This is a genomic window from Legionella stuttgartensis (genome assembly GCF_977063405.2).
In genome coordinates, this window is the sequence record NZ_CDRUHA020000104.1 from 57672 (window position 1) to 115342 (window position 57671).

Here is a 57671-nt window from a genome sequence, read left to right on the forward strand (position 1 = left end):
AAACCCTCACACCCAAAAAAAGCAATTCCTCCAAGAGCAACTAGCGCATATTTGGCTTTTGCCGTCAATGGAGCATCTGTTGTGTCTTCTTCCTTTTGCCCGGTATTTAGCTTCTTATTTAACTCTTTTAATAAGCTAGCTCTTAAGCTGGTGACCAAAAAAAAGGATTCATCACTACTATTTATCGATTGAGTGAGGTTAAACCATTCAATTAGAGTCTTTATGTCAATCGCTGTTTCGTTTTCAAATAACTTAACAAGAAGTGGATTTATTTTTCCTAACTGGTCAATTAAAACTTTAATGGATTTATTCAGTGTCAGTGGTGTTATCATATCGCCTCCCCCTAAATTTTTGGGCTTATTTGCCTTTCCTAAGCGATAGGGAATAGTTTTCTATAATACTGACCAATTATTAACCAAATATTAACTAAGACAAATAAATTACTAAAAAAGTGTTATTTTTGTTAAATAAGAGAAAATTTATACCATGTGTAGTATTCTCAAAGAGTGAAGTTGTAACTTGTTCTATTTAGTGAGTTAGGGGTTTGGGAGAATATTAAGAAATACTTATGCGCTCTTAACTATAATTCGGATATAGGGATCTGAACACAGCAACGATAAAGGGAAAGATCATGCCAAAAAACGTAATCGAAGTTCCCGAATTACTTTCTTATGAAAAGTATGGGTTTACACAATGCGTCCAATACAATGAGTTGATTTTTGTCACAGGACAAGCAGGACAAGATAAGGAAGGAAAAATAGTTGGTTTGGATATTGAATCTCAAACTCGACAACTGTTCCAAAATATTGAATATGCCCTTCATGCTGCAAATTCAAGTTTAGAACATATTCTTGCTATGACATCGTACATTGTTAATATTGAGAAAAATGGTCTTGCTTATTTTACAACCAGAAAAAATTGTATTCCCGTTTCTTCCTATACAAGTACTTCTATAGGAGTAACCGCATTAGCATTACCCGATTTACTAGTCGAAGTCACTTGTATTGCAGCACCTAAAAAATAAATAGCGAGAGGATGCTCTACAATTTTTTATAAACTGGACTTGCGCAAATTTCAGGAGAATTTTAATGATAATTTTGTATTCTTATCCAGAGCTTTTTGGCCTGCCTGATAACAATCCTTTTGGACTAAAAGTAGATACGTTTCTTAGATTAACCCAAATTGATTATCAACATGAGCATATTATTAATACCCAAAATGCACCTCGCGGGCAGTTACCTTACCTGATTGATGATGAGCACATCATTACGGATAGTAATAATATTCTGCATCATCTTTCACACAACTATGTAAATTTAGATCATAATCTCACCGAAGAACAAAAAAACATCCATTTTTTCATAAATCGTATGTTAGATAATCATTTGTATTGGGTAATGTCCTATTCACGCTGGCAAGATGAACAATTTTGGCCTTCATTCAAGGCAGAATTCTTAAAACAACATTCCGAATTATCAGAAGCCTCTCTGGAACAAGTACGAAAGTATAATATTGAAAAATATCATTATCAGGGTATTGGTAGATACTCCACTACGGAGATATATCAATCGGGGATCGATGATCTGCAGGCGATTCTTTATCTTTTAGGAGATAAAAATTACCTATTTGGAAATAAAGTACATACAGTAGATGCCTGTTGTTATGGTTTTCTAGCCAATATTCTCTATTTTGAGATTGAAACGCCCCTGAAAGATTTTATAGTACAAACTCCATTAAAAAATTACACCAATCGCATTAGAGCATTACTTGAATATTAGGGGGAAATGATAATTACTCCCCAGAGCCTACGTACCGTGCTTCATGCGGTATCCAGAGAATGCTTATTGAAGTAAAAAAGGTCTCTAATTAGGATAAACCATTGTTCTAGATACCGCATGAAGCGCGGTACGTAGGCGGAGAACAAACTGCCCTCGCAAAGAATAATAAAATTAATTTTTATTCCAAATCACATCAAGAGCACGTAACTCGCTTTCCGTTAAAAGTTCATATTGATCAATTGCACGCGTAACATGATTCGGATAATGTTCAAGGCATTTTTTAATCAACTTCAACAAATCTTGCTCATTTATAGGTTTGGTAATGAAGTCTATTGCTCCTGCTTTTATTGCTCTTACGGCCATGGGGATATCGCCATAAGCTGTAATAATAATTACTTTCAGTAAGCTATTTTGTCTTTTTAATTTATCGAGGAGCTCTAGACCATCCATATCAGGCATACGCACATCGGTAATCAGACATCCCATGTGTTTAGGATTATATTGTTCAAGAAAACTTGTCGCATCCAAGTAGGTTTTTACGTCAAAACTCATTGAGTCAAAAAGCCATTTCAAAGCGCGCAATACACCCTCATCATCGTCAACAATATAAATTGTCTTATTCATCTTATGATTCCAAAATATGATTAGGTAATCTAAAAGAACTTATAGTTCCCTCACCAGCAGTGTTTTGTTCTATTTTAATGCACCCACCATGAGCTTCTATAATTTTTTTACAAATACTTAACCCAAGACCCAAGCCATACTCTTTGGTGCTATAGCACGAAGTAAATAGACTATCGATGACACTTTGTGACACGCCGGGTCCATTATCAGCAATAGTCACCAGTACCTCCGTATCAAGATTTTTTATCTTAATCATTAATGAAGGATTTTTTGTTTGGGCATCGAACATTGCTTCAAAAGCATTATTAATAAGGTTTAGGAATACCTGTCGCATTTGATTGCGATCTAAATAAACTTCAACCAAATGCTCATCAAACTCATATTGGACTGTTCCGGAAAAATTCGAATAAAATTTTGACAAGATAACAGACTGTTTGGCCAATGCCGCTAAATTAACTCGCTCAAAATGCAATTCTCCATGGGTCACAAAACGTTTCATTCGCTTAATAATCGTACTTATTAATTCAACTTGTTCTAATGCTTTTTGGAGTACGCCAATGAATTCATTTGAGCCTTTATCCTCTTGTTGTAAACGTAAAATACTACCAAGTAGATAGGAGTTTAGTGCTAATAAGGGTTGAGAAATTTCATGAGATAATGAAGAGGCAGCTTCTCCTGAAAAATAACATCTCGATATGCGGTCAAGCGTGGTTTGTTGTAGTTTAATCAATTCCTGATTTTGTTTTTGTTCTGTAATAAAATGCCAGGTACCAATCATTTTAATTGGATTATTTTCTGCATCACGAATATAACGCCCACGAGCCGATACCCATTCATAATGTCCTTTAGTTGATTGTATACGAAAATCCGCGTAATGGTCCTCATAATTGGTCAGAGAATTAACTAATGTATTGGCAATTTCTTCACGATCTTCTGGATGAAGTCGTATTATAAAATGATCGATATGCCCTACTTTGCTGTCTGCATTTAAAACCGATAACGATTCAGAGTAACCAAAATCAATTACTTCATTGGTACCCAAATCCCACTGCCACACATTTAATTTGCCAACATCCAATAATTCCATTAGGTAATCATGAGAAATTTCATGGGTAAGGGTATTTGAAAATAGATCTTCGGAATCTTCCTTTTTTAAATCCAAAGACAACTTGGAGTTCCTCATGATGTATCCCCTATGAAATTGAGTCTGACCTAGCTCTATTTTTGTTTCAAACAAGGAAACTATTCTTCATTTTTGAAAATCATACCACAGTATTTTTATCATATACTTGCATTAATATGAATTAATATTTAACATAATGATTTTTATATAAATTTTAATTTAATGCATACAAAAGTGATTCAATGATGGTTTAGATCAACCAAACCATCATTGCGAGACTACTTAATCGGCAAGGTGATAAGGTTTATAAACTGGCTCCCATACATTGTCAGCAAGCTCCTCTTCAAATCCTGCTTCATGGACCCCCGCAAGCCCTTCTAGTATCGCCTGTTTCCCTACTGCTTTTGCAACAGCAAGACTAATTGAGCGAAGATTTGCTAATGGAGGTAATAGGTTAGCCGATTTATCTGTCCGAGCTGGAGAACATTCAGCAAGCGCTAGGGCGGCCGCCTTGATCATTCCATCGGAAACTCGTTTTGCCTTAGAGGAGATAATGCCTAACGCTAAACCTGGAAAAATGTATGAATTATTTGTTTGGTCAATATGAAATTCTTTCCCATTGTACTGTACTGGTTCAAAAGGACTTCCTGTTCCAATTAAAGCACGACCTTCTGTCCATTTGAACAGATCTTGAGGTATTGCTTCACTATGGGATGTTGGATTAGAAAGCGGGAAAATAACAGGGCGATCTGTAAACTTCGCCATAGTACGAACCACTTCCTCGGTAAATGCACCCTGTTGTGCTGAAACACCAATAAGTGCCGTGGGTTTTACATTGCGAACCACATCGAGTAATCCGATTTCTTCAGGATTGCTAACCTGCCATCCAGATACTTCAGAGCGTTTACGCGCAAAAGTGGCCTGATCTGCAGTCAATCCCTTACCCCCTTCAACAAGAAGTCCGTATCTATCTACCGCATAGATACGATCACCAGCCTCTTGATCGCTTAATCCAGCATCCTTAAGAGCACCACGCATCAATTGAGCAATGCCATGCCCGGTGCCACCAAAACCAACAAAAACGATTTTTTGTTCTTTCAGGGGAATTCCAGTGACATTAATAGCTGAAAGTAATGTCCCTGTTGCCATCGCAGCAGTTCCCTGGATGTCATCATTAAATGTGCACAATTGATCGCGATAACGTGCCAATAACCGTGCTGCATTCACGCCTGCAAAATCCTCCCATTGTAGAAGAACATGTGGCCAACGACGTTTCACCGCAGATATAAAAGTATCCACGAACGCATCATACTCTTCACCACGAATACGATGGTGACGCCAACCAACATAAAGAGGATCAGCCAATCGTTCTTCATTATCCGTTCCCACATCCAATAAAATAGGCAAGCAATATTGTGGCGGGATACCGGCCAACGCAGTATAAAGTGCCATTTTACCAATTGGGATTCCCATACCTCCTGCGCCTTGATCACCAAGACCGAGAATACGCTCACCATCACTCACAACAATACACTTAATTAAATCATAACGTGGATGCGAAAAAATTTGGTCAATTAAATTCTTATTAGGATAACTAAGAAATAGACCACGCGGCTTGCGAAATATTTCACTGAATTTCTGGCATCCCTCACCAACTACGGGGGTATAAACGATGGGGAGCATTTCCTCGATGTTATTAATAATCAGCGAATAGAAAAGTGTTTCATTATTATCTTGGAGGCCACGGAGGAAACTGTACTTTTCTAATGAAGTAGGCAACTCATTCAATCCATCGTAGCGACGTTTTTGCTGCTCTTGCAAAGTACTCACTTGGGGTGGCAATAAACCGTGAAGAGAAAAGTCATTTCGTTCGTGATCAGTAAAGGCCGTCCCCTTATTTAATCTGGAATTATTCAACAGGTTATAACCTGTCAATTTGGTTTTAATGCTTCCTTCTTTGAGATATTGAGTTTCCTGATCTGATTTTTTCATTTTTCAAGGTCCTTTTTAATGAAGTATCTATAACTGGAACTGCAACAACTGTTTATTCTGGCAAAGGTATCAATTCTTTATCATCGCCGGGTATGGCGCCAAATCTTCCTTCTTTCCAATCCAATTTTGCTTGCTCAATTCGTTCTTTCGAACTGGCTACAAAATTCCACCAAATATATCGCCGTTGTTCAAGTGGTGGGCCACCCAAGATAATCATATGGACCTCAGAGGTCGCTGTGATTTTGATTTCAACTCCTGTTTTGAGAATGAGCATTCTTGTAGCGTTATATTCAGTATCATCAATAGTTATCTTACCACTTAAAAGATGAATTGCTCGCTCTTCTACTGTGGATGGAATGCTAAATTGAGTATCAGGCTTTAGTTTGCATTCAACAAAAAGCGCATCATGTGGAGTGATAACCGCTGATTTCAATCCCATCCATTCCCCAGTCACAATCCGCAAACTCATATTTTTATCATTATATATAGGAATGGCACTTTTATCATAATGTGTAAATGAAGGATTGGTTTCTTCTTTGTTAAGAGTTAATGCCAACCAGCATTGGATGCCAAAAAAATGATGTGGGAAGAAACGAGTCTCACGTGGTGTACGTTCTGAATGAGCTATCCCTCGTCCAGCAGTCATTAGATTCACTTCACCAGGAATAATAATTTGATGACTGCCAAGCGTATCTCGATGTTCCAGTTTCCCAGAAAATAGATACGTCATGGTTGATAAACCAATATGTGGATGAGGGAGTATGTCAATTCCCTTGCCAGTAAGCAGTTCGCTTGGTCCTGCTTGATCCCAAAAAACAAAAGGACCTACAGTCTTTTTCTCCTTAGAGGGTATTATGCGATCGACTTGAAATCCACCCAGATCAACTGCTCGCGGGAGCAACGCTACCCTAACTTGCTGCGGACATCCTTGAGTCTCACATATTGGGTCCTTTGCATTAAAATAACTCATTCTTGGTATTCTCCTAGATGACTCTAGCCCCCAATATTGCGCGTAGACCTATTTGAAATAAGCATAGCTCAAATTAAGAATTAAGGAGAGTACTAAACTGTCACACGTTATAAGAATAAATGTGTTTGGATTAAATAAAAGCCAACATGCTCCAAACATACTCCAACAAAGTTTTACGACTATACTTGATAGTACTCTAAATCAAGGAAAGGATAGCATATGAACACTTATCGTTTGGTCTTTCCAGAATTAATCAAACATTTTTTCGAGGTAATGGTATTGTTTTGTTTTAGGGTTTTTGAGCGCAGCGTCGTACGCAGAGCAGTCTAAATTAATTAAAAATTCTGACGGTTCTTCAGTAGAAATAAAAGCCGACGGCACTAAGATAATTACTAATGCAGACCATTCATCTGTGGTTGAGAAAAAAGATGGTACCAAAATTATAACCAATGCCGATGGGTCTAGCGTACAAAAAAAAACCGGATGGCACAAAAATTATTACCAATACGGATCATTCTTCCGTTGTCTATAAGCCCGATGGAACCAAGATTATCACTAATACAGATGGTTCCTCAGTACAAGTTAATCTAATGGCAAGGAAACTGTTAAGGATCCCAAGGGTAAAGTGCTCCACTAAGCAATCCCTAGGCTTTAACTGAGCCTTTATCCCCCTGAGAGGTGGATAAAAGCTCGATTATAAAAATTTTATACCTAGCGTTAACTCGATTTTTTACATGTTTGATAAAATTTTGCTACTAACTCATCTAATGTATTTTGTTTTAACTTGATATTTCCTGTTGCAACATAAGTAAAGAGTAATTGATTAAAGCATGATTGAAGAGCCCCCTGATCAGGCATTTCTTTGCTATCTGCAATAGTTCCTAAATCAACATAATCCAATTTCAGCTGCGCATCGGAGTTCACTTTATAATATGCTTTAGCAACACAGCAAATAGCACATGCTGCCAAATCATCATAGGCTTTAATCTTAGGAGGAGACGCTTTGGATAATGCAACAAGATCATAGGCGGTAAGATTTTGACTAAAGCTTAAGTGGTTATGGACTTCTGACACGTCTTGTAAGCCGCCATTGCACCGATCACCACCTGCCAAAGTTTCAAGATCCAAAATATCTGCCTCTTTTCTCTTTACGAGATGAATGGCAGTAAAATCTCCTGTACCACCACCACTATTAATGGTGTAAAGCCAATATAATTTCTCTCCAGCATTAAAGAACTTATAATAGCTGTAACCTTGCGCAGAGTCTGAAAACTGCGGATCTTGCCAATTATAGCCTATATAACCTTTCTCAATGAGCTTAGAATTTTGTCCTTTCATGACATATTTTTCTTTAGCCAATCCGCATTGGTTCAGATCAATTTCGTTTCCTTCCATATTAAAAAAACACAACGCATCGACGGGTTTATTATGAAACATAAAATCAGCAGGAATAGCGGCCCCAATTTCTCCAGCAAAAAGATAGGAAAACAAACAAAACCAAAATTTTCTAGCCAACATATTAAAATATCCTTCAATTGCTAGGTCACGGGAGCCATAAAGCCAATTATGTGTGCACCCTCAAATTTACACTACTGAATAGACCATCCCGGTTTGTGCACCTTCGACACTTTTGCTAAAAGCCAGAGCAACGCGACTTGCTGGCACCGATTCAAAACCACGAAAAAAAGGTGCATATCGATTCATTGATTCCGATATAACTGTAGGACTGACTGAATTGATACGAATATGATGAGGCATTTCAATCGCTGCACTTTTGACAAAAGAATCGATAGCACCATTAACCATCGACGCAGATGTTCCCATTGGAATTGGATCATGACTTAAAACACCGCTTGTCAAAGTAAATGAACCGCACTTATTGATGTATTTAAGACCAACTAATACCAGTCTTATTTGTCCCATTAACTTACTATTCAAGCCAACAGTATATTGTTCTTCAGTGAAGTTCGTTAATGTTTCAAAGTACACTTCCCCAGTGACAGAAACAACGGCATCAAACGAGCCTACTGATTGGTAGAGCTTCTCAATTGAATGGTTATCTCTAATGTCTGCTTGAAAATCACCGTTTGTATGTCCGACGGTAACCACTGTGTGACGTTGTGAGAGTTCTTTACACACTGCTTCACCTATTATTCCAGTTCCACCGACTACAATAATTTTCATTTGCTTTTCCTTTTGCTAAAGATTGAGCCGTCAAAAAACATTATAAATAATAGACGCCCTTTCCAATTTTGGCTTATTCTAACCCGTATAATTGTTCTAAAATGTCATCAATCCCTTTTTGGGCAATAGAAATTTCTGTGGCTGATTTACAATTCATTTTATTCGTATCCGCTAATAATCTATAGGAACGATGCAAATCAGTCCTTGCGTTAAACCAATATTCTTTTAATATGAACTGCCCGCTACGGTCTACTAATTTCGCAGACTCTAGAATTATGGATGAGCACGAGTTTGTTTGATCGACACTTAATGCTTCGATTTTTTGCGACACTTCATGACATTGGTTAGCAAGATAGGCTTTTTCATCTTCGGGCATACTGTAAGCTGAGAATGATAACAAGAAAGAAGAAGCAATGATAAGAAATTTTTTTAGCATGTGATTATCCCTATAAATTTAAGTCCAAAATTTCCACCCGAAATTTTTACATGAGACGTTCAACTTTTCAATTCTTCTTAATTTATTAATTCATGCATTTATGAAAATAATACAGATCGACTAATAAGATCAACTGATGTACAATTATGCCCATTATTGATCATTTAAATTCCACTTATGTTCAACAAAATTTATAACGCAGCACTCGATGCAAAATCCAAAGAAGACTTATGCTCGAAATTAGAAAAATTAAAGCTTGAGTCAAAATTAAAAGAATTACATCTTGATGAAAAAAGAGGAGTCAACCCATTAATTACTCCTGCAGGTGCATTAGCATTTAAGGGACACATTCAACAAGTAGAGTGGTTGCGTGAACTAGGAGCAAGCGTTGATCACATTGCTTATGCTTATGCGTTAGCTGGAAAGCATACTAAAGTCGCTCAATATCGTGACACTCATAAAGCAAGCGTTGATTTAATTGCCCAAGGCTATGCATCTGCTGGAGATATTTATTATCTAAACGTTGAAGATTATCGAAAAAAAGGTGCAAGTGTCCATGCAATTGCTAAAGGATATGCTTTTGCAAGAAAATATAAAAAAGTTGAAGATTATCACAGGGACTATAATGCAAGCGTTCATGAGATTGCGGAAGCGTATGCTGTTGTAGGAGACCATAAAAGGGTTGAAGATTATCTAGAACTGCATGCAAACATTGATAGCATTGCTAAAGGTTATGCGTTATCTGGAAATACACCAAAAGTTGAACAGTATCGAGAATTAAGCCAGAAAAAATCATGTATCGATGCAATCGCAGAAGGTTACGCCAGAGCAGGAAATCATCTTAATGTTGAACGATATCGAACAATGTATAACGCAAGTGTAGATGCAATTGCCAAAGGCTATGCGATAACGGGCAACCATCTAAAGGTAGAAGAATACCGAAGGGAACATAATGCAAGTGCCAATGCCATTGCTGAAGGCTATGCTTTTGCCAATAATCATGAAAAAGTTGAAGAGTACCGAATACAACATAGCGCCGCTCCTAGTGTCATTGCTAAAGGTTATGCGCTCGCCGGTAATCATGAAAAAGTTGAAGAATATCGTAAACATCATCAGGTAAGTGTGCACGCAATTGCCAAATATTATGTTTTGGCAGGAAATGATAAAAAAGTTGAATATTACCGTTATCTGGGCGCAAGCCCTAACGTCATTGCTCAAAATTATGCAATAGTAGGGAATCATAAAAAAGTTGAAGATTATATTTTTTTACCTGGGGTCGGCACTAATATAGTTGATGCAATTGCTCAAGGCTATGCGATAACGGGGAATCATGAAAAAGTTAAAGAATTTCGTACGCGATTACATGCAGGCTTTCCGGCAATTGCTCAAGGTTATGCTTTGGGTGGATATCATGAGCAAGTGGAAGAATACCATACCCAAGAAAATACTGATGCCATCGTGCAAAGTTATATTTTAGCGGGTAATCATGAAAAGGTTGAAGAATACCGCGTGAAGCACGGGGCAAGCATTAAAGAGATTATCCAAGGGTATGCTTCCCTGAAAAATCAGAAAAAAGTCAGAGAATATGACATTAACGCCCTTCTTTCTGGTTATCTTGAAGATAGAAATAAGATAGTTGATTCTAAAGGGAAACCTAAAGACTATTTTCATAGCTTTTTTACATGTTTCCAGAAAAGCTTAAAACAAAAAAATGATGCTGTTAATGACTTAAGCGAAGCCTTAAAAGGGAAGAGAATTGATTTAACCCAGCATGTAGCTACTTTGAGAAACGGTAATTTAGGTAAAGAATTAAGAGCGTTTATTAAGGCGGGTAAAGCCGATGAGCTGGTTGGTGAAAAAGTCCATACCGTTAGAGAGTTTTTGGATGCGCTGCAACGGAAAAATAATCAACAATTCCTACTGACCACCTAAAAGCCGAGTCAGGCTCGATAGCAGAATGATTCAAAAGTATCGGGGCTGAGATGTTCAGCTTTTCGAAATACAATCGTAAAAGGATCATTTTAAGTTTTTAATTTTGTCTTATTTGAAATTGCGATATATTCTAGATTTTCATTTGAGCAATTGCCTAAACTGTAATTTTTATTTTAGTGCACAGCAAAGAGATTTTAACGCAGCATTAAAAGAGGAAATGCAAGTTATAAAAGCTTTGATATTGATTCAGGAATAAGGACGATTATGCACCGGTTTATGAATAAAGTTTTATATAGCATCCTGTTTTTAGTAAATACTTCTGTTTTTGCTTCACTCATTGAAATAAATCTTGAACCTTATAAATCTTCTGTTTTAACGAATACCACGAAACAAAAAATATCCATGCTCTGTGAAATACATGCCGTTTCAAGCACGAAAAACCAGATTTCTATTCAGATAATTCGTGGAAAAGGCACATTCAATGGAACTACGTTTAAACAAGGTGATTTTTTAGTCTCAACAGTAACCAACATGCAACAAATTCCTGTCTTGGCAGATCTCGGTACTCAGGCACAAGTTAACAATTTAGGGCCTTACCCAATAAGAGCCACATGTAACTGATATAACTCTATTTAAAAGAAGAAAAAACTAAATTTTTGAAAATTCTATAGATTACCTGTACGACATTGGCTATCCTCAATGAGGAAATAATAAAATTTACAATCACAAGGAGTGACTGACTATGAATCGTTTCTTTTTAAAAGGAATCGGTATATCTATTCTTGCAATGCTGTGTTCCTTATCTACTTATGCTGACACTGCCGAGGATTTCCAATCTCGTTGTACTAATGCCTGGATGAAAAAAGCAGATGAAGTTAAAGACAAAGTAGATTTTAAAAATTTTGGGGAAAAATATTGTGCTTGTGCCTCAAAACAACCATTAGATAGTGAAGCAGCGGTTCAAAAAGCAGCTCAGGCGTGTATCTCAAGAACATTACTCCACGATGCGATGGATTCTATAGAAGATGACATTGGCTTAGATAAAGCAAAAGATACTGATGTTGCTGATTATTGTCAGAATCGATGGGCCCTAGTTATCCCCAAACAATCTGATGAAGATAAAAAATTAATCACTACTTATTGCGATTGTGCTAAACCCAAATTAACGGATTTGCTCAAAAGATCCAATGATATGACAGACAAACAATATTATGCAGAAATTGATACTATTGCTGATGCGTGCGCCGAAAGTACAGCTTCTGCTTCCAAATCTGAACCAGCACCAGCGTCTACACAAGCACCTGCATCTGAACCTGCACATTAAAAATGCTTGAACTGTTGAAACCGTAGCCCGGGTGAAGCGTAGCGAAACCCGGGATTCTTTGCCGGTTAAGATAGAAGATCTCTCAACTTGGATCAGACATATTGATAGAAACATTCTCTAAGAACAACAAAGGTTTTTTTAATGAGTTAACCCATTTTCTCCCCCAACATGTTTGGCAGGGGATAAATCGCTTAATGCAGGCAATTTTTTCTTTGGTGATGTAAATCATGCAAGTACGAAACGCAATATGATATTCCAAACCAGCACCAATTCTCATTGCTATCGCATCACAATTCGGTTCTACTACCTGTGTTGCTAATGCTTCTGTTGCAGCAAGGGATACATTAGGCGTTAAATTACTATAGAGTTGGCTAAATTGATTGTCATAAAAAACCATCTCTTTTTCTAAACAATAAGCATATCTATCGCGAGTTAGTGCAAACTGACATTTACCACTGTATCTAAGATAATTCGCATGTACATGAGCCGAAATTAAAAAAAGACATAAAAAAACGATGTGAGATGTTTTTTTCACAATACACTCCCTGTACTTCTGTTGCATTATAGAACTCCTAAATTCACTATAAATGCTAAGGTGACATTAATTCAACTAATCCATATGTTATGATAACACCTTGATAAAAAGAGGTAATCTAACGCATGAAATACACTAAATTTGGTTATAGGATAAAACAACTGACTGAAGGTTCTGGCTATTCCTGGCTCTTTTTACCTGCGGGTCCAGGCTTGGGTTCGGAATACCTCACTAATTTATGTGACACATTAGATTTACCCGGATCCATTTTTCTTTTAGACTTCCCTAAAGATGGCACAAATACCCAAGGCGAACTCAGCATCCCATCTTGGCAAGACGGTTTAATTGATTTATTAAAATCGTTTTCCAAGCCGGTATTGGTAACCCACAGTTTTTCAGGAATGTTCGCGTTAAACATACCCGAGCTAGAGTCCCATCTGACCGGATTGGTATTAATGAATACCACGACCGAAAACAGTTTTTTCCAACATGTAAGTGCAATGCAAGAACTGCATCAGTTACCCGATCTGGTTCCTGCAGCCAGTCAATATCATTTGCACCCATCTAACGAAACCTATAAAGAATTTTGGAACACTTATAAATATTATTGCTTTACATCTGATGAATTGGCGGGTGGAGAGAAAATCATTGCTCTTTTTGCATTTAATAATGCAGCTTATTATCATGCAATTGAACATTTTTATCCTAATTACTCCAGCAAATGGATTCCAAAATCAATCCCAACACTGACGATTGCAAGCGAACATGACTTTATTTGTCCGCCCAAAATCTTTGTCGAAAACCAAAGCTTTCAAGGAAAAAACACTATCAATAAAATAATTACTAAAGTAGGCCATTTACCATGGTTACTCGCTTTTGAACAAGTTCAGCAGTGCTTTGATGATTTTATAAATTCATTTTTATTGGAGGAATAAAATGTATCCGCTAACAACCCTAAGCAGTTCTTTATTCGCTCTAGCGTATGTTTATCTCTCAATGTATGTTGTGTCCTTGCGTCGAAAATATAAAGTTTCTCTTGGCTGTAAAGAATGTGTTGAGCTGGAAAAAGCAATAAGAGCTCATGGTAATTTTAGCGAATATGTTCCGCTTACGTTAATATTGCTTTTTTGTGCAGAAGCAAACAATACAAACTGGATAGTCTTGTCCATCTTGGTTTTTTTCTTCTTCTTGGGGCGATTTTTTCATGCATATGCTTTTCTTCAGGAAAAACATCATCTAAAGTTTCGTTTCCGAGGAATGATTTTGACCTTTGGCGTGATTATCTGCCTTTCATTTTTAAATTTGATGATGCTCATTCTAAAATAATAAGGGATACCTTTATTTGATATTTTTAAGCGGATCAATTATTTTCTTTTAATAAAGATCGCTGAACCTAGGTTAATGGATGACTAACCATCTTATAAATAAAAATGTTGATATTTATAAGTATCCAAATGAATTGGAACCCAATTTAGGCTCCATCACCCTCGGCGATTTACATGGCAATCCAATCAAGCTCATCCATTTCCTTTTTCGCCATCAAATCGTTAAATTTAAAGATACTGTTGAAAATACTGAACAAGCATATCATCAATTCGTAACACTTTATGAACAATATGGTGAGATCCTTGAAGAATATTTGGAAAACCGTACCCTTTTACAATTAACACAAGCCAAAATAGATAATGCCAAAGAACGCCTTGCAAATCTTAATAAACAAGTACTCCTTGAAACAAATAATGAAATTCAACAAAATCAAGCCTTAGCCCAATTACGGCAACAGACCCTAGAAAAGTTACAAAACGCTGAAGAAGAGCACTTAAAATTAAAACAAAAACTAGCTGAGCCTAAAGATAAGCTGTCTCTCTGTGTTGCCCAATTTAATCACTTCATGGACCAAATAGAAGTCCGTGATAATCAAACCATGATTCGTCTCATTGGTGATGAAGTTACGGATCGTGGAAATTGTGATTACTTCACATTCAGAATTCTTAATTTGCTCCAACGAAATCATTGCCCATTAAATATTCTTGTTTCTAATCATGGAAGCGAGTTTATTTACGCGTTCGAGCAATTCATGGCTGGAAATCCCTTTTTGCCTGCAGGTTATATAGGTGATTTTCAAATTCCCTCGTTCTGGGGGCTTAAGCTTTTGCTCGAAAACAATATTATTTCCCATGAAGAGCTAACCCATTTAGTGAATGAAAGCTATAAACCCACCTTAAAAATTCTGGACTATACAATCAATGAACAAGGGATTACATTATTTAGTCACGCTCCCATCCGTTTTGATGCCATTCAATTGATGGCCCAAAAGATAGGTGCACACTATGATGACTCCACCGCTGAGGCTTTAGCGGCAACTATTGAGCGAATTAATCATCAATTTCAGTCCTATCTTGAGAATAATAGCGTTCACACACTGTTTCATACGGATGCAATTCACGACAGAACCAATATGTCAGAACAAGAAAGAGCCGCATGGCCTTTAGTGTATCTTTTCTGGAATCGCTGGGATCTAACAAAAGAAACCGAAACAGCAAGACCTGAAACACACAATAACTACCGCATTAGCTATGTTCATGGACATGATGGTTTTCAGAGCCTCTTAGCACATATTTTCAATCTAGATACACTCTGTGGTAAGGAAGCACGTAAAACTGAAGAGAAACAAATCGACCAGGTATTTCGCTATCTCATTGAAAATCGCAATAAAACTGTGGATAAAACAGCTGCAGAATTTTATCTGCGCAATGTTTTAAGATATAAAGTACTCAATTCAGATGAGGGCCGCTTAGAACATAAAGAACGAAATAAACCTGAGTCCACAAAAACTCCTCCAGATAACGAATTAAACAGCAGTATAAGAAAACTAAGTCTTCTTGGCAGACCTGTACTACCACCCCCAATCTCATCCATTGAGTTGAACACGCACAACAAACTCAGTCCAAAAGAATTAATCATTGCCTCGAAAGAAGAAGAAATAATATTCGCTCCAGCTGTGGGTTTAACGAATTAAAACTAAATGAATAATAAAATCGAAGTTTAGGTGCAGCGCAGCGTATATCCTTTAGCCTGTTATCCCGAGCGTAGTGAGGGATCCCCAATCCGTGGCACTAGATCATATAACGCTAAAACTAGGAGATCCTTCGTAGTAAACGCCTCAGGATGAAGGGATGAAATGAACTAGCTCCCGGGCTACGGCTACGCCTTCACCCAGGCTACGAATGATCGTCTTATTTATCGTTGATGTTGGAAAAATAATTTTTTATCACCATAATTTGAAGCCAATAAAGGACTTTCCAATACTAATGTTCCTATGTGGTACTCTGTACCTTGATATTCTCCATATATATCATAGATAGGCCCCATAGGTACTTGTAAGAAAGAAATTCTGAAGTCTTCTCGAGAAGTTTCTGGAATCAAATCGTTGACTAAGCTCGTTGGTCTGAAATAAAGTCGCTCAGGGAATACTGGAATGCCATTATATTTACCTTCACTTGTCCACGCAGCTAAATGCCATAGAGGCAGATTATTCGCTGGATCGCGAGTGAATTCGAATATTTTCTCGATGGCAGTTAATGTCCAACTGGTAGGATGAGGTATTTGATTAGAAAAATCTTTTGCAAAATAATTCCAATTCTCTTTTTGTCCCTCAAGCAAATTCATGACATGTAAATTCAACGAAGAATGTTTAGAAATTAAAATTTTAATTGCCATTCCAGGGATGTAACTATCATCTGCAGGTGGAGTTGCCAGAGAAAGGCGCGCAACCCCAACTCCACCGGATTTATAAATACCGGTGAACGGATGGCCCGCGGCTGGAATCCAAGTAATTTTTCCTACTGAACCATTTGCATGAATAATTTTTATTCGCCCCTCAGGCAATTCATCACTGGTATAATCAAATGTAGGTTTTAAGTTAAATAGACCTTTTAATTTCTCGAGTACTTCATTAAAGCTGCTACCCGTTAATGGAGGCAGTTGATCCTCTTCATTACTTAAAGTGATTTCATTCCATAATAAATTTTGCTTTTCTGCAGCAGATAATTCCTGATAATCCATGGGTAACTGAGCATATAGACCGAAACTCATGAACAAATAAATGAGTGCATTAATAATCAAAGTCCAACTACGACGCATTGCAACCTCCTTGTTATCAAAGTTTATTTTTATGACAGGGTATACGAAAAAAAAGAGCTTTTCTAACATTTTTTTGAGGAGTTCATACGTGGAGCGACTTAACGGATTCGGATTGAGGTGATATATAGCTCCCAGGTTACGGTATCACCTTCACCCAGACTACAACTCAGAAAATCGTAGCCTGGGTGCAACACTCAATATTATGATTTCATAAAATGATCATAAATAGCGCGACTTGCAAGGGCAATAGCGCGGCTTCGAGGATAATCACTCGCTGATTTTGATTTGACATATACTGCAATTGCAATGTGCCCTTTATTTTTGGGCAAAGTAATAATCCCAACATCACTGACAAAACGATACAGTTTCTTAGAGCCGGGATATCTTAAATAATCCCGTTCATAAATTGACCAAGTTCCTGTTTTATGAGCTACTTTTACATTGGCCGGTAGTAATCCTCTTATTCTACTGCGGCCCGTGCGACATTGCTCCATAATCTTCATCAGAAGATCCGTACTCGATTCTGAAAGCGCTTCCTTTTTATATAATTTCACGAGTAACTTTGCCATGTCATCAGGCGTTGTGGTGTCGCGTATATCTTTTTCAAAACGTTGCCATGCTTGCTGTTTTTCTTTAAGAGGCACACGATTGGATATTTTTTGCCAGGAAGAGATGGGTTGGCGTTTTCTTAAAAATGAATGATCGACGTGATTTGTATCCAAAAACATTTCCATGATGGATCGATTAATAAAAGTATTTTTGAATCCTAGTGCACTCATCCGTTTTGCTACATATTTAGGTCCATTAGCTGCCTGCAATAAGGCATCACTTGCACTGTTATCACTATTTTTGAGTGTATGCATCAATATTTGTTTCAAGGAAATGCTGAGTTTCTTCTTTTCAAATAAATAATGCAATGCTCCAGAACCAGGAACTGAATTACGTGAGTCCATTTTAATGACACGATCTAATGAATCTTTTTTTTCATCAACCCGGTGTAAAAAAGCCATCGCAATGGGTAACTTAATGGTGCTCGCCATGAAAAAACGCTGGGAGCTATTATGTTCAATGATCTTATTCTTCTCTATATAAATGGCAGTAATTCCCATTACTGTATTCGAATTTTTTTCAATAGATTGTAGTTTTTTAATCAGTTCTGCATCACTTGGAGTCGCAAAACCATTCACTGAAAACACAAAACTAAAAAGCCAACATAGTAAGGAACTTTTTTTCCTTAAAATATTGACGCGTTGCGCCAGTAATTTTATTTTCATAAAGTATTAATCCATTTCTCATTATTTTTATTCAATTTTTTAGCGTACATATTAATAAATGTGTCCCTTTTATACGTATTTCAACTCATATGATCAATGTACGTTAGATATTTCCCTATCAGCATGTAACAGTCCATAGTTTTATGAAGGTTTGCGGCCTGGATAAGGGGTGTAAATTTTTTGTACCAATAAATTGTACAAAGCATTATGCAAATTTTTATTCTATTTTTAGGTTGATTACAACCTATTTTACATTTTAAATCACAATCTGTTTATTATTTTTTCTTGAAAATTAATCGTACTCACGTTTGAGATAATATAATTTTTAAGCATGTAACAAAAGATACAAAAGATGGCGCATTAAAATGTCTTCAATGGCGATCAAACTGCGCGTTCTAAACGGGTATATCCTGAGTCAAATTCGAGTATCTCTCTGCAAATAGGTCCGTTCAATATATCCCAGTAATGCATCCTTATTGATTGGCATTTGGGTTAAGCCAATGTATTTATCAGGACGAATCAGGACAGCAGTGGCTTGATTGATTTTAAAGTACTGATGCATTTTTTGATTCTCATCGATTAATAAAGACATTTCTTCAACTGGTAATGTCATTTCAGAACTGGAACATAGGATATGAGTTTTGATTAAACCTTTAAATCGCTGCTCCATTTCAGCTGCCAACTCAAATAAGGGCAGGGATTGATTAGGTACAAGACCAGTAAACAATAATAAATGATGCCGTGTTCCTTGGGTTATTTGGTGTAGCTCCTTTTTCTCCTTACTTTTAGCATCAATCAAAGGGAAATCAATAAGAAACGCACCTATTTTGAACTGTGTCTTTTGACCCAGAACCTTTACAATAGGGCTTTTAGCATAATTTACGCTCAACTCAGCAAGATCGTTAAGGACCAAATTTTTCATTGCATCAAACGACATGGCTGTATGTAAAATAAAATTACGGAAAGCAATCAACAGTGGATTGGTCATCATAATTAAATGAGTCATTACCCCCGTTTTTTTTAAAACAGCAGCAGCAATGGGGTGACGTTCACTGTGGTAACTATCAAGTAATGCATCATGCGCCAACCCTTTGTGTACAAGGGCTAATTTCCAAGCCAAATTGTAGATATCTTGTAACCCAGTGTTTAAACCCTGTCCCCCCATAGGACTATTAACATGAGCAGCGTCACCTGCAAAAAATACCCGACCATAGCGATAATTTTGGATTTGTTTGTGATCGATACCGAATTGGCTAATCCATACCGGATCGTGGAGCGAGGCTTTATCAGTACATCGTAGTTTAAAAGCCTGTACTATATCTTCCATTGTGGGTTCCTGGATCCTATTTTTTTCTGGTGCAGTCATTACGATACGGTACCGTTTTTCACCCATTGGAAAGCATGCAGCAGGGCCTTTGTCACTTACATACAGAATAAATTTATCTTCAGGTAATTTCCAATCAATCAGCACATCAGCAAGCCACCACGTTTGCTTATAAGAAGAACCTATAAATTCAGCATTAACTTGCTTTCTTAAAGTGCTGTGTGAACCATCACACGCAATAACCCAACTCGCCTGAACTGTTTCGATATGCCCATCAACATGTTTTAGGGTGGATACGATATGAGTGGATGTTTGTTCTATTTCCGTAAGCTCGGTTTGCCATTCAACATGTAATCCTCTATCAATCAACCCTTGATGGAGAATTTGTTCTGTTTTGCTTTGAGGAAGATCAATAACAAAATGATAATCTGCTTCAACGTTTTCGTAAGTTGCATCGATTAACTCATGCCCTTTAGATTTAAACAAAACGCCATGTACTTTTTGTCCTTGAATAAGGATTTCTTCAATAAAACCACAATCCCTAAGAAGGTCAAGTGTTCGAATATGAATTGCCAATGCTTTGGATTTATCACTAAGTGTTGATTTTTTATCAATTATCCGACAATTCAAACCCTGACGAGTTAATTCATTTGCACAAAATAAACCTACCGGTCCAGCCCCAACTACTAGTACATCTAATAATTCGTCAGACATAGTCGCGCTCCATGCATTGAATCAGACTCTTATAAACATTACTTATTTTATTGTAGCAATTTTATTCATCACGAGTTCTAAGGGCTAAATTTTTTCCCTTATAACTATCATTAAAAAGTTGAGTTAATCCCTCACGATAAGACGGATAAAGCAAGTTAATCTTTAATTCCCCTTTAATTTTAGCATTAGAAACCCGACGATTACTTGCATAAAATTGCTTTTCCATTGGTGACATGGTTGCTGTTTCATATGAGAGGAGTGGCAAAGGCGGCCGATTGAGTAATAATGCAGCATAAGCATCCACGATATGCGCTGAGGTTGGTTCATCGTCAGCAACATTGTAAATGGAATAAGGTTGCGGATTCTTTATTGAAGCTCGAATGACTGCAGCAATATCCGCAACATGGATTCTGGAGAAGACCTGTCCCTCTTTATAAATACTGACTTTTTTTCCGCCAAGGATTCGTTCTATCGCATTGCGATGCGGCCCGTAAATTCCTGCCAATCTAAAAATATGAAGTGGGATTTCCTGTGTTCTGGCAAAAATCATCCATTCATTTTCTGCAACTAATCTTAATTTACCTTGGATTTCTGCTGCTTTAGAGTCCGATTCCTCCGTTACCCATGCACCATGATGATCCCCATAAACACTTGTAGAAGAAAGATACCCCATCCATTGAATATGCGCTTTGTTTTGCATCATTAAATCACTAAAGCAGGAAAGGACCGGATCGCCTTGTTCTGAGGGGGGGATACTGACTAAAATGTGGGTTGCCTTACTCAAGTAATATGCAATTTCATCCCCATTAAAATCGATAAGCTTGTAATCTTTTTGAACCCCGTTGAGAATTTTATCTTTATCTCGGGTTGTACCAACCACGTTCAAATTCAATTGAGAGAGTTCTCTTGCTAAAAACTCGGCGGTATAACCAAAGCCAAAAATAAAAAAACATGAGGGATTAGGATGATGTTCCATAGCAATAACTTATAAATTGTTCTCAATCCAGCGTGATGTATTTTTACTACCATCAACTAATTTCATGACGCGATTACGAAAATCAGGGCCAGGATCCTCTTTATCGGTTTGATAATTCGGATCGCGTTCAAGCCAAAGTGGCGTGTTTTTAAAATTCAAATATTCGTTATGTCCTATAACATATTTTATTTCAGGATATTTCTTTTTGAGATAACACACTAAAAATGCATTGGCTTTGGTTTGAGCTTCGGTTAGATCATCCTTACCATCTATCCCCCCTATATTTTCAATACCTATCGCATAATGGTTCAACCCGATAACATGTCTTGCCATCCAGTTCTCGGGCATGAGTTGATAAATACTCCCATCACGATCCACTAAAAAATGACTTGAGACATTCAAAGTACCAGGTAATTCTTTGATACGTGGAGAATTCTGCGGAAATGTAGGTGAATCAAATACACGAAAGGTCGTCTTGAGCGTAGAAATACACGTCCAATGCAAGACGATCATTTTGGGCTCAATTTCAATTGACTTAGAGTCAATTCCATAATGAGCTAATTGATACTGACGGGTTAACTTTATCCGCTGTTTATCAAATTGGATCGGTTTCTGATGAATTGTTTGCGAATCATAACAAGAAAATGCATGGGCCAAAGAACTTATGAAAAATGAGCAAAATAGGAAAATTTTCATTTTTTTAATACCATAAAATAAGCAGCCACATAATCGGGCAAATGGCGAGCTGCTTGGGTGAACGCTTCTCTTCCTGCATAACTCCCCGCTAGAAAATCAACTTGATACAAATTGTTTTGGAATGCACCGCCTGTATCAGCAAAAATACCAGCTCGGGTCACCATTTTTCCTGCTCGATCTGGGTATTGTATCAACAACAGTTTTCCTAAACCAAAGTGCTCGAGATCGGCGGCAAAAGTGACCTCTGTATTTACTGTAATTTTATGATCTGCATCTTTTCCATACCCTTTAATCCCTGCTACCGGTTTAAAATACCAGTAACGTTCTTGCTGATAAGGTTTTTTAGCTTTGTCATATGCAATATTGTTGCAACGATGAACATTAAAAATTTGGGTCTGATGATTCGGACCAAAATCTGCGACCAGAGTACCTTGCATTAAAGCCGCCTCCAGATCATCTCGATGGAGATAAGCCAAAGCAGGAACATTTTTATGCGCCAATGCACCTTTCAATATAGCTTGCTTCCCATATTGGAAACGTATCAGTTCAGGTTTTGCATCCGCCTCTTCGAGTGTTAATGATTCTTCATCTCGAGGAAGCCCGTAAAGCGCAAATGGATAGGCTGCGCTAGGCTGGGTTGAGGCTTTCGCACGATGGACATAATACTTGGTCATCAAAATTTTATCTTGGGGCAAATGAGCAAGAAGTGATTTTTTCATCTTTAAAGTCTTGGCTTGCTCCAGATCGGGATACCAACGAACAAAATCAAAATGCTTTTTTATAAACTCAGGATTGTTCAATTCGTTTTGGTGTTGACAAATGAATATCAACGTTGCTTTGACTCGGACTAAAGGTACGGGGAAAACACTACCCTCATGAATAACACGGGGATCATAATGGTTCCCTTTATTTAAATAAGCCAGAGTTTCTTTAGCAGTTGCACATAATGCGGGTCCATTGATCTCATACTGACTCGCTGGAGCTGGTTCAGCAGTTACAAAACGAGGAGCGGCAAAAGCGTGAAGACTTACTAATAATCCATAAAAAAACAGTTTTATTTTCATTGTGTACAATAATTACGTGTGAAAACAAAATGATATCACATGCACATCCTGAAATTCTAAGAATTACACATAGAAGAGCATCATTCATCCCTGATGACGAGTTTTGGTAGCTATTTACCGTGATTTATTGACTTTGGGTAAATAGCTCATGTACTAAGCAGCTTCTGCCTCACCCAATCCAGAGTTATCAGACACGGCTGTTAAGCGATTGAAATGCCAAGAACTATAAAGGGCTCCAAGTCCACAAGCAATTAATCCTAAAGGTAAGGCATTTAGAGTTTGCATCAGCAAATAGGCGCTGATGATTGTTAAAACAGAGGAACCAAACATGCGAACGGTATGAATTATGGCCAGTGCCAGACCAGTATTCTCTTTATAATCAGCCAGCATGATCGACATAGTAGCTGGAGCAGTTAAGCTAATCCCTAAATTACAAATTAATGCAAAAGATAGAGCATACAGATTGAATTCATAAAAGGCTGCGCACACTAACATCGCAAAACCACCAGTAATAATAAACCAACTTCCAAGATAAATGGTCGATGCCATGCTGAAATATTTACGAAGCCAAATACCTAAGTAGTTGCCAACAATAATATTTAATCCATTAATAATAAAAATAATCCCGTACGCCAAAGGTGAAAAACCAAATTGCTCAATAATAATATAGGACGAATTAATCACTGAAAGCATTACCGCTGCAAAACTAAACATCATAATAAAAGAACCACTCCAGAGAGTCGGAGATGGAATAATCTCTTGATAGGCTTTAATTACTTTTTTAACAATAAAAGGTTCTTGAGGCTGGGTCCAAAATGGTGATTCAAATAATCCTTTACGGGATTGCAGCAAGAGTGTTATCCCAATCACAGCCATCAATATAAAATTAGCCTGCCAGCTATAATAGGTAAAAATCAGCGAACCCAGTACCGGAGCAAGGATGGGCGATAGTGAAACAATCATCGAAACATAGGACAGAACCTTGGCACGCTCAACTGTATCATCAAAGTCTCGAGAGATTGAAAAAGCAATTAAATTTGCACAGCATAAAGCAAATCCCTGTAACGCACGCCCCAAAATGAGTACATAGATATTCGGCGCAAAAGCGCAGATTAAACTGGCAAGAACAGCAAGAACTAAACTTCCAGGTAACAAACGACGTCGTCCAAAATGATCGATCAATGGTCCCCAAACGAGTTGGGTCACCCCAAAAACAAACAGATAAATACTTAAGGTTAATTGACTTAAGCTATGCGTGGTACCAAAAAAATTGGTGATATAAGGCAACGATGGTTGATAAAGATCAAAGGTAAGTAACGAAAAGGCTGATAATAAGCCAATAAGCAAAATCGAAGTTCGTGGTTGGGACATAATATTCATTTTAAAAAAAGCAGCGGGCCATTATAGTAAAATCTATTTATTTTTGCTCTAGGTTTAAGGAAAAAGTTGGAATTTTCATCACGATTTTATTGAGTAAGCGATTCCGGACGACTATTAAGTGAGTATTTCCTTCTCTCATTGAGGGAAGAAGGTGCCCAGAGCCTACCCTCTCCCCAAAATTGGGAGAGGGAAAATCTTGATTAACCTTTACGAATCAGGTAATTGCTCCCTGCGTGGATTACTTTCTTCATCCGATTGTCTTCTTCTGGGTTAGGTTGACATGCTTTAAACGAATCTTTTAATGAGGCCACACTAATAGGCAAAACTGGACGACTATCCGTTTCTAAATATCCATCTTTATTCTTGAAAATAGTAAACTGATCGGTTGCAAATTCTTGACACTCGCTTAACGTTTCATCCTGACAAATCGAAAATTTAATCGTTCGTTCAACACGATAAGACTCTCCCACTTCATCTGCAAACACCATATCACCATATACTACGCTATGACGGGTTCCACAAAAATAATAGCCATACTTATATTGACCATTCTCAGTAATATCAGTGCGAATATACCGGCCATCTCCTTGGGTGAGACCATTGAGTGTCACAATATGCCGTACCTCCTCTTTGGGGGCGCTTTCTGCAATTGCCACACCAGTTAGAGCCAATCCCATGATTAATAAAGCAATTCTTTTCATTTTTTATTCCTTATCTGAAAAAAACATCCTCAAGGAACGTGTCTTTAAGGATTAATAACCTACTCAAAAGTCAATTCGGAGGAAAAATTTTTACCAAACTGACATCGCGTTCCCATTATGCTAAGAAAAAATTCATTTGAACAGATAAAAAAATATTGCTTTTTAATCAATAGGAAAACAAATTGTTCGCAATAATACGAAACCAGATGCTATTCCAAATATCCTGGGCAGAAATCGGGCAAAAAGGAGAGTGCAAATGTGATATAAAATTTTATATTGGAAGTACTTAAAATTGATTTACGTACTTCCAATTCACTCAAGAAGATAGCTTACTTAAACACCATTACCTACATTATTAGAATGGGTATTCAGATGAGCATGGCAATCCTTGATAAATAATAAGGTGCCATTATCTGGAGCACAATCTTGGGCGGCTGTGCTTATATCAGGAATATCTACAGACGCACCCGCTTCCCAACAAGAATATGTATTTTTCACACTAAGAGCTGAACATAAAACAACACAGCATTCCCAAATATACCTTTGGTATTAGGCTCTTTCATGCTAGAATAATTTTTGTACATTGGGGGTGCCAGTTATGGCTGAGAGGATGAAACCAACCCTTTGAACCTGATCTCATTCGGCTGAGCGGAGGAAAATGTGTCTATTGTTATGCTCTCAGGTATGATCGCTTTTATTACTTCTTTTATTGGTTTATTGCCACAAATTGTCAAATCATTAAAAACTCGATCCACTCAGGATCTTTCCATGATCATGCTAATTAATTACCTTATTTGTTCTGTGGCTTGGATTATTTATGGAAGTAGTACCGATTCCTTTTTTGTAATCAGCTCCAATGTGGTGGGTTTAATTGTCAGTTTGCTGCTTATCTTATTAAAAAGACATTATGATACACGATGTAATTAATTTAACAGGCTATCAATCTATTTTATGCCTCAATGGAAATTTACCTGACTCATCTTTTTTCGCTGCGATGAATTTGCCCATTATCGCAGCTGATGGTGCCGCAAACAGTTTATTTGAACTTGGAATTAATCCACAGTTAATCACTGGGGACTTAGATTCTGTCCGACCAGCGCTCCTGAAAAACCACCCTTTTCTTCATATACCGGATCAAAACAGTAGTGATTACCAAAAAGCTTTGGGCTATTTAAAAGACCATAATTTATTACCAGCAATTGTGGTTGGGATAAATGGGGGCCATTTGGATCATATACTCAATAACATGAATATCTTTATGGAAACCAACTGTCTTTTATATGCTCCACCTATAAGGGGTTTTGTGCTTAACAAACAATCCAAAATAAATCTGTCATTGCCAGTACATACAAAAATTTCATTAATGGGAATACCAGAAGCAACCCTCTCTTCATTAGGTCTGCATTGGGAGCTCAATGACACTCCTCTTTCCTTTCCAGGGCAAACCTCATGCTTTAATCGAACTCAAGCACCTGAAATCGTTTTGGAGGTTCATCATGGTTCTGTTTTAGTTTTAATTTATGAACAAATGATTGATGATGCAGCGCTATCTGCCCGATAGACTCCATATCAATATTGTCCAATCGCCACACATCATGTAAAATTTTAATTTACTACAATAGAGCAACGCTCACCTTTAGTGATTAAAGTGACGATACTGTCTTTGGTGAGAACTTGGGAACCGCATAAAACATCGGGTCCAAATGCGGAATTTTTTCTAAATCCAAACACATATTCTTTATTTACAGGTCCTTTTCCTTCATAAGATTTTCCTCGAGACCCTGCTTTTTTACCATCCACAGTAAATCCTAATGCAGCAGCTGTTTTTTCATTCGTTTTGACATGCACGCGAATCGTATCATGGGCAATGGCTTGAATTGAAAATGAAAGGATGACAAGGCCACTCAAATTTTTTATGGTATTTCTTATCATAATAAACACTCCTTGTTTATGAACTTTTAATATACCTCATTTAATGAGTTAAGTTATAGATAAAATATTTACGGCATCTCTTTCATGCTTTTTCTAATTAAAGAACTGTTCCTCAAAAAAAACAAATATTCTTATCTTTCAATAAAGAATAATGAATCCTTAAAAGACATTCTTGAATTCCAACCTAGATACACTATGATAAATATATGAACGATATGAGTATTTTTTTATTAATTTGTAATGCTTGTAATCCCATAAAATCTAAAGGTAAATAGCAATATATGCCCAATAAGTTAAGGATTTAATTATGTTAGCTAGGTTAAGATTTTTTAAAAGTCGTGTCCCTGCAAATGAGGTATATTCTACCATACATGATGTTCACGCCTCACACAGACCTAGCCTTCTATCTGGAAGTTTATCTGGCACTCTTTGGCGTCATGATAGTGTCGAGAAAACATTAATTAAGGTAACCACTGCCAGTGAATATTTAGATTTACAAAAATCGGCAATGAGAAATTTCGAGCGTTGGAAAAAATTAAAAGCAGAAATCAACGCTTCATTTGAACCAAGAGTGCAAGTCGAATATCAGGATTGGGGTACGGCCACATTAAATGCAACTAAACACCAGGCAGTAATTTATAGCGTATTAAATATGGCGAACTCTCGCTATCCCGGAGGTGCTGTATTAGAAGGTGGGAGCGCCCAAGAAGAAAATATGTGGCATCGAAGCTCATGCTTACTTTCACTTATTGATAAAATAGTCACATTAGATAAACAAACCAACCTTTTTGTATATACTGAAGAAGGCACGGCGTTAGTCGAAGCCAGAAAAAAAATGACCCAAAGAGAGCGAGATATTCTAAAAGAACGTGCCCCTATGGTTTCTGGAGAGGCGTATAAAACCCTTCATAGTACAGAACCTAGAATATGTTTTAGAGGCCCGGAGATATTACTGTCTTCGCTCATGGAGGAGTATGGGAGCTCTGGGCAAACTGCAAGTCCAGAATTGAGTTACTCATTCCTCCCTTCAGACAGCATTTTTCCTTTTTATGAATTAAGATCCGCTGCTCCTGAACATTTCGCTGAATCCCAATCGCAAGAGCCTAGCGTATTAAAGACACATCAAGAAGATTTACGTCGGCGAATAGCAGCCCAACTGGATACATTAATTCTAGCTGGGCAATCTCATGCTGTCCTGGGAGCTTGGGGTTGTGGTGCGTTTAAAAATGAGCCTGAACTTGTAGCCCGAACCTATGCTGAAGAAATCGAAAAAAGAGCTGAGTATTTTCAACATCTTCTTTTTCCAATAATTAATACCAACCCACAATCTAATAATTTTGATGTGTTTGAAAATGTATTAAATGGGATAAAACTGGGCCCCTCTTCCACCAATAGTTTAAAAATTTAAACCAATTTAATGTGTTACTCCTTATCCTACAACATCCAGATGGGTGTTTACCCCCCAATGTCTGCAGGCTTTAAAAAATTTTTTTAAAATAGTTAATTGGAGTGAAGCTTACTTTATAATATGTAGGCAGGATTTTAATCCCCAAATAAAAGGAGAGTATTAAAGATGTCTTATGAAAAACAACAATCCACCTCAAAATCAGTAACAATGTATAATCTTTTAAATTGGAGCACGATATATCGTGGTTACAATGCCCTGGTAGCCTCACTTGTTTTGTTTCAGTACATTAATAACCCAGAGGCTGCAGCGATTGAATATCTTCCCGATGTTGCAATTCATGCATTTGAAGCAATCGCACCTAACTCATTAACTAATTTGGCTGTAGGCGCCAATTTAGCTCGGGGAATACAAGCAGGATTCGCCTTTTTTTCAGGTAGCTCTACTATTCCCAGTGTCGCTAATGCAACTGATGTATTAAACCATGGAGTGAATCTTTATCATCGATTATCCTGATTATGAGAAAAATAAATCCTATTGAATTCATGTAGAGTTCATGACTTAAATTAATAATTGAATAGCCCGGGGTCTGCAAAGTTCCGGGCTACTCTAAAGGATAGTTAATGTGCTGTTTCTTTTTTAGCCTCACCAAACAACCAATCCATACTTACCTCCAGCTCATTAGCAATTTTTTGCATGGAGTTAGAATCCAAAGCAACGACGCCGTGTAATAGGGCTTCGATTTTAAATTTTGGTAATTGGAACAGTTTAGAGCATACTTGTACGCGTTCTGTCATTAGGGCAGGAACTCCAAGCTCATCAAGCTCTCGATTTAAACGTTCAGTTAGTTTCTTGTTTGACATGGTAGTCTCCTCTTTACTTTTCACCAGTGTAAAACAAATAAGCTTAAGGATTGATTAACAAAGGAAACTTTGGCATAAAAATTAAATTGAACACCAAAAGCTCAACTTTTACCTAAGTGCTTATTTATTTTTTTAGCACTTTCGGTTAATAAATTCTTATTGGAATAAAGAAAAAAGTACTAAGTAATGTTATTAATAAGCAAATTACCTCAAGAACTTTTAATCATGAGCAAAATAAATCTAGAAGAATATCTTAAAAAAATAAAAGTTATCGTGCCCCATTCGCTAACGGATGCAAGCTGCGAGGAAAAAATTAATTTTTTAAGTTCTATCTATTTGGCTCATATTAAGACTTTTCCTTACTCAAATATTGAATTACGGAAAATTTCTAAACAGCATCTTCTCCAAAGGAATTCATTATCGTTTTTTGGCTATAAGAATTTGCTTTCTGAAGAACATGGGGGGTATTGCTTTCAAATAGCAGCTTTATTAAGTGATGCCTTATCACAGCTGGGGTATGAGGTCTCATTTTGTGCTGCACGAGTCCTGCTCGGAGCAACTCCAAACGACCCTGAACTTCTTAAACTCCCTCCTACACATCTTGTATTAACGGTTCCAATTGGAGATCAGAAGTTCCTTCTCGATCCTGGGTTGGGTTCATCGGCTCCTCGATTTCCAATACCCATTACAGAAACAAATGAGTCAATTGTGCAAAATGAAGATGAAATTAAGTTTTATCCTATCGGTAACGTTCATGTTCTTGAGAAAAAAACCAGACAAGGATGGTTTCGTTTGATGCAAACCGACTTAGCTCCCATCAGTGAGCAACAAGTAGCAATGAATTTACTCAAGCTACAACGACACCCTACACCCATTGGAATTCGCGACTCTAAAACTGTAATTGGGATCATTACCGAACATGGTCGAAAATCATTAATTTGGGATGCGCAATCCAAACAGTTGAAATACTCTGCAAATGAAGGAACCGAATACACACAAAAAACGTTAACCAGCTTTTTAGAGGGGAGCCAAATACTTGCAACCGAATTCGACATCCAACATATTTCAGCTAAAACTTTAGAAACCTACTGTACAGAAAACGTACCTTTGCCAATAAAACCCTGGACCATTAATTTTCCTTTGGATCAATTTGAATTGAAGGAAATGGAAAAAAATTTGAGACCTACTTTTTGATCTCTTTGGTTTTTATACACGCTGATTTTCGTTTAAACGTGGCTTTTATTTTTTAACAGTTAATATAAATGGGATACATCGAGCAAATTTTGATCTTTTGCGGGTCTACCTTCAGTTTGAGAAATTTCTTACACGAATATGAGATAAAAAGACGATGATAATTTAAAACATTTTGTTATCCTTACTTCAACGAGGAATGACAGTGGATGTCTTAAAAGGAATTTATAGCATCATGGAAGACGCTATTACCACAGGGATGTGGTTACTCTCCTCGTTTTAGTCTGCATATAAGTCTGATTATGCGCCCGTTAATCAGACTTACTCCATTTTCTTATTTGCTATTCAATTTATTTTCTCAATGATTCAAGCAAAATTTTTTTTAAAACCCTAACTAAGAACTACACCTTCAACCCAATTATTTTCTTTTAGAGCGCACCCATAAGTCTATTTGCCTTGTTTTTAATCGGATAATATTTTTTTTCGCAACACTGACATTCATATATCATTGAGACCAAATTGGGGCCTGTAAGTACAAATAATATCTTGACTCAAGCTCATTTGTAGTACATCTTATACTTACGCTGTCCTTTGGAGCCAAAAGATGATCACTAAGCTATTTAAATGGCTTCAAAGTGATGAAGAAAATGTTCATTTATCCAATCAAATCCTGTCTCGAGATCTTCTTGAATTTGAACAAATTCAAGCAAGTCAAACAAACCGTATGCTTCTGAGTAATGTTCGACTTGCCAAGTTAGAAGGCCTTGATACGCGCGAAGATACTAGTAAGTTAGAACAACACATCTTGTTCATGGATTATCTTCAATTTTGCAAAAATGAATTCGAAGAAAATCCGCAAGACTCTATATTTTTAATTACCCTCAAATATCTGCTCCCCAAAGCTGATAAAGAAAATCCTTTTCTAAATACTAAATTGAATGCGTTATTTGGGGCTTTAATGCAAGAAGACAGCGGCAATACGCTTAAGTTTTATCAGCAAAATGAAGCATTATTTAAAGATCGTTCTGAAATTCAAAACCGCGTTGAATCTGAGTTGCATCAACAGAGATTTAATGACGCAATTAAACGTGTTGAACGCAATTTAAGCTATTTAAGCAACAAGTTATCCAATCAAACAAATCCTTTGGGGATCATTGGATTATGCAGGGATTGGATTGGTGATACAGAGCAGTTCACAGCATTAATCCTGTGGTTATTACAGCGTAAGGTAAGTTCCGAACAAATTCTGCAAGCTTATTTACTTCATGATTTCTTGAAATACAATTTATTTACTTTACACTCTGAAGACAGTGAAGTTTTCCACTTATATGCTTTGCTCAATCATTTTCCAGAAGCCAAGCTCCTTGTCGAGGATGCCCATAAAACGGGTAGTGATGAGCGCGGATTTCAGAACTATACACTCGATGGATTCTTCAGTGAGCAAGAACTTCAGCATATTCAGAGAAAGCAACAACCTTTACAATTTTCCTTAAACGCAACGAATTTTTCAGCATTACATGAGTTATTTGGAGCAGCATTCCTAATCGCAGCCGTAATTACCAGTGAGGAACATACACATTCGGAATGGTTAGAAACATTACGAGATACTCTAAACAAAGCTGAAACGCGCACAAAAGAACTACCTGGCCTTATTAATGTAATTGCGCGCGAATTCTCCCCGGCAATCCTAGAATATTTAGCTCATTTAATTGACGATCAAAATGCCCAAGAACTTTTATCCAATAATGAAGGGGCTGTATTTTATCTATTACCTTATAAACCAAAACTCTCTGAATACATCAACGAAGAAAATGTTACTGAATTTATTCATCAAATCACCCTAAAGCATACTTCTGATCCTGAGCTTATTTTCCAATTAATGGCATTATTCTCGTTACTTTCAAAGAAAAAGGGTGCTGTTACGCAACTCGTATTCCAAGCGATAATCGATAATCTTGTACAACATCCACTTCTCTTGGAAGATGAAAAATTATTGCGTCAGCTAAGAAGATACCCCAATTGCAAAGCCATACTTTCCCAGCAAAGTGAACAAATAAAACAGCGCGTCACTGAATGCATAATAGAACAAACTGCCGATCGTGCATTTAGCAGTCACAATTATCAGATTATCGAAGATATTTGGCTTGAAGCAACTCGCAAACTTAACGTACTTACACTCATCGAACCGCAAGCGAAATACAACCTCAATCATAAGTATGCATTACAAGCAAAAATCGCTGAAACTGCTTTTCTTTTCCATGGAACCCAGTTTGATTTGGATTCCTTTATTGATGCTCTATCAATACCTCCCACAACTCCCGAAGATGGGGTCGGTGAGTACGAGCGTGCTCTTATTGAAATTCTTGCAACGATTGATGATGAATTAATCAGAAAACAAATCATTGAAAAACTAGAAAGTGTTCCAATACAACGACTTAATTGGGTAGAAAAAGAATACGAAGGTAAAACCATTGTTCTTAAGGCAGCAAAATATGGCAATCTTGGTTTAATCACTCTTATGGAGGATCAAATCGCTTCGGAAGATTTTAACAAAGCAATAATTACAGCAGCAAAAGCCAATCAATGGCATGTTGTATCGCATCTGAGTCAAATCGATGTAGTGCAACTGTCCCAGGACGAACTCGAACAAATCATGCTTTTGGCGGCAGAACAAGATCAGTTAAACGTTATAAAGTGCCTCTTGAAGACTTACGATTATGAACCCTCTACTACAGAAATTAGTAGATTCCTTAATCAGGCTATTAACAATGGCAAGCCCAATGTTGTTAAATATTTTTATAATTCTGCTGAATATATGCCTAACCAATCAACAATCAATAAATTCTTTCATTCAGCAATCGAATTGGGATTTTGGGATATTGCTCTATTTATTGCGGAGTCGGAACAACATGCTCCCTCGCTTCCTGCTATTGAAAAAGCATTTAACCAAGCAACAAACAGTATGCACGTAGCGGCAATACAACGACTTTGTAATTTATCAACAAATGCTCCACGACCGCATGTCATCCAGAAAGCTTTTGTAAAAGCGTGTCAGGCAGGTCATTTACCTGTAGTTCGATGCCTACATGACCTACCTGGAAAATTAGTTCGAGGAGGATTTGAAGAAGCAGTGGATCAAGCCATTATTAATGGGCATACAGATGTTGTTACCTACCTATATAGCGCTCCTACTTATTCCTCAAATCAAAGCTTGGTAAATCATGGACTTGTAACCGCCGCAAAAAAAGGAAAGTCAACACTTGTTGAGTTTTTTTGCTCCATGACAAGCAAGATCAAACCAACTCCAAATGCGGTGAATCAATCATTAAATTGGACGGTTAAATGCAATCAACCGGAAACATTGATTACTCTGTGTCGTTCACCACTAAATCCGCCAAGTAAATCGGCTATCAAGGGGGCTTTGCTCCTCGCGGTTAAAGAAGGCAAGCAGAGTTTTGTGGCGTATTTATGCGAAAATGAAATGAACTCACTCAATCCACGGGCGATTGAGGAGGCGTTGAAATTAGCAGTGAAATTTAAACAACCTGAAATTGTTCGCTATTTATGCGAACTTTCGATCCATTCACCGCAAAAAGAAGCGCTAAGAATGGCTTATAAGAGAGCAGCTTCCAGTGGTCAAAACGAAATTGCCGACTATTTAAAAGAACAATTACACAATAAACTAAACCCTAAAAAAGTCGACCTTGAAATTGATGTAAGTTCAGGAACAGATAACGATTCAGATGTCATTTCAGAAATCGATGTCTTCTACGAAAGTGACGTTGAAACAGATCATAAGCCAAATGCTCATGACAACAGTTCTGAAGTTGAACTTGATCCAGAAATTGACGTCGGAATCTCATTAAAAACCTATGGCTTTTTTAAAACAAAAATCTCCAAAACCTCTTCTGTATCCATCGATGCACCTAAACCAGGTGTTTCCACTAATTAGTAACAAGCAAGCCTAAATGCATCACAGCACCTATACTAAAATAGTGAGAACGATGAAAAAGAGAGGGTAGAATCTTGGGTATCCTCAAATACAGAACCTAATCAAGGAATTGGGAGCGCTTTATGCAAGGATATTGTATTCAAGCAGCCATGTTTCGGCTACCGACCCCTTTATTTAATCGTTTTGTCCATGATTTTTGGATTTTAAGGGAGATTGAAAGTAATGCTGTAGTCGCCCAATTGCACGGACTTGCCACCTCGAGAAAAAATGGTTGTATCGTCCCTATTGGCTACAATAGAGATCATAGTTTAAGAGCTTACTGTATTGCATATGATCCTCAATTTGCCAAGCAATATGGTTTGCAGACCGGTACTTTTGCATTACCGATTCATGCATACCACACAGTGTATCAACAAGAGGATGCGGTAAAGCACTGGCTACAAGGAATAAACGCAGTTAAAACAATTAATGCGTTGGATCTTAATTATCCTGCCTACGGATTTAAAATACCTTTATCATCAACCATCAATAGTAACTCCATTTATCATACTTTTGCTCATGTAATGGATGTCCCGTTACATACCTTTGCTGGATTTTTTCATATAGGTATTAATGTTTCTCTGTACGAGCAAATTAAACCAAATTTATAAATAAAATTCAGTAACTTAGCGATGTAGAAAACTCAATCTAGAAATCTTCTTTTTTTATAAAATAACTCTTTACCCTTCTTGGTATTTTAGGTAGTCTTCGATTTTTTAATTAATGAATAAGGATCTTTCATGCCTAACTTCTCTGTGTTCAGCATCTATGAAAAAGAAATGCGCGCATTCATAAAAAAGGTTGCTGAAACAACTTCTTTAGACCAAGATAAATTGACTGCATGGCTTTATAGTGAGGGAGTAATGCAATTTCGTGGCGGCCAAAGTGCAGATTATTATCCTTACGTTGAAGCGAATATAAAACAATTTGGACATCGACCATTAATCTCCAAACAACATTCTATGGGCCAAATATTAACTGGCTTAATGACACTAAAAAATGCACTCCTTAACCAATTTGCAAAAGAAGAGCCTGAACTTAAAGAGCAGTTAGAACAGCTATTTGTAGCAAATCTTTATTCCGCTATAGAACATCATTTACCTTTTATTCTTATTCAAAGTGAGATTTCTACTGAACTAAGTGCCTATCAAGATAAAAGTGGTCCACTTAAGCCTGCAGAAGCTCTTAAAATTTCAATTAAGATGTTTGAAGAAAAACGTATAGCGAACCCTCAGTTGGAAGAAGATTTTAAGAATCAGCTCTCGCTCATGAACGAATTTTTAGCTTTGTTAGATATGCAAGCAACACCTCCTGGGCAACTATTCTTTAAACCAAGTGACAATAATCCTGATAATCCAACAGCCCAATTTTTCACGATAAAAAACAGTTAAATAAGTGTTTTTTAATTAGATTGTTCGCAGTTTCTGCATTATTGAAGTCTGGGTGACGGCTCAAACCGTAACCCAGGAAATCTGCGCCAGGAAACCTGGGTTACGCTTTGTTTCACCCAGGCTACAACAGCTATTAATAACATTCCACGTCAAAGCGCAATCACATCTGTTTGTGAAGGAATGGAATAGATCCCTGTGGTGTTTGTGTCGTTTGATAAAGTTACCGTCATGCCCAGGTTATTCGCAGGTAAACCATCTATAAGTACATTAAAAGCACCTGTTAGCGGCGTGACTAAAAGCATAAACGTTCCTGAAATCACTCCTCCCATAGTCCCAGCCTGATCTCCATTTGATTCGGGAATAATGGTTCCTGTATTACAACTAGGTGATGAATTGATTAATACCGCAGGAACGAAATCAACGCTCATGAGCCAAGTACCAATATTCATAAAAGGATTAGGAACGCCTCGAGGAGGCATTTTGCAGATATCAATTGGACCAGGAGTGAGTACTTCACCCCCTATCATACACGCCATTGTCATTTGATCACCCTAATTGAATTTGTTTCGCAGCAATTTTAGTATCACCCTCGGCATGTATTTCCATTTCATCGCAATCAATTCGGTAATTGTGTTTTACAATAGTTCGTAATCGGCCCAGAAGTTGATGTTCCAATTCTTTTACCCATTGATAAACACGTAATGCTTGGGTATTAATTGTGTCACTGATTGTTTGTATATACTGACAAATTATCTTGAGTGATTGATAAGAAAATGTTAACTCTTCCCCACGAAAGTGAGCATGTGTTATCGAAAATTTCCCCGTATCACAATCAATATTTTGTGATGATGCACTTAAATTAATGGTGTCATCGGCCATCAGGCTAATCGTCGGTGCTTTAAGTTTTAAATTGTTATCCTCACCAACCAGACTTAAATTCTCCCCCAATTTAATCGATAAAGCGGCTGATTGATGACGATGAATAATTGATAAAATATAATAATTATTTGCATCTTTAAAGAGTAATACTTCATCATCAACTAAAGGAGTGAGTAAACAGGAAAAAGCTGGCTGAGCGCTAACCAATTGTCCTTGCAAAAGAATATGGTAGGTATCATCTGAAAAGAATTTAATTTTTCCCTTCAGCAATTCGCCTTTGGTACTTATACTGGCTACATCAGATTCAAGCATGATGAATTCCTTAATTTTATGACCATTGTTCTGCTTCTAATAATTCTGGGTTTGTTTTCAGTACGTTATCAAGAGCTGCCTGCTCCCAATTGACCCTAACTTCGGTAACATGATGCATAGAGGTTAAATTTAAATTTGCCTTCGTAAAATTACAAGCCGTTAAGAAACTGTTATTGAATCGCGCATAACTTAGTTCAGCTTTTATAAATGAGCTATCATTTATTTCTGTCTCTTCAAATAATGACTGGGTTAAATTAGCAGAATCAAAGAGACAATTTATTATCCTGGACTGATTAAAATTACTTGGGTTTAATTGGCACTGAGAAAAATCAACACCCTCTAATTGGGCCTCCTGAAGACAAACTGCTTCCAGGTTCATTCCTTTAAAAGTAGTTTTTCTTATGGTCGTTTTAAATAAATTGATGTGTTTTGTTTCAGAAGCAATCGAAAAATCTGTTTCTTGAATTTTCGCCTCAATAAACAAACTTCTATGGAGGTTACAGCGGTTAAATTGAATATGATTAAATTCACTTGCTTCAAAATTTGCCGCAGTTAAGTTGACATTTTCAAAGAGGACTGTAACAAATTTCGAATTTTTTGCAGTAACCCGTTCCATATTACAATCGACAAACTTTCCCTGAGAAAGATCACATTTTGAAAGATTGATTTTAGTAAGAGTACAGTTGCTGAACTCACAATTTTTAAGAACCTGACCACGAAATTTGCTATTCGAGAAATCTGATTCAGAGGCACGAATATCAATAGAGCCTTCATTGGAGTTTAAATCCGTCGCAATCCAGCTGGACTTGTGACTTTTTAGTTGACTTATTGTGGAGGAAATTATTGTACATAACTGCATCGTGCATGATTCAAAGGTAACCTGTTCAAATCGACATCTTTCAAAAACAGATGCAACAAATTGGACGTTTTTAAACACCACATTTTTAAAAACAACGTCTAAAAACACGGCACGTCGCGATTCAATATGTTCAATGATTATGGAATCCAGCGATACGTTTTGAATTATTTCTCTTTTGGATAGTTTCGTTGCTAATTCTTCAGCGTTCATAAGGACTCTTCTTGTTTTAACGAAATATTTCTCACCAAGCAATCCAGTATTTTCACATTATTTTTCTGACAGTCTGTAAACGGTATGCTGTATAAATTACAATGATTAAATTCAGTATTTGCAAAAGTTGAACTGTAAAAAATACCTTGAAAAAAATTGATGTCCTGAAAGAGGCAAGAGTCCACTTTACAGTTACTAAACCTAAACTTTTTAGCATTACATTTGCTGAAATTTGATTTGTTTACGGTGCTATTAATAAACTGTGATGAGTTAATGTCACACTCGCCAATAGAAATTTGTTCGTAATGGCCACCTAATATTGCCCCGTTGCTTAGATCACAATGCTCAAAATTGCTAGTTGATATATAAGTATGGTCATTACCCCGCAATTTCGTTATCACACATTTTATAAACTCGGCGCGAGTTAATTGTGCGTTCATCAAGTTTAAACCAGACAATGAGCAGTTAGAAAAACTACACTTAGAAATACTTGTTCCTTTAAAACTTAAATGGTCAAAATTGCTATCTTCCATCCTTAGATTATCGATCGAACATTTAGTTAAGGAGAGTTTGGGTGCGATGAGATTGTTCCCGCTCATATTGGATAGTTTTGTATCATCAAAGTGCGCATGAGATAAATCGGCTTTAACAAAATTAGGATTTACCCAAACGCATCTATTAATGTTGGCAAATTGCATCCTTGCTTCAGAGAAATTACAGGAATCAAAGCTACTGTCTGAAATATCAAGAAAATTGGCTTTTAGACTGAGAAATAAACTCCCATTAAACTGACAATTTTTAAGTTTGGCGTAATTGAAAAAAGCCGCAGAAAAGTTACATTCTTTTCCTGAACACCCTTCAATCTGTGCTTGATGCATATCGCATTCTTTAAAATCAGCTCGATTTAAAGCAGAGTTCTTTATTAAAGTCTGAGACAAATTGGCATGAGTCAATACCGCCTCGGATAGATTAGTATTAATCAGCGTCGCGGTTGATAAATTCGCCTTGTGCAATCGGGTACGGGACAGATTACATTCGCTTAAATTGCAACCCGATAAATCCATACCTGACAAATCCAAGTCAGATAAATCAATACCTGCCAAATTTTCACTGGCAAATTCTTTACCCTGTTGGATATCCCGAATAATTTCTTCTCGTGAATAAGGTGACTTTCCAACCCGTCCTAATCGAAATAAAGTTAAAGCACTGACTTTATCTAAGCGATTAAATTGTTGTTTAAATTGTTCCAAATTTTTTAGGATTTCCGATTTTTTTTCCTCTGGAAATTCATTGTTGATGATCTGTTTTTTAAGATAATCTAAATGGTTAACTTGTTGTGGGTGAATGTTTTTTTGAGCCCTTTCAAACGTGAATTTATCAAATACAGGCACTGTTTGATTTTGATTTTTATAAAACTGCTCGACTTCCGATAATACTTCCTCTGGAGTTTTTCCTTTAAAAAACTTTGCCGCTTCAATTTCATCCAAACTCTTGTGCGGATGAAAAATTTGAGCTATTTCTCTAATCTCTTTGTCTAAATCCAAATCGAGTCCAACGGGTTTAGCGGAGCGAGTCTTAGATCTTGACTCTCTTGGCTTAGCTTGTGCTGCCATTTCTTTAGGCTTATTGCGTAGCTTAACGTAATAATCGATATCCTTTGGCGGTTCATTTAAGGATTCACTAACCGTATAGATGAAATCAATCTCATTGGTGGCTATATCCTGAATATCCAACATACCATGCCAAATGAGAATCCCTTTTTCTTCATCAGGAAGTAACCAGAGTGTATCAAGGTTCAAATTTAATTCCCTCAAACTCTCCGGATCAGCAATGCGATTATAAAAACAACGTACACGTAAACCTGGTAGCTGGCTTTTAATCGTTGATTGCTCAGCATGCATATTAGTACAAGTAAATACCTCGTCACCCTTAAAAAAATGTTCACTTTGCTGATCTTCTTCTGCACGATTAAAATAGAGCCAATCAATGTCTCCTGGGTAATACGGACTTTCATTTAATAACCATTCATCGTTAAACGTCCCCAATTTATCAAGTTGGTACTTACACGTAGGCGTATGAGGAAGCAATAAAGCAGGCGGTGGGGTATCTCTGGGTAATTTAATCAGTTGTGTCGGAACTTCAACATTTGGAACCTTCGTTTCATTGCTGGAATCGGTTGTTACATATCCCTTACCGTCAGGATTGATTGCATGCCCCTCCCCTCCATACGCGTTTGTTAAATTAATCGGGATACTACGAAAGTACTTAGGTTTGGATAAATGGTAATTTGATTCAACTACTTCCCATTGCCTATCGCCAAAAACAGTTAATTGTTTTTGCATGTTGCCAAGTGTTATCTTCACAAAACTTGTGCTGGTATTGTCGTCATAGGCATAACAAGAGCCTTTGACAAAAAACTCTGCCTTTTTTTTGGGTATGTATAAATCGATAAACTCACCTTGGCTGGAATTAAACGATTTTTTTGCAACCTTCCAAAAATCGGCATAACTCAGAAACGCACCTTTTTGAGTAAAAGAGAACATTGTCATAATAGTAACAGCTAACTGCGGTTTACCTTGGTGGCGGAATTTGAATGTAATAACGGTATGAGGTTTATCTTTAAGTATCTTCATCTTTGAAGAGTAGTCCTGATTTTGAACATCAACTTAAACAGTTGCTGACAATATGAGGGATGTATGAATAGTTGTCAATTGGACAATTTGAAAAAGTGAGACAGGCTCATGCTATCTTGACACGAAGAAGAATCCTTCGATATTGTCAATACATCCGCTCACAGTAAAACATTCTGCACCTACAGATGTACCATTTTTTAGTATACGGATGTTTGCGTTTACTCTAACGATCAAGGCAACAGGAGTCTTATGAACGCCAAGCTATTAATGCCCCAATTACAAATTCCAGGAGTTGCTCCATCAGAAATCATTGTACTCGAGTTTGAAGGACAACAAGCTATTGCAGCTTTATATGAATTTCAAGTTGAGTTTGCGAGCAAAAGGTTGATTCAAGGCCAACAAGTTATAAGTCAAAAAGCACAGTTAATCTTTACTAAAAAAGACGGTGGGACAACCCCATTGAGTGGAGAGATATTTACTTTTTCACAACTTGATAATAACGACAATTATTATCGGTATAGAATTCTAATAATGCCCAAAGTCTATCGCCTGCAATATACACGCAATACCGAGGTATACCTGAACAAATCAATACCCCAAGTGATAAAGCAAATCCTTAATAGAAATGGAATTACTCAAGTCGAGCTTGATTTGATGATGGAACATAAAACCCGAAAATTTATTTTTCAATATGATGAAGTGGATTGGAGCTTCATCACTCGTTGGATGCAGTTTGAAGGTTTATTTTATTACTTTAGTCAAGATCAAAATGAAGAGAAACTTGTTATAACAGATGCTAATACTACTTTGAAAGATAACAAAGATGTCCATGAAATGTATTATCATTCGTATACCAATGCCAGTCAAAATAATCCAACTGCAAATTTGGTATATAATTTTGAATTCACAACCCATGCACTCCCTCATCAAGTTACTGTAAAATCATATAACCATAATCAATCATCAAAATCTTATACCTCGAAAGCAATTATAGATCCAACCGGGCATGCCGAAATAATGTATTGGGCGGAAAACACCAAAAGTGCTCAGGAAAATCAGCAAATCGCAAAATTTATAAGTGAAAGTTATAAATGGAAAAAAGAAATATTTATGGGTTTTTCTTCATGCTCATTGATTATTCCTGGAACAATAATTCAACATAAAAATTTCAAAACAGCTTCAATTAACAAACCCATGATGATTATTCAAAGTACCTATCGAGGCTCTCAGAAAAAATCCTTTGCATCATTACATAGTGGTGAGGAACAGGGTTCTGAGGATTATTTCCAATGCGAATATAAAGCCATAAATAAAGCAATCGCCTACCGGCAGACGATAGACGATCGAATTCCCCGCATTGCAGGTATTTTACCCGGATTTGTGGATCATGAAGGAGATGAGGATACAGTCCAAATTAGTAAAAAAGGACTATACAAGTTTCGTTTAGCAATTAGTGAAGACAGCCCAGGAAAAGGATCTGGATGGGTACGCAAAATGGAATCTTATATTGGAGATCAATATGCATTTGATTTGCCGCTTCGTAAAGGAGACGAGGTACTAATTGGTTTTCAATTTGGTAACCCCGACTTGCCTATTATACTCGGCGCAGTGAGTAACTCCACTCATCGGAATATTATTACTTCAAATAGCCAACATTATATGGGGCTTTACACCAAAGAAAACAATCTGTTTATTATCAATGAACAAGACGGAAAAACAAAAGGGATACAATTTTCTACAACGAATAACAATACCACCATGGTGTTAGGCACAGATAATATATTTAACTCGCAATTGGATGCAGGATATTGCCTTCGAACAGATAATAGCGTATGCGAAAGTATTGGAAAAAATTCGATTACTGACGTTGCTGCTCATAGTGCATTGAGTATTGGTGGGAATCATCTTGTGAGTGTTAAGGGAACTTCTTCGAAAACCGTGTATGGAGCTGATTATTACTCTTGCTATGGTGCTCGCGCCTCCTCTGTGCTCGGACTTGATTTTATTTCAAGAACTGGAGCAATGATCGACTCTACATCCGGTTTTCAAGTTAAATTAGGCAGTGGTTGGCGATATGAACAAGACTCATCAACGAGTTTGAAAACAGCACCTATTATTATGCAAGAAGCAGAAGCATCTATTTCACTGACAGTGGGACCATCTTCAATTACTATTACTCCTGAAGGTATCACTATCACCGCTCCTACTGTTGATGTTGTCTCTGAAGCAGAGTTAACATTGATCTCTGATGCGACAATAAATTTAGCCAGCGCTGACGTGAGTGTGTTAGGTAACATATCTGGGGGGCCTATGACGGAGTTTGGTGCGGGGGCTGGTGAGCTTGCCGCACCCGCGCAGGCTGCTGCAGTGGCCCAAGCCCTATCGGAAGCAGCTTGGAATATGGCCGAAAGTGTGCCTCTCATAGGGGGAGCTCTTGGTGCATGGGCAAGTGCAAAACAAGGGTTTACTGTCGCAGCGGATGCATTTGTTGAATTAGGGAGTGCTATGAAAGCAGAACTGGCACCACTTGTTGGGAAAGCATCGGCTGTGGTTGAGAAATTGGAGACCGGGGTAGAGAAAGTAAAAGGGGGGATATCAACAGTAGAGGAGTCGGTTATTAACCCAACAATGTCTTATACTGGTTATTTTACATCCTTGGCGGCTAAGTCCCAACTTTTATCTCAAGGACTGGAAATCCCAAAATATGAAGCAGAGTTTGATGAGGATTAGCTGACATGGGAGCGTCTACTTCATTTTTGTAAAAAAGAAAGCATTCAAAACCATGGACGAAGACGGTATTCTTCCAGACACACTTAGATTTATCTTCAATTTCATCCACTTAATTAATTGTGGTTTAGGAGAATAATTTTGCAAATTTGGAGATTTATGCTAGTTTAATTTATATGAGAAGATTTTTTACTTTATCATTGCCTCCCTTATTCATAAGGAAAAAAAAATGACTAATAAGGAACAATCTGTCGCTCCTAAAGAACGCATTAATATTGTGTATAAAGCTCTCATTGAAGGGGTTGAGGAAGAAATTGAACTTCCTTTGCGCCAACTTGTTCTAGGAGAATTCTATCCTGATGGAGTGAATGCCCCTTTAGAAAAGCGCCCAACAGTAAATATTAATAAAGATAATTTTAATGATGTGCTCAAAGAACACAACATCAAATTATCCGTTCGCGTACCCAATCGTTTTAGTAAAAACAAAGATGATACTGTAAGTGTTGATTTAAAATTTGAAACGATGAGAGATTTTGATCCGGATGGAATTCTTCATCAAGTTCCCCAGTTACAAAAACTATTTGAGTTACGCGAAGCGTTAAAAGCGCTGAAAGGGCCTCTTGGCAACATCCCAGAGTTTCGACGCAGATTGGATGCGATCATGAAAGATTCTGCGGCACGCGAAGAATTGGTCAAAGAAATTAAAGACAAAAAATAAGCAGTATCGAGTCGCTGAATCAAGGAGACAGCCATGGCTGATGCACAAGATAACGCTAAGAAAAAAGAAGAAAAATCGCTGCAAAAATTGTTTGCCGGAACGAATATAACTGATGATGAGGAACAGTATGCCCTCACCCAGAAAGGATTACTCGCTTTTATAGATAACGTTGTTGAAAGTAAGCTTACTGAGGAAACAGTGACCCCTGCTTTAGTAGATGACATTATCGCACATCTGGATAAACAGTTATCCGCGCAAATGGACGAGATTCTCCATAACCCTGAATTTCAAAAACTTGAATCCGCGTGGCGCAGCTTGAAATATTTAGTTGATCGCACAGACTTCCGTGAAAACAGCCTGATTGAGTTCATTCATGTATCCAAAGATGAGCTTTTTGATGACTTTATTGATGCACCTGAAATCCCAAAATCAGGTCTATATAAACAAATTTATACCAAGGAATATGGACAATTTGGTGGTAGACCTTATGGTGCCATAATTGGTAACTATTCATTCGGTCCGAGTCATAAAGATGTTACCTTACTCAGAAATATTGCTGCAGTTTGTGCCATGGCACACTCTCCTTTTATTGCCGCAGCAAGCCCTGATTTTTTCAACATCAAATCAATGGCTGAGTTGCCTCATTTAAATGATATTGAAGCAATATTTGAAAGTCCTGTTTATATTGCATGGCGCAGCTTACGTGAATCTGAGGATGCCCGTTATATAGGCTTGGTTTTACCTCGATTTATGTTACGTATGCCCTATGGCAAAGATACTTATGGTGTTCGTTCGTTTAATTACGAGGAAAATGTAAGCTCTGGTGAAGAGGCTTTTTCTTGGGGAAATAGTGCTTTTGCTTTTGCTGGATGCTTGTCTCAGAGTTTTGCTAAATATCGTTGGTGCGTCAATATTATTGGTCCCCAAGGTGGTGGCGCCGTTGAGAATCTACCTTCTTACTTTTTTGAAGCAATGGGTGAAGTCCAAGTAAAAATTCCAACAGAATTACTCATTTCCGAACGACGTGAATACGAGTTGTCTGAACAAGGATTTATTCCACTCACCATGCGAAAAGGTGCGGATAATGCTGCCTTTTTCTCCGCGAACTCAATCCAAAAGGCAAAACATTTTCCAGATACCCCTGAAGGTAAAACTGCACAAACGAATTATAGTTTAGGAACACAGTTTCCTTATATGTTTATTATCTGCAGGCTTGCTCATTACCTAAAAGTAATACAACGTGAAAAAATTGGTCTAGCCAAAGAACGTGATGATATAGAGCGTGAATTAAATACCTGGATTAGTGGCTATGTTGTTGATATGGATAATCCAGTACCCGAGGTCAGAGCAAAAAAACCGTTGAGACTTGCCAAAGTAAATGTTGAAGACGTTCCTGGCGAACCGGGATGGTATAAGTGTGTATTAATTGTTCGTCCTCATTTCAAATTCATGGGTGCGTATATCACACTACAATTAACTGGTAGTCTAGATCTTACACAAGGAGAATAAAAGTGGTCTCAAGAGAAAGTGATGGACATGACACAGCCATGTTACCTATGCTCCCAGACAGTGAAGTAGCAAGAACTCAGTATAAGTTAATGGCAAAAATAACCACTCAAGCCTCAGGAGTTGTCAAAGGAAGCAGTACTGTAAAAGGATATGAAGGTTGGGTAGCGCTCCTGGACTTTAAACAGCGTATTACTCGAGCATTCGATGCGCAAAATCAACTTATTGGCGTTCCCGATTGCAAATATTTTCGTCTTACCGGTTTGTGGGATCAAGCAGGTGTAGTGCCCCATACTCAAAGCATATTTACAGGTGAAAATATAAACACCGCCCTAATCCATTGTCTGCGCTCCAGTGCTTCAGGCGAGGTTGAAGTTGCGGTTGAAATCACCTTGGAAAATGCCAAAGTATTAGAGGTAGATTATGCCTATTCGCATCCAGCAGGCCCATTATTCATCGTAGACATGCGTCCTACTGTGTATAAGGTAATGGATAAAAAGAATAATCAAGAATTCGGTTGGGATTTGACTAAATTGATGCGGGTTGGTTAATGAGAGCAGAGCGTTTAACTGAACGAGTACGTCGTTATGCTCGTCAAGGATCTCTTTTGCCAGCCAAATTGGATTCATCGATGCTCATTGAATCCATACGCGACCATATAGAAAAAATCTTATCAACAAGACAAGGTAGCGCACCTATTGATAGAGAATATGGACTATCTGAGTTACCCACTCTTGTTGAAGATTATTCATTTGCGTATCAAGAAGAGTTGAGGATTCATTTGGAGAAAACCCTTCTTCGTTATGAGCCGCGTCTGGAGTCTGTCCAAGTATCTCAAATTTTAATAGATCCAGGGAAACAAACCATTACCTGTAACATTTTAGCGAATTTGAACCAGTCATTTGATGGCCTCAAAGTTTATTTTACTACTATTTTAACGAGTAAAGGCCGAGTACTTGTTACGTTGTAAATCAAGGTAGAGACATGATTATCGATTACTACCAGAATGAATTAAATAAAATTAGAAAGCTCGCTAGAGAATATGCCGAGCATTATCCTGCAATTGCCCCATTGCTTAGAGAGCAGAGTACCGATCCCGATGTGGAACGTATCTTGGAAGGCGTCGCTTTTCTTACGAGCCAGGTACGCATGGTAATTGATGAAAAATTACCTGGAATGGTGGATGATTTAACCCAATTATTTTTTTCTCAATACTCAAAACCAGTACCAAGTACCTCAGTGATCCAATTTATTCCTAAGGCGAACTTAGGAGAGGCCCTTCTAGTACCGAAGGGAACTGAACTGGCTTCAATTCCGATTAATGGAGTTAAATGTATTTTTCGCACAACAGTACCTGTAACTGTTGAACCCGTTACGATTAGCAGCATTAATTTTAAAGACTCAATAAGTGGAGTTGGGCAAATCGAAATTAATTGCCATCTGTGCGGTATTACATTAAAGAATTGGCAAGCATCTTCCCTACGCTTTTTTATCAATCAAAATTGGCATGATGCCAGTAACACCTTTTATTTACTGCAGCGATATGTTCACCGAATTACTATTGAAGCCCCCGGAGAGGATATACTGGTTTTATCGCCTGAGTATCTACAGCCTTGCGCCTTTGAACAGGAAGAAACCCTATACCCGGCACCTCCTAATGTTCATCATCCTCATCGAGTCTTGTATGAATATCTCCATCAACCAAATAAGTTTTTATTTCTCCGTTTATTCGGTTTAGAACGTTGGCAAAAGAAAACGGATGCATTTGATTTTAAAATTAACTTTGAATTAGAAGAAGTACCGCCATGGGTAGCTAATTTAGATAATTTTCAACTGTCCTTGCATGCGGTACCTATAGTTAATTTATTTTCTCATCATGCAGAACCCATTTACCTTGATCATAGACAACCCGATTACCAGATTATCCCTAATAATGATTTTAATGAAAACTATTCAATCTATGATGTAACATCGGTTATAGGTTATCGCCAACAAGAAAGAAAAAAGATCGAATACGATCATTTATTAAATTTTAATCCCGAACTCAATCTGAATTATAAATATATTTTCCATCACAGGCCTTCTGTCACTGGACCAGGCCGGAATACCTATATCAGTTTTTTCTATGATTTCGAGAAGGAGTTACCAGTTGATGAGACACTATCGATAGAACTCTTATGTAGTAATGGTCCTTTAACCAGGCTTTTGGATAAAGACGATATTATTTTACCTACAGATAGCTCACCTGAGAATTTGACGTACACAAATCTTATCCCGCCATCATCTTTTTTGGTTCCCACCTATGATCACGGTTTAATTTGGAATTTTCAGTCCTTATTAGCACTTAATCTATTACAACTTTTAGATAAAGATCACCTCAAGCATATTTTTAACTTGTACATCTATGAAAAAGGCGAAAACTATCAATTGAATATGAGCCGGATTAGAGGAGTTGAACATATTATTGTTGATAAAGCACGTCGTCTCTATTATGGAGAAATGATTCCAGGATTACATATCACCTTAATCTGTGATCCTGATTGTTTTAGATGCATTGGAGATATGTATTTATTTGGTTGCATCCTGGATGCTTTTTTCGGATCAAATGCGTCGTTCAACACGTTTACTTTATTACATTTGCAAAATGCACGAACTAAAGAGGTATGGAAATGGCAACCGAGGTTGAACAACCCGAGCTTAATATCTTAGACAAGTTACTCACTGAACCTAAAAGCTTTAATTTTTATCAAGCAATTCGCTTAATTAGCCATCTCTTAGCTTATGAAGCGAAAAAAGGGCTTAAAGGAACATTAGAGATTATTCCTTTATTAAGCTTGGCTTTTCCAAAAACGGATATTCATGCGATCCAAAAAAATCAGGAAAATAATCAATTTACACTGACAGCTACTTTTTTTAGTCTTTATGGGACAACTTCCCCCTTACCCACATTTTATACCGAGCAGTTAATCCAAGATAATGATCTGGATTCTGACGAAATGAAGTGCTTGCTTGATATTTTACATAAAAGACTTTACAAACTACTTTTCGAGGCATGGTCAAAAAACCGAATATTTGAACAATTTGCAGAACAACATGATGAGATTTATGAAAAGGCACTTTATGGATTCATTGGATTAGCAATCGAAGAGGTTCGTGAAAAAATACCCAATTACAATTACCTCTTGCGATATGCTAGTCATTGGGCTTCTGATACTAAATCTATTTGGAGTTTACAGAGCTTTTTAAATGATTACTTTAAAGTACCGTTCAAAGTCCATTCATTTTACCGCTCCATGCAAGATATCCCTCAAGAACAATATTGTCTGGTGGGGAAAGAAAACCATTGCTTAAGCAAAACTGCGTATCTGGGTAGTCAGTTTAAAGCAAACAGCAACAGCTTACTCATTTCTATAGGCCCTCTACATGCGGATATTTTTCCTACATTTTTAGCAAATACCGAAAATATAAATCGATTAAAATTACTCCTTCAACTCTATGTGAAAGAACCATTCTCTTATTTTATTGAGGTCATTTTAGATAAAGGTTGCTTCAAACCAATACGATTAACCTGTGAAACCACAAGTATTTTAGGTGTGGTCAGCTGGCTGTCACCCCAGAAAGAAATTGACCTATTCAAAATGCGCTACTGGTTAAAATAATAGACATAAAATCGTAATAAAAGATGCCACTTGATTGATTGAACTATGATTTTTAGCTTTAGGAAACATATACAAGATCTATTGTTTCCTTAAGAGTTCTGATACTATGGAAGTATTCATTTTGTTACTAATTAACGCTCATCTCATGTTAAGGATAATAAAATTAACGTCATGCTACGAATAATACTTTGTATTTTATTTCTAATTCTCGGTGGATGCACTACAGGTGGAAAGGAAAAAGAGCCGCAGTTAGCAAGCAGCTACCAAGATAATGCTATCCTTATTCGGGCAGTAGCCAGTAAGGATTTGAATCAATATGATCATCGAAAACATACTTTAAAGTTTGCTGTAGTTCAGGTCGAGAAAATAGAAGATGTACAAAATCAAATAGTGAATTCGGAAGGCATCAGTCAACTGCTTAATGGGGATACTGAAGCAGATAACACTACACAACCGAACAAGAAAGTCCATATTCAAACCTTTTTTATTGCACCGGGGATGACTCAAACCTTTACGCTTGCGCGTCTGGCTGCGGTCAAGAAAATTGTGGTTGTTGCAGGATACTTCAATCTAACTCCTGCGGGAGCGGTGCGCGTTTATGAAATTCCAGTCTTTAAGAAATGGAATCCATTAACATTTTGGAAAAAAACAAAAGAAATGGGACGAATTGCCATTTATCTTGAATTTGGGTCACAAGGAATTAACTACACTGAAAGTTCCTCGAAAAAGACAATAATCACGAAACAGAAAAATCGTGAGTCCTTAAAAAAATATTGGGATAAATAAATATGATTTGGAATACACCAATTGATTGGGAACATGGACTTTTTTTACAACCGCAACATTTCCAATATACTGAACTCAATCAACATTATATTCACTCTCAATTTTTACGCTACATAACCCCTTACTTTTGGGGATTTACTGATTTGATAGTGAATGAAAAATCATTGAAGAGCGGCATTTTTGACGTGGAAAAAATGGCCTTTTTTTTACCAACTGGTGAGTTTGTCGAAATCGATGTTAATGCCAAATTTTTACCTCGTTCCTTTATCTCGGAATGGCCAGCGAATGCAAACTCACTGAAAGTATACATCGGTGTCAAAGAACTTTCGAAAAATGTAGGCAATGTTACTGTTGTAGAGAGTCTGGACAATTTAAGTAACGTGAGTACTCGCTTTATTAGTTGGAATGCTGGTGATGAACTTCCGGACTACTATCATCAAGGAGCACAAGCTCATCTTAGGTCCTTATTCTATGTGGTCAAATTATTTTGGGAATTCGAGATAGAAAATACCCATAATTACTCGATAATCCAAGTAGCAGAATTGAGAAGAACAACAAAAGACGAAGTTCTTTATGATCCTAATTTTTATCCGTCCTGTGTTAGCCTCTCTGCACACCAAAATCTCAATTCAATAATGAATCATCTTCTGAGTGACTTAGTTAAAACAACCAGTAAATTAGAAAAATTCAAACAACCGCTTGACTCTTACAGTACTCAAGTGGATAAAAGTAACTTCGGCCGTTTATTTTCGCTACGCTCATTATTACGAAATGTTCCGGTTATGGAACATTATCTCAATGCCAAAACAGTTCACCCATGGCAAGTCTACGGTCTTCTCCAGCATATGATTGGGGAATTAAGTTTTTATTCTACTGAAATTAACTTTTTCGAAGGCGGAAGTGGCAACGTATCGGCAATACCTGTATATGACCATAGCAATTTGAGTAAAAGTTTTAATCTGATTATCGCGTTAATGAATAAGCTTTTAATCGCTATTACTGCAGATCCCGATCGTATTCGACGCATGGTTAAAGAGAAAACTCATTATTGGGCAGATCTGGGTAATAACTTCATCCAAAAAAACAGAAATTATTATTTAGTTATGTATGCACAAAATGATCTAGAAGAAATTGCGGACATGATAAAAGATTTTGGAAAGTTATGTGCTTATTCAGAAATAGAAAACTATATCGACTTTGCTTTACCTGGAGCGCCTATTTCCAGACTTATCTCTGCTCCAGAAGGAGTTCCAAAAGGTGCGAATTGTCTTTATTACCATATTGACCATAAATCCTTAATGTGGTCCAAGATTGAAATGGAACGAAAGGTTGCTTTTTATCTTGGGAAAACACCGGTAGACATTGTGATTGATATTGTCGCGGTAGGAGGATAAGGTGAATCTTCAAGCCATTTTTTATGATTTATTTAAATACGTCTGGGATTTAAATACAAATCAGTTCGCGACTGTGAGTTATGATGAATTCAGAGCCAAAGTTACTTCTTTAATCGCTGAGATTAAATTGAAAGAAAATGAGGTGGATAAACATAATCTGAATTCTGCTTTATTCGCAGTTTGTGCCTGGATTGATGAATTGGTACAAAAAACAAGTTGGGAAGGTGTAAGACCGTGGCAAGATAAGTTATTGCAAGCTGAATATTTTAATACTACCAGCGCCGGGGAAGAATTTTTCGTTCGCTTAAGTAAAATCCCAAGCAAACAAGAAGATCTCGTACGCATTTATTACCGTTGTTTAGTTCTAGGATTTGAAGGGGTTTATCATAAACCGTTGGATAAACCAGACTTATTAAAATATAAGCATTTTGCGTTAGAACAGCTAAGTCATGGGTTTGACATGACGAAGTACCCCTCTGAATTTGTTGCATTTCCTTTAGCTTATAAGAATGATAATTTGCAAAAGATCCCCCCCAAATTAGATCAATATCGAAGTGTACTTTGGTGGTTATTACCTATTCCGGTGATTTTAATTATTTATTTCTTTTTTTATTTTGTAATAAATAATACAGTTACTAATTATTTACATTTAATTAAGTAAGCAAGAGAGTCAAATGGGACGATTAGGACATATCATTTTTTGGATCTTGCTTGTGGTTATTTTGGCGGCCTATGCCACCTTTATAACATTTCATCTTGATTATCCAATTTGGGTAGGAATACTCATTTTCTTAGCAATGCTTTTGGCATTCATAATCCTCGATAGCCTCACTTGGGCTATTAGAAAATGGTATAAAAATAGAAAAGCTGCAAAAGCAAAAGAAACTGGCGAAAAAATTGAGACGGAAGGGTTGCGCTTAACCCTAGAAAATGCCCTGAACTATATAGAAACCAATCATATCGCCGGTGGAGCAAAGCGCTTTTGGCAAATGCCTTGGATTATTTTTTTTGGTAAAACAACAATCCTTCTATCTAATGGATTGAAACTACATACCCATTTTATGGTTGGCGATGCTGAAGATGAAGCCCTGCAGCGTAATCAAGTTTATGTACTCGATAATTTTGCCATATGGTGTGTTGATTCAGATCTTCTAGAATCCAACACCTCAAAAAAAGTGGAAAAACAATGGCTGGATTTTCTTAAGTACATCAAGAGTCAAAAGAAAGCCAGTACCCCCGTTGATCAGATTGTAATCGAACTACCCGCCTCCAAACTTTTAAATGGCGATAAATCAGATATTGCCCATCATGCCCGAACATTGAAGGATAGAGTTGATCAAGTCAGTCTTATGACCGGTTATCGCCAGCAAGTACTTTTTTGCATTACCCAATGCAATGACTTGAGCGGTTTTGATGAATACGTTGCACTCATGCCTGACAACTTGTGGAGTCAAGCCATGGGGTATATTGTTGCCAACCCACTAAAAGATTCAACTTCCACTGAACCACTTAAATACATTAGTAATCGTGCTGATGAAGTGATTGATATTGTTTTATTTGATACTCAAAAGCCAATCGATGTAACTGTATTTAACTTCCCCCCAACCTTGAGAAAACTTGAAGAAAACTATTCACGGTTTACCAGTTTATTTTTTGCTTCCTCACCCTATACAGAACCTGCAGTACTACATGGGGTTTATTTGCTGGGTGAATATCAGCACAATGGCAAAGAAGAGAGTGTTTTTTATTATGATTTTATTGATCAAATCCAGCTTTCTCTCATCCGCCCAATGTCGTTATTAACCTCTGAAATTAAAGAACGCAATAAACGGAGATGGGAATATCTAGGAGTATGGTATTTTGCAAGTGCTATAGCTGCGGGTTATCTAATTTATGTCTATAACGCCACATCAAATCGTTTAGTTGAATTAATCAAACCCTTACCCAAAAAAGAATCGTTCTCCGATCAATTGGAACAAAATTTACTGCAGTTTGGTGATTATCATGTTTTGATGGGGCAACTTGATCTCTTTAGAAATCAATTACAAATTAAAATATTACCTTACCGAGGCGGTTTAAATCGGTTATATACGTATTACAGCGAGCAATATGTAAATCATTTTAAACAATACATTTTAGTACTTCTTGATAATCGAATGGAACAAATGCTGACTCATGGAGGTCTTAACGACACCCAAAAAGCCTATTTGGTCCAGAATATGGTGAGTCGGATAAACTTAATCCAAGCCAAAATTATTAGTGGAGTAAGCCCTAACACACTGATGCAAATGCCCGACCCACAAATAAAATACTTAGGGTACACTCGCTTGCCAGAACGTTTTCTTAATACATTTGGTCCTTTATACAAAGATTATGTTATTTGGAATTCAAATTCGGAACAACTACGAGGTGAAGCTGGCAAACTGACCCTCTGGCTTGATCAATCACATCTCTTGGCATCGGATTTGCGTTGGCTTCTTGCCTGGGCAAATACTCAAGACAATGTAACTGAACTTGGATTAAACAGCTTCTGGATTGGATCCAATATTGTCAGGGATTACCTAATTGACCCTGCCTACACCAAAACAGGATATGCAGCCATTCAATCATTACTGCTACAAATTAATCATGCCTTACCTTTATACCTCGATATGAGCCGGTCCAAAACAAGTTTTGACCTATGGTATGCTGAAAATCGTCTTAGTGTATGGAAAAATTTTGCGCTTAATTTCTATAAAGGAACTAAAACCCTAGCCTTCCAATATGAATGGGATCAGACCTTTAATGATATGCTGCAAACCACCAGTCCTTACAATGCCTTCTTGCAAGATTTAGCATCAGAGTTTCAAGGCAATCTACCCTTCGCGAAACCTCGTTGGATTCAACTCGTTTTACAATTTTCTGACCTTATGGTTTATAGCCATACGAGTGAGCAGGGCATAGAGTTTAAACAGCTTTCTGATCTTATTTCAGATTGGATGAAGAAACTTCAGGAAAAGCCTTCTCAATTGAAAATCGATAGCCCCAGTAATGTATATAACAGACCGCCCAGTGTTGCGAATAAGTTGAACTTCAACACCCAAGTAAATGCGGCTAAATCTTATATGAGGTACCGTGATTTACTAAAACAACTCTATAAAGAACCTTATGTACAATCAGTAAAGGCTTATACAAATGCTCGAGAGTTGTATCTAAGTCAAATTGAAGTCGACAGACAATCTTCATTAGTCATGCAGGCATATCAGTCTTTAGTTGATATGAGAAGAGCTCTTGAACATTTTGACCAACTCGATGCCTCCAATCCTTTTTGGACATTAATGCGTGGTCCTTTGGACTATTACATTGACTATACCAATCGTTTTGCATCGTGCTATATCCAACAGAAGTGGCTGGATGAAGTATACCTTCGAACGATTGCTTTAAGTGGCGAGGAATTGAATCAAACTTTATTTGCCAAGGGTGGCCTGGTCTGGATCTTTAATGACAAATATGCGCTTCCTTTCATGAAACAAATTGGAACTCATTTCTTACCCAGATACATTCTAGGCCACGAATTCCCATTTAAAGATCAGTATTACCAATTGTTAACCTTTGGCATGAGAATCAATGAAGATCTGGAAGCGCTAGGCCATTTAAAACAAAAACCTGAAGAACGCTCCCCAGTGAATTTAATGATTTATGCTCAACCTACAAACCTTGATGTGAAAGCTACAGTACTGCCTTATAAAACAGTATTACATGTTGAATGTAAGGAAAAAGAATATTCTTTAGAAAATTATAATTACCCATCACAACAAAAAATTCCTCATTGGCAATTAGAAAGTTGTGGGCCAACAGAGATTACTCTGTTTTTCCCAGGCGCTAAATTAGTAATTCCCTATCAAGGGGACGAAGGATTTTTGCACTTCTTACAAGACTTTGATACTGGCGTTAAAGATTTTTATCCGCATAATTTTCCAGAGCATGCGAAATTTTTACAAGCAAATAAAATTGATAAAATTCGCGTGAGTTATTACATAAAAGGTGGTCATGACATAATGTGGCAAATTGACAAATACTTTGCTGCCAAAAAAGATTACAGAGTAGCACAACAAAATCTCTCTCATGTGTCTAAGCTTCCAAGAACCATCACTGATTGTTGGGCCCAGGGCGAATACGATGTTTAAAATTGATTCGATTAACAAATTGGGAACGCAAGCTATTCCTGGCATCAACAAAGCCGGTGAACAATGTTATGAGTTTGCTCAGTACGCCCAGATTCGTAATGAAGTGCAGAAATTATCCCGGGTAGGGCAATCATCGGAGGTGCACTGGTTAAGTATTATTGATAATTCCATTGAGTTACTCACCTATTATACTAAAGACATGCAAATCGCTTCTTATTTGGCTTATGGTCTATTTCATCAATACCAATTTAGAGGACTTGCTGCTGGATTAAATTTTCTTTTAAATTTTATTGTAAATTTCTGGGAAGAAGCTTATCCCCAGGGCCGGTTAAAAGCCAAAATTGAATCGCTAAACTGGTATGCAACCCAATCACTGAATCATTTAAGGCACCTCAAATTTGGTACCGACGATGAAGAGTTCCTGCAACCTAGTATTAGTGCTTTAAAAAATCTCGAACGGGAATTACTTACCCGCGGTGTCAATATCGAACTCTTTTCAAATTTCCAAAAGAAAATAGAGTCAACCAAAGTAATCACCATACCAACAACTGTACATGAACAAATGCTTACAGAGGTGCAGAACTCCAATCTACAAAATCAATCAAGTGCTAATTTAGAATCCGCGTTTATTCTATATACACAATTTGCCCGCGAGCTCATGGAAAAGGATCGCGCAAATCCCTATGCTTATTATTTAAATCGTGTTGCTGCCTGGAGTAGAATCACCGGACTCCCTGTTAACGACCATGGAGTGACCCTGGTAGAACCTCCTGAATATTTCAATCAAGAGCGCCTCAAAAAAGTTCAAGACACGAGCAATTGGGCTGAAATAGTCGCCACCGCAGAAGAAATAATCCCTCAAGAACCTTATTGGCTCGATTTAAATTTAATTAGTCTTAACGCACTGCAAAAACTGGATGGAACATTTAATCCTGCCTATGAAACAGTCAAACGCGAATTGGCCCATTTTATAAATAGAATTCCTGGTATAGAGAAATTAAGATTTAACAACAAGACTCCTTTTTTGAGTGAGCATTATGTTACGCAACTTAACTTGTTTATCGCAAAGAAAGGTTCACAAACTTCAGAGAGTGAGAAAACTTTATCTACAATCGAGCACCAACAATTGCAAGAAATAAAAGAAGTCATCGCTCAATTCAACAGCAAAAAACCGAATATTTCGCGCCAACAACTTGAGTTGCTGCACAAAGACTCCATCAGCAATAAGGTAAAATTATTATCCTATATGACGATTTGCGAATCCTTGCTTGATACCAATGAACAATCCCTTCTAAAAGCCTATTTGTCGTTTATTATTGAATTAATCAATCAACATCATTTAATAGCTTGGGAGCCTGGCTTAGCATTAGAGGCACTTAGTTTGACTTATCGCTGCATGAAGTTTTTAAAGGACTCCTTTTCAACTCAGGAAATGGACCATATATTTTCCTTGATCACAAAACTGGACCTGAATGCAGCAAAAGAGCTGGCTCAACGCTGAGAACCAACCTCTTTAAAATTCGTTATCAAACAATTACAATTCGCACAATTTTTCACTTATTTCATTACTTTTTAAAAGATATTGGTAATGACGGAGGACAGGTAACTTAACAATCTTAATCAAAATTCAGCTTGGCTGTTGAGAAAGATTATAAGTTAACTATCCTCTTGGTACTCGATGAATACCCCTTCACGTTTATTCAGGAACTTCTAAAATCGTTCACTCTTACTTTCTCATTTGATTGGCCAACTGATTTAACCCTTGCGTGTTTAAGAGTTCGAAAAGAAAAACATGGCTTGCTCAATGTCTCCCATGTCCAAATGTTGAAAAGGAATTAAATAATGAAAAATTTTAGAGAGCAACTTGTAAAGATCTATC

53 protein-coding genes and 1 riboswitch (2 of these 54 cut by a window edge) are annotated in these 57671 nt (G+C 37.2%); of the genes, 29 read left to right on the forward strand and 24 right to left on the reverse strand.

Annotation, left to right across the window (positions count from 1 at the left end; all coding sequences use genetic code 11):
• Nucleotides 1–332, reverse strand: the 5' end (the start) of a protein-coding gene (locus tag ACWTEW_RS32580) for a hypothetical protein (RefSeq protein WP_454782124.1). Its footprint begins 1039 nt before the window's first position; the window shows 332 of its 1371 coding nt (coding positions 1–332); the start codon lies at nt 330–332; its stop codon lies beyond the left edge, outside the window.
• A gap of 299 nt (nt 333–631) precedes the next feature.
• Here ACWTEW_RS32580 and ACWTEW_RS32585 point away from each other — a divergent pair, with 299 nt between their 5' ends.
• Together ACWTEW_RS32585 and ACWTEW_RS32590 are read left to right on the forward strand one after the other, a co-directional pair.
• Entirely contained in the window at nt 632–1024 is a 393-nt protein-coding gene (locus tag ACWTEW_RS32585; protein WP_454782125.1) for a RidA family protein, read from the forward strand.
• Nucleotides 1025–1088: 64 nt separating this feature from the next.
• The gene (locus ACWTEW_RS32590) at nt 1089–1778 is read left to right on the forward strand and encodes a glutathione S-transferase family protein (RefSeq protein WP_454782126.1); all 690 of its coding nucleotides are present in this window, start codon (nt 1089–1091) and stop codon (nt 1776–1778) included.
• Nucleotides 1779–1949: 171 nt separating this feature from the next.
• On the opposite strand, the gene ACWTEW_RS32595 is transcribed toward ACWTEW_RS32590, so the two are convergent.
• The 7 genes from ACWTEW_RS32595 to ACWTEW_RS32625 form a co-directional block, all read right to left on the reverse strand.
• Entirely contained in the window at nt 1950–2402 is a 453-nt protein-coding gene (locus tag ACWTEW_RS32595) for a response regulator transcription factor (protein WP_454782127.1), read from the reverse strand.
• 1 nt (nt 2403) lies between these two features.
• Nucleotides 2404–3585, reverse strand: a complete 1182-nt coding sequence (locus ACWTEW_RS32600) for a sensor histidine kinase (protein WP_454782128.1) — start codon at nt 3583–3585, stop codon at nt 2404–2406.
• Between the two features lie 222 nt (nt 3586–3807).
• Nucleotides 3808–5517 carry an NAD-dependent malic enzyme gene (locus tag ACWTEW_RS32605; protein ID WP_454782129.1) on the reverse strand — a complete coding sequence of 570 codons (1710 nt, stop codon included), beginning with the start codon at nt 5515–5517 and terminating at the stop codon, nt 3808–3810.
• A gap of 52 nt (nt 5518–5569) precedes the next feature.
• Nucleotides 5570–6487 carry a pirin family protein gene (locus ACWTEW_RS32610; RefSeq protein WP_454782130.1) on the reverse strand — a complete coding sequence of 306 codons (918 nt, stop codon included), beginning with the start codon at nt 6485–6487 and terminating at the stop codon, nt 5570–5572.
• A 717-nt stretch (nt 6488–7204) separates the two neighbouring features.
• Nucleotides 7205–8005: a hypothetical protein gene (locus ACWTEW_RS32615; RefSeq protein ID WP_454782131.1), complete on the reverse strand. Its 801-nt coding sequence runs from the start codon at nt 8003–8005 to the stop codon at nt 7205–7207.
• Nucleotides 8006–8071: 66 nt separating this feature from the next.
• The gene (locus ACWTEW_RS32620) at nt 8072–8671 is read right to left on the reverse strand and encodes a short chain dehydrogenase (protein ID WP_454782132.1); all 600 of its coding nucleotides are present in this window, start codon (nt 8669–8671) and stop codon (nt 8072–8074) included.
• 73 nt (nt 8672–8744) lie between these two features.
• Nucleotides 8745–9107, reverse strand: a complete 363-nt coding sequence (locus ACWTEW_RS32625; RefSeq protein ID WP_454782133.1) for a hypothetical protein — start codon at nt 9105–9107, stop codon at nt 8745–8747.
• A 177-nt stretch (nt 9108–9284) separates the two neighbouring features.
• Here ACWTEW_RS32625 and ACWTEW_RS32630 point away from each other — a divergent pair, with 177 nt between their 5' ends.
• The 3 genes from ACWTEW_RS32630 to ACWTEW_RS32640 all read left to right on the forward strand — a co-directional run bounded on the left by ACWTEW_RS32630 (nt 9285) and on the right by ACWTEW_RS32640 (nt 12363).
• Nucleotides 9285–11039 (forward strand): hypothetical protein, encoded by a 1755-nt coding sequence (locus ACWTEW_RS32630; protein WP_454782134.1) that lies wholly within the window; start codon nt 9285–9287, stop codon nt 11037–11039.
• Nucleotides 11040–11315: 276 nt separating this feature from the next.
• Complete coding sequence (locus ACWTEW_RS32635; protein WP_483099568.1) at nt 11316–11660, forward strand: hypothetical protein; 345 nt, start codon at nt 11316–11318, stop codon at nt 11658–11660.
• Nucleotides 11661–11781: 121 nt separating this feature from the next.
• The gene (locus tag ACWTEW_RS32640) at nt 11782–12363 is read left to right on the forward strand and encodes a hypothetical protein (protein ID WP_454782136.1); all 582 of its coding nucleotides are present in this window, start codon (nt 11782–11784) and stop codon (nt 12361–12363) included.
• An 82-nt stretch (nt 12364–12445) separates the two neighbouring features.
• On the opposite strand, the gene ACWTEW_RS32645 is transcribed toward ACWTEW_RS32640, so the two are convergent.
• A complete protein-coding gene (locus tag ACWTEW_RS32645) occupies nt 12446–12898 on the reverse strand; it encodes a hypothetical protein (RefSeq protein ID WP_454782137.1) in 453 nt (150 codons plus the stop codon).
• Between the two features lie 125 nt (nt 12899–13023).
• Between ACWTEW_RS32645 and ACWTEW_RS32650 the strand changes: the two genes are divergently transcribed.
• The 3 genes from ACWTEW_RS32650 (at nt 13024) to wip (ending at nt 15917) form a co-directional block, all read left to right on the forward strand.
• Nucleotides 13024–13833: an alpha/beta hydrolase gene (locus ACWTEW_RS32650; protein WP_454782138.1), complete on the forward strand. Its 810-nt coding sequence runs from the start codon at nt 13024–13026 to the stop codon at nt 13831–13833.
• 1 nt (nt 13834) lies between these two features.
• Nucleotides 13835–14224 carry an MAPEG family protein gene (locus tag ACWTEW_RS32655; RefSeq protein WP_454782139.1) on the forward strand — a complete coding sequence of 130 codons (390 nt, stop codon included), beginning with the start codon at nt 13835–13837 and terminating at the stop codon, nt 14222–14224.
• A gap of 79 nt (nt 14225–14303) precedes the next feature.
• The gene (gene wip / locus ACWTEW_RS32660; protein WP_454782140.1) at nt 14304–15917 is read left to right on the forward strand and encodes a Dot/Icm T4SS effector Wip; all 1614 of its coding nucleotides are present in this window, start codon (nt 14304–14306) and stop codon (nt 15915–15917) included.
• A 221-nt stretch (nt 15918–16138) separates the two neighbouring features.
• Here wip and ACWTEW_RS32665 read toward each other — a convergent pair whose 3' ends face one another.
• From ACWTEW_RS32665 to ACWTEW_RS32705, 9 genes are all read right to left on the reverse strand, one after another.
• Complete coding sequence (locus ACWTEW_RS32665; protein ID WP_454782141.1) at nt 16139–17041, reverse strand: hypothetical protein; 903 nt, start codon at nt 17039–17041, stop codon at nt 16139–16141.
• Nucleotides 17042–17241: 200 nt separating this feature from the next.
• Nucleotides 17242–18315 (reverse strand): class A beta-lactamase, encoded by a 1074-nt coding sequence (bla, locus tag ACWTEW_RS32670; protein ID WP_454782142.1) that lies wholly within the window; start codon nt 18313–18315, stop codon nt 17242–17244.
• A 415-nt stretch (nt 18316–18730) separates the two neighbouring features.
• Entirely contained in the window at nt 18731–20353 is a 1623-nt protein-coding gene (locus ACWTEW_RS32675) for an FAD-dependent monooxygenase (protein WP_454782143.1), read from the reverse strand.
• A 61-nt stretch (nt 20354–20414) separates the two neighbouring features.
• Complete coding sequence (locus ACWTEW_RS32680; RefSeq protein WP_454782144.1) at nt 20415–21329, reverse strand: NAD-dependent epimerase/dehydratase family protein; 915 nt, start codon at nt 21327–21329, stop codon at nt 20415–20417.
• 9 nt (nt 21330–21338) lie between these two features.
• The gene (locus tag ACWTEW_RS32685) at nt 21339–22025 is read right to left on the reverse strand and encodes an N-acetylmuramoyl-L-alanine amidase (protein WP_454782145.1); all 687 of its coding nucleotides are present in this window, start codon (nt 22023–22025) and stop codon (nt 21339–21341) included.
• Entirely contained in the window at nt 22022–23089 is a 1068-nt protein-coding gene (locus ACWTEW_RS32690) for a hypothetical protein (protein ID WP_454782146.1), read from the reverse strand. Before ACWTEW_RS32690 ends, ACWTEW_RS32685 begins: the two co-directional genes overlap by 4 nt.
• 153 nt (nt 23090–23242) lie before the next feature.
• Complete coding sequence (locus ACWTEW_RS32695) at nt 23243–24460, reverse strand: multidrug effflux MFS transporter (RefSeq protein WP_454782147.1); 1218 nt, start codon at nt 24458–24460, stop codon at nt 23243–23245.
• A gap of 209 nt (nt 24461–24669) precedes the next feature.
• Nucleotides 24670–25170 (reverse strand): hypothetical protein, encoded by a 501-nt coding sequence (locus tag ACWTEW_RS32700; RefSeq protein ID WP_454782148.1) that lies wholly within the window; start codon nt 25168–25170, stop codon nt 24670–24672.
• A 333-nt stretch (nt 25171–25503) separates the two neighbouring features.
• The gene (locus ACWTEW_RS32705; RefSeq protein WP_454782149.1) at nt 25504–25668 is read right to left on the reverse strand and encodes a hypothetical protein; all 165 of its coding nucleotides are present in this window, start codon (nt 25666–25668) and stop codon (nt 25504–25506) included.
• A gap of 77 nt (nt 25669–25745) precedes the next feature.
• Nucleotides 25746–25844: riboswitch (TPP riboswitch) on the forward strand.
• On the opposite strand from ACWTEW_RS32705, the gene ACWTEW_RS32710 reads away from it, so the two are divergent.
• Complete coding sequence (locus tag ACWTEW_RS32710) at nt 25831–26097, forward strand: SemiSWEET family sugar transporter (protein ID WP_454782150.1); 267 nt, start codon at nt 25831–25833, stop codon at nt 26095–26097. (Overlaps the previous riboswitch by 14 nt.)
• Nucleotides 26078–26731: a thiamine diphosphokinase gene (locus tag ACWTEW_RS32715; RefSeq protein WP_454782151.1), complete on the forward strand. Its 654-nt coding sequence runs from the start codon at nt 26078–26080 to the stop codon at nt 26729–26731. The genes ACWTEW_RS32710 and ACWTEW_RS32715 overlap by 20 nt, the downstream gene beginning before the upstream one ends.
• Before the next feature lie 44 nt (nt 26732–26775).
• Here ACWTEW_RS32715 and ACWTEW_RS32720 read toward each other — a convergent pair whose 3' ends face one another.
• Entirely contained in the window at nt 26776–27102 is a 327-nt protein-coding gene (locus ACWTEW_RS32720) for a hypothetical protein (RefSeq protein WP_454782152.1), read from the reverse strand.
• Nucleotides 27103–27409: 307 nt separating this feature from the next.
• Between ACWTEW_RS32720 and ACWTEW_RS32725 the strand changes: the two genes are divergently transcribed.
• Together ACWTEW_RS32725 and ACWTEW_RS32730 are read left to right on the forward strand one after the other, a co-directional pair.
• Complete coding sequence (locus ACWTEW_RS32725) at nt 27410–28510, forward strand: poly(ADP-ribose) glycohydrolase domain-containing protein (protein WP_454782153.1); 1101 nt, start codon at nt 27410–27412, stop codon at nt 28508–28510.
• 165 nt (nt 28511–28675) lie between these two features.
• Nucleotides 28676–29023 (forward strand): hypothetical protein, encoded by a 348-nt coding sequence (locus ACWTEW_RS32730; RefSeq protein WP_454782154.1) that lies wholly within the window; start codon nt 28676–28678, stop codon nt 29021–29023.
• Between the two features lie 104 nt (nt 29024–29127).
• Here ACWTEW_RS32730 and ACWTEW_RS32735 read toward each other — a convergent pair whose 3' ends face one another.
• Nucleotides 29128–29370, reverse strand: coding sequence for a hypothetical protein (locus ACWTEW_RS32735; protein ID WP_454782155.1), 243 nt, complete (start codon nt 29368–29370; stop codon nt 29128–29130).
• Between the two features lie 225 nt (nt 29371–29595).
• Between ACWTEW_RS32735 and ACWTEW_RS32740 the strand changes: the two genes are divergently transcribed.
• The 4 genes from ACWTEW_RS32740 (at nt 29596) to ACWTEW_RS32755 (ending at nt 35943) form a co-directional block, all read left to right on the forward strand.
• The gene (locus tag ACWTEW_RS32740) at nt 29596–30564 is read left to right on the forward strand and encodes an arylamine N-acetyltransferase family protein (RefSeq protein WP_454782156.1); all 969 of its coding nucleotides are present in this window, start codon (nt 29596–29598) and stop codon (nt 30562–30564) included.
• Between the two features lie 601 nt (nt 30565–31165).
• Nucleotides 31166–34513, forward strand: a complete 3348-nt coding sequence (locus ACWTEW_RS32745; RefSeq protein WP_454782157.1) for an ankyrin repeat domain-containing protein — start codon at nt 31166–31168, stop codon at nt 34511–34513.
• Between the two features lie 122 nt (nt 34514–34635).
• A complete protein-coding gene (locus tag ACWTEW_RS32750; protein ID WP_454782158.1) occupies nt 34636–35163 on the forward strand; it encodes a hypothetical protein in 528 nt (175 codons plus the stop codon).
• A 129-nt stretch (nt 35164–35292) separates the two neighbouring features.
• Nucleotides 35293–35943 carry a hypothetical protein gene (locus tag ACWTEW_RS32755; protein WP_454782159.1) on the forward strand — a complete coding sequence of 217 codons (651 nt, stop codon included), beginning with the start codon at nt 35293–35295 and terminating at the stop codon, nt 35941–35943.
• A 149-nt stretch (nt 35944–36092) separates the two neighbouring features.
• On the opposite strand, the gene ACWTEW_RS32760 is transcribed toward ACWTEW_RS32755, so the two are convergent.
• The 4 genes from ACWTEW_RS32760 to ACWTEW_RS32775 are packed head-to-tail and all read right to left on the reverse strand — an operon-like array spanning nt 36093 to nt 40836.
• Entirely contained in the window at nt 36093–36485 is a 393-nt protein-coding gene (locus ACWTEW_RS32760; RefSeq protein ID WP_454782160.1) for a PAAR-like domain-containing protein, read from the reverse strand.
• A 4-nt stretch (nt 36486–36489) separates the two neighbouring features.
• Complete coding sequence (locus tag ACWTEW_RS32765; protein WP_454782161.1) at nt 36490–37134, reverse strand: DUF3540 domain-containing protein; 645 nt, start codon at nt 37132–37134, stop codon at nt 36490–36492.
• 16 nt (nt 37135–37150) lie between these two features.
• Nucleotides 37151–38203 carry a pentapeptide repeat-containing protein gene (locus ACWTEW_RS32770; RefSeq protein WP_454782162.1) on the reverse strand — a complete coding sequence of 351 codons (1053 nt, stop codon included), beginning with the start codon at nt 38201–38203 and terminating at the stop codon, nt 37151–37153.
• Nucleotides 38200–40836, reverse strand: a complete 2637-nt coding sequence (locus ACWTEW_RS32775; protein ID WP_454782163.1) for a DUF2169 family type VI secretion system accessory protein — start codon at nt 40834–40836, stop codon at nt 38200–38202. The genes ACWTEW_RS32770 and ACWTEW_RS32775 overlap by 4 nt, the downstream gene beginning before the upstream one ends.
• Nucleotides 40837–41085: 249 nt before the next feature.
• Between ACWTEW_RS32775 and ACWTEW_RS32780 the strand changes: the two genes are divergently transcribed.
• The 13 genes from ACWTEW_RS32780 to ACWTEW_RS32840 form a co-directional block, all read left to right on the forward strand.
• Nucleotides 41086–43566 (forward strand): type VI secretion system Vgr family protein, encoded by a 2481-nt coding sequence (locus ACWTEW_RS32780; protein WP_454782164.1) that lies wholly within the window; start codon nt 41086–41088, stop codon nt 43564–43566.
• 226 nt (nt 43567–43792) lie between these two features.
• Nucleotides 43793–44281: a type VI secretion system contractile sheath small subunit gene (gene tssB / locus ACWTEW_RS32785; RefSeq protein ID WP_454782165.1), complete on the forward strand. Its 489-nt coding sequence runs from the start codon at nt 43793–43795 to the stop codon at nt 44279–44281.
• 33 nt (nt 44282–44314) lie between these two features.
• Complete coding sequence (gene tssC / locus ACWTEW_RS32790; RefSeq protein WP_454782166.1) at nt 44315–45790, forward strand: type VI secretion system contractile sheath large subunit; 1476 nt, start codon at nt 44315–44317, stop codon at nt 45788–45790.
• A 2-nt stretch (nt 45791–45792) separates the two neighbouring features.
• Nucleotides 45793–46338 (forward strand): type VI secretion system tube protein Hcp, encoded by a 546-nt coding sequence (locus ACWTEW_RS32795; protein ID WP_454782167.1) that lies wholly within the window; start codon nt 45793–45795, stop codon nt 46336–46338.
• A complete protein-coding gene (tssE, locus tag ACWTEW_RS32800) occupies nt 46338–46757 on the forward strand; it encodes a type VI secretion system baseplate subunit TssE (protein ID WP_454782168.1) in 420 nt (139 codons plus the stop codon). The genes ACWTEW_RS32795 and tssE overlap by 1 nt, the downstream gene beginning before the upstream one ends.
• A 14-nt stretch (nt 46758–46771) precedes the next feature.
• Entirely contained in the window at nt 46772–48496 is a 1725-nt protein-coding gene (gene tssF, locus ACWTEW_RS32805) for a type VI secretion system baseplate subunit TssF (protein ID WP_454782169.1), read from the forward strand.
• Nucleotides 48457–49446: a type VI secretion system baseplate subunit TssG gene (tssG, locus tag ACWTEW_RS32810; RefSeq protein ID WP_454782170.1), complete on the forward strand. Its 990-nt coding sequence runs from the start codon at nt 48457–48459 to the stop codon at nt 49444–49446. Before tssF ends, tssG begins: the two co-directional genes overlap by 40 nt.
• Before the next feature lie 171 nt (nt 49447–49617).
• The gene (locus ACWTEW_RS32815) at nt 49618–50232 is read left to right on the forward strand and encodes a hypothetical protein (RefSeq protein WP_454782171.1); all 615 of its coding nucleotides are present in this window, start codon (nt 49618–49620) and stop codon (nt 50230–50232) included.
• A gap of 2 nt (nt 50233–50234) precedes the next feature.
• Nucleotides 50235–51626: a type VI secretion system baseplate subunit TssK gene (gene tssK, locus ACWTEW_RS32820; protein ID WP_454782172.1), complete on the forward strand. Its 1392-nt coding sequence runs from the start codon at nt 50235–50237 to the stop codon at nt 51624–51626.
• Nucleotide 51627: 1 nt separating this feature from the next.
• The gene (locus tag ACWTEW_RS32825) at nt 51628–52287 is read left to right on the forward strand and encodes a DotU family type IV/VI secretion system protein (protein WP_454782173.1); all 660 of its coding nucleotides are present in this window, start codon (nt 51628–51630) and stop codon (nt 52285–52287) included.
• Nucleotides 52288–52300: 13 nt separating this feature from the next.
• Entirely contained in the window at nt 52301–55792 is a 3492-nt protein-coding gene (locus ACWTEW_RS32830) for a type VI secretion protein IcmF/TssM N-terminal domain-containing protein (RefSeq protein WP_454782174.1), read from the forward strand.
• Nucleotides 55785–57293: a TssA family type VI secretion system protein gene (locus ACWTEW_RS32835; RefSeq protein WP_454782175.1), complete on the forward strand. Its 1509-nt coding sequence runs from the start codon at nt 55785–55787 to the stop codon at nt 57291–57293. Before ACWTEW_RS32830 ends, ACWTEW_RS32835 begins: the two co-directional genes overlap by 8 nt.
• A 341-nt stretch (nt 57294–57634) precedes the next feature.
• A protein-coding gene (locus tag ACWTEW_RS32840) for a pentapeptide repeat-containing protein (protein WP_454782176.1) crosses the window boundary here: on the forward strand, nt 57635–57671 show its 5' end (the start). Its footprint extends 2672 nt past the window's final position; only the first 37 of its 2709 coding nucleotides appear in the window; its start codon is at nt 57635–57637; its stop codon lies beyond the right edge, outside the window.

What these genes read in the sequence shown, in the direction of transcription:
- ACWTEW_RS32585 (WP_454782125.1), top strand. Translation starts at nt 632, where the DNA reads ATGCCAAAAAACGTAATCGAAGTTCCCGAATTACTTTCTTATGAAAAG.
- ACWTEW_RS32590 (WP_454782126.1), top strand. Translation starts at nt 1,089, where the DNA reads ATGATAATTTTGTATTCTTATCCAGAGCTTTTTGGCCTGCCTGATAAC.
- ACWTEW_RS32595 (WP_454782127.1), bottom strand. Translation starts at nt 2,402, where the DNA reads ATGAATAAGACAATTTATATTGTTGACGATGATGAGGGTGTATTGCGC.
- ACWTEW_RS32600 (WP_454782128.1), bottom strand. Translation starts at nt 3,585, where the DNA reads ATGAGGAACTCCAAGTTGTCTTTGGATTTAAAAAAGGAAGATTCCGAA.
- ACWTEW_RS32605 (WP_454782129.1), bottom strand. Translation starts at nt 5,517, where the DNA reads ATGAAAAAATCAGATCAGGAAACTCAATATCTCAAAGAAGGAAGCATT.
- ACWTEW_RS32610 (WP_454782130.1), bottom strand. Translation starts at nt 6,487, where the DNA reads ATGAGTTATTTTAATGCAAAGGACCCAATATGTGAGACTCAAGGATGT.
- ACWTEW_RS32615 (WP_454782131.1), bottom strand. Translation starts at nt 8,005, where the DNA reads ATGTTGGCTAGAAAATTTTGGTTTTGTTTGTTTTCCTATCTTTTTGCT.
- ACWTEW_RS32620 (WP_454782132.1), bottom strand. Translation starts at nt 8,671, where the DNA reads ATGAAAATTATTGTAGTCGGTGGAACTGGAATAATAGGTGAAGCAGTG.
- ACWTEW_RS32625 (WP_454782133.1), bottom strand. Translation starts at nt 9,107, where the DNA reads ATGCTAAAAAAATTTCTTATCATTGCTTCTTCTTTCTTGTTATCATTC.
- ACWTEW_RS32630 (WP_454782134.1), top strand. Translation starts at nt 9,285, where the DNA reads ATGTTCAACAAAATTTATAACGCAGCACTCGATGCAAAATCCAAAGAA.
- ACWTEW_RS32635 (WP_483099568.1), top strand. Translation starts at nt 11,316, where the DNA reads ATGAATAAAGTTTTATATAGCATCCTGTTTTTAGTAAATACTTCTGTT.
- ACWTEW_RS32640 (WP_454782136.1), top strand. Translation starts at nt 11,782, where the DNA reads ATGAATCGTTTCTTTTTAAAAGGAATCGGTATATCTATTCTTGCAATG.
- ACWTEW_RS32650 (WP_454782138.1), top strand. Translation starts at nt 13,024, where the DNA reads ATGAAATACACTAAATTTGGTTATAGGATAAAACAACTGACTGAAGGT.
- ACWTEW_RS32655 (WP_454782139.1), top strand. Translation starts at nt 13,835, where the DNA reads ATGTATCCGCTAACAACCCTAAGCAGTTCTTTATTCGCTCTAGCGTAT.
- wip (WP_454782140.1), top strand. Translation starts at nt 14,304, where the DNA reads ATGACTAACCATCTTATAAATAAAAATGTTGATATTTATAAGTATCCA.
- ACWTEW_RS32665 (WP_454782141.1), bottom strand. Translation starts at nt 17,041, where the DNA reads ATGCGTCGTAGTTGGACTTTGATTATTAATGCACTCATTTATTTGTTC.
- bla (WP_454782142.1), bottom strand. Translation starts at nt 18,315, where the DNA reads ATGAAAATAAAATTACTGGCGCAACGCGTCAATATTTTAAGGAAAAAA.
- ACWTEW_RS32675 (WP_454782143.1), bottom strand. Translation starts at nt 20,353, where the DNA reads ATGTCTGACGAATTATTAGATGTACTAGTAGTTGGGGCTGGACCGGTA.
- ACWTEW_RS32680 (WP_454782144.1), bottom strand. Translation starts at nt 21,329, where the DNA reads ATGGAACATCATCCTAATCCCTCATGTTTTTTTATTTTTGGCTTTGGT.
- ACWTEW_RS32685 (WP_454782145.1), bottom strand. Translation starts at nt 22,025, where the DNA reads ATGAAAATTTTCCTATTTTGCTCATTTTTCATAAGTTCTTTGGCCCAT.
- ACWTEW_RS32690 (WP_454782146.1), bottom strand. Translation starts at nt 23,089, where the DNA reads ATGAAAATAAAACTGTTTTTTTATGGATTATTAGTAAGTCTTCACGCT.
- ACWTEW_RS32695 (WP_454782147.1), bottom strand. Translation starts at nt 24,460, where the DNA reads ATGTCCCAACCACGAACTTCGATTTTGCTTATTGGCTTATTATCAGCC.
- ACWTEW_RS32700 (WP_454782148.1), bottom strand. Translation starts at nt 25,170, where the DNA reads ATGAAAAGAATTGCTTTATTAATCATGGGATTGGCTCTAACTGGTGTG.
- ACWTEW_RS32715 (WP_454782151.1), top strand. Translation starts at nt 26,078, where the DNA reads ATGATACACGATGTAATTAATTTAACAGGCTATCAATCTATTTTATGC.
- ACWTEW_RS32720 (WP_454782152.1), bottom strand. Translation starts at nt 27,102, where the DNA reads ATGATAAGAAATACCATAAAAAATTTGAGTGGCCTTGTCATCCTTTCA.
- ACWTEW_RS32725 (WP_454782153.1), top strand. Translation starts at nt 27,410, where the DNA reads ATGTTAGCTAGGTTAAGATTTTTTAAAAGTCGTGTCCCTGCAAATGAG.
- ACWTEW_RS32730 (WP_454782154.1), top strand. Translation starts at nt 28,676, where the DNA reads ATGTCTTATGAAAAACAACAATCCACCTCAAAATCAGTAACAATGTAT.
- ACWTEW_RS32735 (WP_454782155.1), bottom strand. Translation starts at nt 29,370, where the DNA reads ATGTCAAACAAGAAACTAACTGAACGTTTAAATCGAGAGCTTGATGAG.
- ACWTEW_RS32740 (WP_454782156.1), top strand. Translation starts at nt 29,596, where the DNA reads ATGAGCAAAATAAATCTAGAAGAATATCTTAAAAAAATAAAAGTTATC.
- ACWTEW_RS32745 (WP_454782157.1), top strand. Translation starts at nt 31,166, where the DNA reads ATGATCACTAAGCTATTTAAATGGCTTCAAAGTGATGAAGAAAATGTT.
- ACWTEW_RS32750 (WP_454782158.1), top strand. Translation starts at nt 34,636, where the DNA reads ATGCAAGGATATTGTATTCAAGCAGCCATGTTTCGGCTACCGACCCCT.
- ACWTEW_RS32755 (WP_454782159.1), top strand. Translation starts at nt 35,293, where the DNA reads ATGCCTAACTTCTCTGTGTTCAGCATCTATGAAAAAGAAATGCGCGCA.
- ACWTEW_RS32760 (WP_454782160.1), bottom strand. Translation starts at nt 36,485, where the DNA reads ATGACAATGGCGTGTATGATAGGGGGTGAAGTACTCACTCCTGGTCCA.
- ACWTEW_RS32765 (WP_454782161.1), bottom strand. Translation starts at nt 37,134, where the DNA reads ATGCTTGAATCTGATGTAGCCAGTATAAGTACCAAAGGCGAATTGCTG.
- ACWTEW_RS32770 (WP_454782162.1), bottom strand. Translation starts at nt 38,203, where the DNA reads ATGAACGCTGAAGAATTAGCAACGAAACTATCCAAAAGAGAAATAATT.
- ACWTEW_RS32775 (WP_454782163.1), bottom strand. Translation starts at nt 40,836, where the DNA reads ATGAAGATACTTAAAGATAAACCTCATACCGTTATTACATTCAAATTC.
- ACWTEW_RS32780 (WP_454782164.1), top strand. Translation starts at nt 41,086, where the DNA reads ATGAACGCCAAGCTATTAATGCCCCAATTACAAATTCCAGGAGTTGCT.
- tssB (WP_454782165.1), top strand. Translation starts at nt 43,793, where the DNA reads ATGACTAATAAGGAACAATCTGTCGCTCCTAAAGAACGCATTAATATT.
- tssC (WP_454782166.1), top strand. Translation starts at nt 44,315, where the DNA reads ATGGCTGATGCACAAGATAACGCTAAGAAAAAAGAAGAAAAATCGCTG.
- tssE (WP_454782168.1), top strand. Translation starts at nt 46,338, where the DNA reads ATGAGAGCAGAGCGTTTAACTGAACGAGTACGTCGTTATGCTCGTCAA.
- tssF (WP_454782169.1), top strand. Translation starts at nt 46,772, where the DNA reads ATGATTATCGATTACTACCAGAATGAATTAAATAAAATTAGAAAGCTC.
- tssG (WP_454782170.1), top strand. Translation starts at nt 48,457, where the DNA reads ATGGCAACCGAGGTTGAACAACCCGAGCTTAATATCTTAGACAAGTTA.
- ACWTEW_RS32815 (WP_454782171.1), top strand. Translation starts at nt 49,618, where the DNA reads ATGCTACGAATAATACTTTGTATTTTATTTCTAATTCTCGGTGGATGC.
- tssK (WP_454782172.1), top strand. Translation starts at nt 50,235, where the DNA reads ATGATTTGGAATACACCAATTGATTGGGAACATGGACTTTTTTTACAA.
- ACWTEW_RS32830 (WP_454782174.1), top strand. Translation starts at nt 52,301, where the DNA reads ATGGGACGATTAGGACATATCATTTTTTGGATCTTGCTTGTGGTTATT.
- ACWTEW_RS32835 (WP_454782175.1), top strand. Translation starts at nt 55,785, where the DNA reads ATGTTTAAAATTGATTCGATTAACAAATTGGGAACGCAAGCTATTCCT.